A 54797-nucleotide genomic window follows, 5' to 3' on the forward strand; every position below is an offset into this window, starting at 1 on the left:
GTGCATGCATCCCGCAGGCCGATCTACGAACCCGTGCGCGCGAAACTGTCGATCATGCCGTCGATGCGTTCCAGCATGAAGGGGAAGAACGGGTTGGAAGTGACGCGCAGCAGCGAGCCTGGCGGCACGACCAGTACGTTTTCCTCGCCGTGCCAGGCCAGCCGGCCGAGATGGATGCCGAAATTCTCGTCCGGGTTGGGATTCTCGCCATAGAGCGAATCCTTGACGGGGAAGGGCAGTGACAGGTGCGACATCGAGTAGGTGTTCTCGGGATAATAGAGCCTGAGCGCCCGCGAATGCTCGGCGACCGTGCCCGCTTCGGTCACGTTTTCCGCAACCTCGGCGGTCAACGGCCCGACATTGGAGATGATGGTCGAGCGGTAGCGCCGCTCGGCGGGTGGCATCATCTGGCGCATCAGCCCTTCCGCGCCCTTGTTCAGCAGCGGCCCGAACTCGGCCGCCCGGTTGATGTCGAACAGCACCAGTTCGCTGCCGTTGGCCGGCAGCTGGGCGTAGAGCACGTTGATCAGCGCGCCGACATTGACCGTCGCGTCGACGATCGACTGGAAGGTCAGGATCTGCGGCAGGTCCGCGATCTTGCCGCTGCGCGCCACATTGCCGATCTGCCGCTGCAGCGCCATCGTCAGCTGGTATGACTGGCGCGCACCGTTGACCGGGAAGGAGTTGTACTTGAACGGATTGTACTCCGGCAGCACCGACAGCCAGGACGCCTTGACGAAAGCCGGGAAGACCGCCGGCAGCCCAGCCAGCCCGGCGAACCGGGCATAGGCGCTGACGCCGATCATCGGCGACACCAGCACGAGGCGGTCGGGCTTGGGCAGGCGCTGGTCCTCCGGGCTGTCCAGCGTGTCGAGCGTATACTTCAGTGCCAGCGCGCCGCCATTCGAATAGCCGACGATATGCAGCGGCACGAAGGGCCCGGCCTTGTGGATCGCCTCGCGCACGGCCATCCGCGTCGTCGCCATCCAATCTTCCCATTCCACTTCGGTCAGGCCGCCCGGAACCGTTCCGTGGCCCGGCATGCGCGGCACCACCGCCAGGAAACCCATGTCGCGATAGTGCTCGGCGAAATGGCGCATGCTGTAGGGACTGTCGGTCAGCCCGTGCAGCAGCACCGCGGCGCCGGTCGGCACGCCTTCGGGCGCCAGCTCGTAGGAGCGGTTCCAGTTGGTCGCGAACTTGCCGGGATAGAGCGCGCTACCCTCGAAGTACCGGTTTTCCGGTACCTGGTCCTCGACCGGCAACTGATCGGTCACCTCGGCCTTCATCGACTGGAAGATCGTCTCTTCGGCGCCGAGATAGCCCTGCCAGTCCGTGGCGTCGATCTCGGCGACGGACAGTTCTTCCGGCACGAAGGTGTGCCAGGGCTCGAGCGGCGGACCGGTAAGCGAATCATAGACGCGGACGCCGAGCACCGTTGCGATGCACAGCAGCACCGGCAGCGCGGCCAAGGCTGCGATGCGCACAGCCCGCCTGTTCGCCAGTTCCCTCAGCACCGAGCGCATGGAAGCCATTCAGCCGCGTCCTCCGCCGCCAAGAACACACGAATGGCGCCGGCAAGACAAGGGCCGGCTGCTGCCGGTCCCCAGATGGGCTCTGCCGGATTCCGCTTGATCCGCCGGGCCGAAACCGGCATGGCTCCGCGCAGCGGCCGGTCGGTCGCCGCACCAGCCGCAAGCGAGTTTCCGCATGAGCCGCCTCGACAGTTTCATCCGTCGCCTCGTCGCCCAGCGCGAGATTCTGGACATGATCTGCCGCGACATGCCCTTGCCCGACGGCGTCGTCATCGAGCTCGGCCTCGGCAACGGTCGTACCTACGACCATCTGCGCGAGCGTCTCCCGGGCCGGCGCATTGTCGCCTTCGACCGTGCGCTCGGCGCCCACAAGGCTTCGACGCCGGAGCCGGAAAACCTCGTCATCGGCGAGATCGACGCGACGGCGAAGGCGTTCTTCGGCATCGGCGCGGCGCTGGTCCATGCCGACATCGGCAGCGGCTATGACGATCTCGACCTGGTCAACCTCGCCTGGCTGCCTGAAGTCACCGTGGAACTGCTGGGTCCTGGGGGCATTGCGGCGAGCGGCGTGAGGCTGAAGCATCCGTCGCTCGAGCCGCTGCCGCTGCCGGCGGGCATCGCCGAAGATCGCTACTTCATCTATCGCAAGCGGCAATAGCAGGGCTGCCCGACCAGGGTTTCCTGCTCCGGCTCAGGCTCAGGCGAGGGCAGGGCGGTACCTTGCGCCAATCCTGTTCGGCCGGCTCAGACAGCGTTCGGCAACCAAAGCCTACGCGTAGCGTCTCAGCTCATCCACTGGCCGCCATCGACATTGTAGGTCTGCGACACGATGTAGTCGGCCTCGGACGAGGCGAGGAAAACCGCCATGCCGGTGAGGTCGTCGGGCGTCGCGAAACGGCCGGCCGGCACGCCCGCGGCCACTTCCGCCTTCTTCTGCCCCGGCTTCTTGCCTTCCAGCTTGGCAAACATCGAATCGACATGCTCCCAGTGCTCGCCGTCGACGACGCCGGGCGCGATGGCGTTCACGTTGATGCCGTGCCTGATCAGGTTCAGCCCGGCCGACTGCGTCATCGAGATCACCGCCGCCTTGGTCGAACAGTAGACCAGGACCAGGCTTTCGCCGCGCCGTCCGGCCTGCGAGGCCATGTTGATGATCTTGCCGCCATGGCCCTGGGCGATCATCTGCCTGGCGGCGGCCTGCATGGTGAAGAGCGTGCCGGCCACGTTGACGGCATAGAGCTTTTCGTAGCTCGCACGGGTGATGTCGACTGTCTCGGCGGCGTCGAAGAGCGCGGCATTGTTGATCAGGATGTCCAGCTTGCCAGCCCGTGCGACCACGGCCGCGACGGCCGCGTCGATGCTGTCCTGCCGCGTCACGTCGAGCTCTACCGCATAGGCGGCGTCCCCGATGGCGGCCGCGGCGGCCTGCGCGGCCTCGAGATTGATGTCGCCGATGGCAACGGTCGCGCCCTCGCGCGCATAGGCCTCGGCGAAGCCGCGACCGATGCCGCGCGCTGCGCCCGTGATGAGGGCAGACTTTCCTTGCAGGCGGGTCATGAGCTTCCAAACCTTATGTAGCGCAAGAAAAATTCAATGCCGATCAGCGATCGTCTGCAGGCTGATGGGGCAACAGGTTCCGCTGTACGATTTGCAGACCCAGTCGCGGGCTATACTTCGGCTAGGTCGCCCAGCGACTTGATCAGCGGCTGGATCTTGTTCTCGTATTTTTTCCAGCGCTTGACCGACGATGCGTAGATCGGCTGCCTGACCTGCCAGCGGCTCGGTGTGATGACCGAACGCTCGTTCTCGTAATAGCGCAGGCAGGCATCGTCCCAGGGCAGGCCGAGGAAGTCGATCAGCCGCCGTGTCTCGGCCTCCTGGTCGGCCACCATTGTTTCGTAGCTGCACCGGTATATCCGGTCGCCCAGCAGTTCGTGCCAGTGGCGCATCAGCCGCTCGTATTCGCGGTAGTAGAGGCCGAGCGTCTCGAGGTCGGAATTGTAGCCGTGCTTTTCGTTGAAGGTGTTGAAAAAGCACGAGATACAGTTGTCGATCGGATCGCGCGTGCAATGGATGATCTTCGCATTCGGATAGACCAGCGCGATCATGCCAACATGCTGGAAGTTGTGCGGCATCTTGTCGATGATGCGAGCCGCCGACGGAGCAAGGCCTCGAAGATAGCCCAGATATTCCCGCGCTGCTGACTGCGATTCGGCCATCGTGAGCGCCTGCGGATGCTTCTGGATCGCGCCGTTTGGGCTTCTGCCATAGCCGATACGCTGCAGCGCAAAGCTCAGCTTCGTCAGTTCACCTGCACCATGGACGGCGGGGTGGCTGGCGCAGATCTGCTCGGTCAGCGTGGTTCCCGAGCGCGGCATGCCGACGATGAAGACGGGCACCTCGGAGGGATCGCCGAAACCTTCCTTCGACTTCAACAAGGCCGGCGTGAAGGCGGCGATCAACGTGTCGACCCGGCGGCGATAAGCCTCGACATCGAAGGCGTGGCCGCTCGCAAGCTTGCTGGCCTGGAATTCGTCTATCGCCTCGTCGCTGCGGCCGAGATCGTTGAGGATCTTGCCTGCGGCATGGTGCAACAGAACGATCTCCTTGGTCTCGAGGTCCGGCTTCTCGAGTTCCTTCAGGATTGAACCCAGCTCCGCAGGTTCGGTCGAGAACTTCTTCGTGTCCGCAAGGGACCTCAGCGAGGCCGCAACGCTGAAACCCTTGGAAATGCTCTCGCGCAGCAGCTCCGCCGCCTCCTCCATCCTGCCGAGGCTGATCAGCGCAGTGGCATGGTCGAAGCGTACGGTCGGGTGGTCGGGCAGCAGCTTCCGCGCCTTCTCGAATACCGGCAACGCAAGCTCGGCATTGCCCGATCTGGTGTAGCACCGCCCAAGCGAGCAATAGGCCCCACTAAGTCCTGGTTTCAGCGCCAAGGCCCGCTGGAAGTGCTTTATCGCGTCATCGAACTCGCGGGCGTCCTCGCAGGTTCCCGCCAGCACCATGTGGGCTTCGGCGGCATTCGGCTTCACCTCGACGGCCTTCTTGAAGAAGGTAATGGCCAATGGGAGGTCGCCGACTGCACCGGCCAGAGAGCCCGACAGCAGAAGCGCCTGGGCATTGCGGGGCTCGCGCTGAAGGACCGCCACGCACAGCTTTTCGGCCTGCCTGAATTCTCCGCGGTCGTGATGCGCCTTGGCCATCTGCAATGCCTGGTCGATGCCGTTTCTCGACGGAGCCTGACGCTGCACGGGACGGCTGGCCTGCTTGAGATGCTTCGCGAAGGAGGGGGGTAATCTGCTCATGGGGTCTGCCTACCAACAAGGGGGTGCCGAATCCAGTGCCATAGGAAGGCAAGGTCGCCAGCGCGAGTTTCGAACGAATCTCCGGGGAATGCAAAGAGCAACCCGGGCTGGCGGAGAGGAAGGGATTCGAACCCTCGAGAAGCTTTTGACCTCTACTCCCTTAGCAGGGGAGCGCCTTCGACCACTCGGCCACCTCTCCGTTGCCGCGGTGGATAAAGAAAACGCCGCGCACAATCAATAAGCCGGGAGCCAGAAAGCCGATAATTCGGCGAATCGGACGCATTACCCTGCATTTGCAGGCCCTGCCGGTGGAATCATCGCCTGCCGGTTCGCTGCCCGTAGTGATGGAATGGCCCCCGATGCCCGTTTGGGACGCCTGATAGTTAACCGAACCTTTCCGCCCCCCGGCAAATCGTGTCATTTGTGCAACATCGCTTCGGGATAGCGGCGCAGGGAGGGCAAACCGGGCCAGATGGTGATTGAACCGCGGCGCTCCATGAGTAATGTCGGGTTCGAAGGAGCCGCGCGGTGTGCGTCTTTTTCAGTAATTGGGGATGGGGCAGGGAACGCTGTCCTTCAGCAAAAAAATACCCAGACCCGCTTTTTAACTTTTGACTGGAGGTCAGAAAATGAACATCAAGAGCCTGCTTCTCGGCTCCGCTGCGGCTTTCGTCGCAGTATCCGGCGCACGCGCCGCCGATGCGGTCGTGATCGCTGAGCCCGAGCCGATGGAATACGTTCGCATCTGCGACACCTACGGCGTCGGCTTCTACTACATCCCGGGCACCGAGACCTGCTTGAAGGTTTCCGGCTACCTGCGTTACGACATCGGCGTCGGCTACCTCGGCAACGAGGACGTTGTTGACAAGGGTTGGTGGTTCGAAGGGGATGGGGGTCCGGACTGGAACGACACCTACGATAAGCGCGCCCGTTTCGCGCTGCGTGCAGACGCCCGTTCGGAAACCGAACTCGGCACCCTGCGCATCTATGCCCAGGTCAACTTCAACTGGGACGTCCAGGTCACCGACGACGGTCCGTACACTCCTGACTGGTTCACGAACACTGCCAACACTTGGGCTCTGAACCACGCCTATATCGAGCTCGGCGGCTTCCGCGTCGGCAAGACCGACTCGCTGTTCTCGACCTTCACCGGCTACTCGTCGGGCGTCTCGAACGACGGTCTCGTTCCTTACGGTCCGTTCGACACCCACCAGATCGCCTATAGCTGGAACGGCGGCAACGGCTTCAACGCCGCGGTTGCTCTCGAAGAAGCCAACGGCGTCACCTACACGCTGGACAGCTATGTGCCTAACGTGGTTGGCGGCATCGGCTACACCGGTGGCTGGGGTGGCGTTTCGTTCGTCGCCGCTTACGACTCGGTCTACGAAGAAGGCGCCTTCAAGGGTCGCGTTGACTTCAATGCCAACGACATGATCTCGCTCTTCGTTATGGCCGGCTACGATACGGCTGATGCCGACTTCAACGACCCGAACTTCTACGCTCCCTGGGGCGGTTCGTGGGCTGTCTGGGTCGGCGGCGCTTGGAAGTTCAACGAGAAGGCTACGATGAACTTCGAAGTCGGCTACGACGACTACGAGAACTTCTCGGTCGCAGCCAACGTCGATTACGAGCTGGTGCACAACTTCCACATCATCCCGGAAGTCGTCTATGTCGACAATTTCGATCAGGACAATGCTGATCATTGGGGTGGTTTCCTCCGCCTCCAGGCCAACTTCGGCGGTTGATCCGTCTAGGCTGACAGTCTGAAGTGATTGGGCCCGCGCTCTTCGAGCGCGGGCCCTTTCCTTTTGTGCCGCACCACGCACTGGACCTTGACGACCGACGCAGTTGAACCTGGCCGGCCAATCGAGTTGACCAGCTCCCGCCCGGGCCTGGATGCTCTGGTCTGCTGCTAGTGCTTTGTCTCGGCCCGCGCCAGGAATGCCGCGATTGTATCGGGCAGGGTGCCGGTCTCGAGCAACGGCGGATGGCCCTGGCCTTCCACGATCACCGTCTCGCAGTCCGGATGCCGCTTCGCCATCGCCTCGAGCGTTGTCTTCGACAGCAGCTTCGAATTCTCGCCCCTGATCGCCAGCATTGGCACGCCACACAGGCCTTCGAACTGCTGCCACATGTCCGGCAGCGGCCGGTTCAGGTTGAGCCCCTTGATGGTCTTCAAGAGCGCTGGATCAAAATCGCGTTGCGGCTTGCCGCTCTGCTCGCGGTAGATCGCAGCGGTGAAGCGCACCCAGTCGTCGTCGCTGAGGGCAGAAAAGGCTGCGCCGTGCGCCGCGCGCTGCACGGCGATTGCGTCGGCCATGGTGGCCGCGCGCGGCGCCCGCGTCAGGTAGGACCTGATATGGGCGAGGCCTTCGCCTTCCAGAACCGGCCCGACATCGTTGAGCACGATCGAGGCGAACAGGGTCGGACGCATGCCGCCGAGCATGTGGATGATCAGGCCGCCGCGCGATGTGCCGATGAAATGGCCGCGCTCGATGCCCGTCGCCGTCAGTCCAGCCACGATGTCGCCGGCCTCGACCACGATATTGTAGTTCTGCCAGTTGCGATCGAAGGCCGAGCGCCCGCGTCCGCGGTAGTCGAAGGCCACCACCTTGCGCGGCGTCTCCGCGTGGCGCGACAGGTAGAGAGCCAGTTCGTGGAAATCGCGCGCATTGCGCGTCAGTCCCGGCAGGCAGATGACCGGTTCGGCCGTGTTGTTCCCCTCGCCATAGAGGCGCAGGTGAAGCTGCAGCCCGTCGCTGGACGTATAGAATCTATCGGAAAAGCCAGGTTCGGACGTCATGGTGCCTCTGGTCTGATTGCGGAAGGCCATAGCGTGGACAGTCTGACCACGCAGGTTCGGAATCTTTATCTGCTCCTCGGCGGCAGAGGAAACGATTTCAAGGCGTTAGCCCGATCCAACTGAAGGGCGATGCTTCAGGGAATCGAATATGCGGCGATATTACAAGCACTTTATCCACGCCCTTCCAAGCGCGCGCATATTACTCGTATCTCCTGCACGGGAACGCGGGGTCGCGAACCGGGCGAGCGTGGCAGGGGACGGCGCCGGGTGGCTGCGCGAAACGGTGGCGCGGTTGGACATTGTCATCCACACACCCGGGCCCTGGCCGAGGCATGTGCGTGAAACTCGTTGCTCCCTCGGGCAAGGCAAGAACGTCGGCGGGGCGCAGAAGCTGCGCCACGTAGTAATATCTGAGAGGCTCGGCCCTGCGCCCCGCTTCCCGACCTTCGCCCGACCTCATCCCGAGTGCGAGCGAAGGGAGCATTCGAAGGATCAATGGCCAGACCGGAAACGGGGTGTGGCAACGGGCAGGTGTGCGTGCCGACCGATGCCTGGAGCGAATCTTGTCGAAGCTTGCCGGATCTTCAGCTTGCTTCTGCCTCGTAGCAGACGTTACTCACCGCCCGTTGATCAGGTCTCCCTCGATGTCGAAGGTGCCCGACAGGCGCATCTTGTAAACCTGGTAGTTCTCCATCACGCGCTGCACGTAGCTGCGCGTTTCGGTGAAGGGAATCTTCTCGATCCAGTCGACAACCGTCTCGATGTCCTTTCCGCGTGGATCGCCATAGCGCTTGATCCAGTCGCGGGCGCGGCGCGGCCCCGCATTGTAGCCGACGAATGTCAGCACGTATGACCCGTCGAACCGGCCGAGTTGCTCGCCGAGGAATGCCGCGCCGAGCGTCGCATTATACGCCGCGTCGGTGGTCAATCGGCTCTTCGAGTAGCTGAGGCCCGCCTTCTTCGCGACCTCCTTGGCGGTGCCGGGCAGCAGTTGCAGCAGGCCGCGTGCGCCGGCGCCCGAGACCGCGCCGATGTTGAACTCGCTTTCCTGCCTCGCGATTGCATAGGCCAGCGCCTTGCCGGCCCCTGAAATGTTCGCCGAGGCGGGAATGACGCCGATCGGGTGCGCCAGCGCGCCGATGTCGATGCCGCGCGCCGCCGCGATCTTGCCGATCTTCAGCGCCAGGAAATGGTTGCCGCGCCGTTCCGCCATCACGGCCAGCAGCGCGAGTTCGCCGGGGCTCGTCAGCTCGCCGGCAAGCTCACGGTAGAGCCTGTCTGCGAGCGACGGGTAGTCGATGCGTTCGAGCCGGCGGATTGCCTGCACCGCCTCTCGCTCCGAAAAGGCCTTGCGGTCGGCTGCCGTCGGGTCGGGATACTCGGCATTGAGCGTCTTCTCGCCGATCCGTTCCGCTGCGAGCTGGCCGTAGAACGTGGCCCCGAAGGCGGCGGCCTTGCGGAAATAGGTCTTGGCGTCGCCCGGGCCGCCGGCTTCCGCCGCGCGGCCGAGCCAGTAATAGGCGCGCGACAGCGAGATCGGCCCCTGTGCCACCTCGGCGATGCGGGCGAAGTGCTTAGCGCCGGCCTTGGCGTCCTTGAGGCCACGCAGCGCATACCAGCCGGCATGGAACTCGGCGTCAGCCGCCTCGACCGGGCTCTCGGCCGAATGCGCTGCGGCAATCTTGTAGGCGGTCTTCATGTCGCCATGGTCGACCAGCTCGCGCGACAGCACCCGGCGTTCTTGCCACCAGGCGTCCGGGTCGATGATGGCGGCCCGGTCGGTCGGTGCCTCGAGCATCACCTCGGCGGCTTCGGAAAACTTGTTATGGCGGCGCAAGTACCTGGCCTTGGCAAATGCATAGCCGGCCGAACGCTGGCCGGCCGGTACCGCGGCGAGCAATTTCGCAGCCTTCTTCTCGTTGCGCGTCGCTGCCGCCCAGGCTTCCGCCAGTTCCTTCGCGCCCGCCAGTTCCGCCACCCGGCCGGCGGAATTGATGCGGTCGGCGTATAGCATCCGTTCCATGCGGGCGCGGTGGTCGGCAGCCGTCAGGATGGCGCCGAACTCCTTGATGATGCGCAACTCGTCGCCCGAATCGAGTGTTTCGCGCCGCCAGAACGGCGCCAGCACGGCATGCGCGGCCTTCATCTCGCCGACCGCTGCGTGCGCGCGGGTCAGCAGGACGATCCCCTGAACCGTCTGCGGCGTCGTGCCACCAAACGCAGCGATCACGGTTGCGGGCTCCGGCCTCTCGCGGAAGAGTGCACGCTCGCTGTTGCGGCGCAGCGTGTCCATGCCGGGCCAGCCCGGAAGCGACAGCGCGGCACTGGCAATCTCGCTGCTCGGCACGGCGGGCCCGCCGTGCATGGCGATCGCCCAGGTCAGCACCTGCCTGTCCAGGCTGCCTTCCGGCAGGCCGTCACGCAACCGGCGTGCCTCGGCGACGGAATCCGCCGACAATGCGTCGAGGCCGGTCTTCAGGAGATCGGTCTTGCGCGCCGGCATCATGAAGTCGGGCGGCCTGGCACTGGCCGTGGCCAGCAGAGCGTCGATACCGGTCGCCAGTCCCGCAGCAGGCAGGAGAGCGACCAGCAGCGCCTGCAGCGTCAGTGGTCGGGAGCGCTTTCGGCGCTTTGACTTGCTCATCATGTCACCGACAGGATATCAAGCGCGGCCGCATCGCGAAACCCTGCCTTCGCTGCCCCTGTCGCAACACTTGGACAGGCCTATGGTGCGGCGCGCCCGTTTCGGCTAAAAGCCGCCTGTACCGACCAAAAGACTTGGAAATACCGGGAGTTCAACGATCATGCTGAGAGGCTCGCTCACCGCCCTCGTGACGCCGTTTTCATCGGGTGGCGCGTTCGACGAAAAAGCCTTTCGCGCTTTCGTCGAGTGGCAGATCGTCGAGGGAACCAAGGGATTGGTGCCCGTCGGCACGACCGGCGAATCGCCGACGCTCTCGCATGACGAGCACCGCCAGGTGGTGAAGGCCTGCGTCGAGGTCGCCGGTGGTCGCGTGCCGGTGGTTGCCGGAGCGGGCTCCAACAACACGGCGGAGGCCGTTGGCCTGGTCAAATTCGCCGAAGAGGTGGGCGCCGACGCCGTCCTCGTCGTCACGCCCTATTACAACAAGCCCACTCAGCGTGGCCTCTATGCGCATTTCGCCGCCGTCGCCCAGGCGACCAGCCTGCCTGTCATCATCTATAACATCCCGCCGCGTTCGGTCATCGACATGACGCCGGAGACCATGGGACGACTGGCGCGTGATTTCGCCAACATCGTCGGCGTCAAGGATGCTACCGGCAAGGTCGAGCGCGCCTCCGAGCAGCGCATCACCTGCGGCAAGGACTTCATCCAGCTTTCCGGCGAGGACGCCTCGGCGCTCGGCTTCAACGCGCATGGCGGCGTCGGCGCCATCTCGGTCACCTCCAACGTGGCGCCGCGGCTTTGCGCGGAATTCCAGGAGGCGACGCTCGCCGGCGACGGCAGGAAGGCGCTCGAACTGCAGGACCGGCTGATGCCGCTTCACAAGGCGCTGTTCATCGAACCCGGCGTCTCGGGTTCGAAATACGCACTGTCGAAGCTCGGCAAGATCGAGAACATCCTGCGTTCGCCGCTGATGACGGTTGAGCCGGAAACGGCGAAGCAGATCGACGCGGCAATGCAGCACGCGGGCTTGATTAACTAGCCGGTCCGCGCCACTTCAGTGCCATGAATCAGGTCAGAAAAGCCGATCCCAACAACAAGGTCGTCGCGGAGAATCGCAAGGCGCGGTATTCCTATGAGGTGCTCGATACGGTCGAGGCCGGGCTTGTGCTGACCGGAACCGAGGTCAAGTCGCTGCGCGAGGGCCACGCCAACATCCAGGAATCATACGCCTCGATGGAAGGCGGGGAAGTCTGGCTGATCAATTCCTATCTGCCCGAATACCTGCAGGCCAACCGCTTCAATCACGAGCCGCGCCGCCGCCGCAAGCTGCTGCTGAACAAGCGTGAAATGGCAAAGCTCGGCCAGAGCGTCGACCGCGAGGGCATGACCATGGTCCCGTTGAAGATCTACTTCAACGACCGCGGCCGGGCCAAGCTGCTGCTCGCCATCGCCAAGGGCAAGAAGCTGCACGACAAGCGTGAGACCGAGAAGAATCGCGACTGGGCCCGCGAGAAGAGCCGGCTCCTGAAGGAGCGCGGCTAGCCCGCGCCGGGCGCTGTCGGTCGCGCCCTTTTCCACGGCTGCAAGATCCGCTTCAGCATTGCACGTTCGCGCCAGCGCCGACGTCCCCTGTGCACTTCGTAGGGTAGCCGGTAGAGGCCGCAGGCGTCGCAGCCCTGAGCCTTGCCACAGATGGGTTTCCAGCACCGGACATCTTCGAGAAAGGATATGGCGATGCGCTCCAGATGCAGGTTGCCCGACCCCTTGAGGAGGATCAGTTCGCCGGGAATGGCCGTAGCCTTCAGGTGTTGCGCAACGGCCAGAGGCGTCTCGAGCGCCAGGAACCGGCCCGCCTGGATTTCCTCCTTGCCGGCTTCGGAATGGCTCGCGTGGTCGCCGACGAAGACGACCTGCTCGGCGATCTCCCGGCCGATGCGGAACGCGTCGCGGTACTTTCGGTTCGATCCGGCAAAGTCTGACAGGTATCCGAGCACGATCCGACGTCTCGGCGCGTGAGCCGCAGCAACGATGTCCAGGGCGAGGCGCAGCGAATAGAGGGGTGCCTTCACCGTATCGACGACGAAGTGCGGCCCGCCAGGCACGTCGATCGTTCCGCAGCGGTGTCTTATCGGCACGAAGCTCGCCATCCGTTCGGCGATTGTCTCCGGCGGTACGCCAAGTTCGATCGCCGCTGCCGTGGCTGCCGTCACGGAGACCCAGAAGTGCTCGGCCACGAACTGCGTGCGCAGCGCCAGACTGCCACCGGGCCAGGTCACGGTCAGGCCCAAGCGCTCCGGGAAGCCCACGCTGATGTTAGCGGCACGGAAGTCCGCCCCTTCGTTTCTCCCGAAGGTCACGATGCGCTCGGCCGTGCGCGCGGCCATGCCCATCACAAGCGGGTCGTCGGCGTTGAGGATCGCGACGCCGCCCGGCCTGACGCATTCCACCAGTCCGCCCTTCTCCAGCGCAACGGTCTCGACATTCCTGAATTTCGCCCGATGCTCCAGCCCGACCAGCGTCACGATGGCGATGTCCGGGCGAAGCGTGTCGGCCATCGGCGCCATGTTTCCCACCGCCCCGACGCCGACCTCGGCGAGCAGGAAATCCCTGTCGCCTGCATGCTCGTTCACCAGCTTGGTCAGGCCCCGGATACCGTTGAAGTCCATATGGGTGGCGACCTGGCCGTGGCCTTCCAGGATATGCGACAGCAGCGCCGTCGTCGTCGTCTTGGCCGAGCTCCCGGTTACGCCGATGAACTTTGCCTTGCTGGCCATCCGCCGGCTCCGCGCCTGCCGGCTGCGAAGCCTGAACGTCATGTCGCGTGCCGTCCTGGCTCTCTCCCGCAGCCAGTCGGCAACCGAGGTCTCGTCCGACAGCATGAGTTTCGACAGGATCGACAAACAGGCACCTTCGCTCGATGGATCGTCGGCCGTTGGTAGCGGGCCAGGCGGGCCTTCCGCAACCCGCCGGATCCAGAAAACGCCGGGTAAGCCGGCCCGACACTGCCGGGCAATCGGCTTTTCTTGGCCCGTTATTCCTGCAGGAATGCCGCTATGTCGGCGAACACGTCGACGAACATCTGTTCGGTCAGCCGCCCCGTGTTGGTGTTGTAGCGCGAGCAGTGATAGCTCGAAAACAGCGTGATGCCGCCAGCCGCATGCCTGCCGCCATGGCTGAACGGCAGTGCAGCGACGCGCTCGCCGAGCGCCCTTACAGTCGACTGGTGCGAGATCACGCCGAGCGACAGGATGGCGCGCAGGTTCGGGAAGTCCGAGATGGTCGAGGAAAGGAACCGGCGACAGGTGGCGATCTCGCTGCCGACCGGCTTGTTCTCCGGCGGCACGCAGCGCACTGCGTTGCTGATTGCCGCACCGACGAGTTCCAGGCTGTCGTCGGGCCGCGCCTCGAAGTTCCCGCGCGCCAGGCCGAAGCGCTTCATCGTCGCGTAGAGCAGGTCGCCGGCATAGTCGCCGGTAAATGGCCGCCCGGTCCGGTTGGCGCCACGCAGGCCAGGCGCCAGCCCGACGATCAGCAGCCTGACCGAGTCTGGTCCTTCTGGCGGCAGGAACGTCGGCACCGGCCCGTTGAACCAGTCCGGTTCGCGCTCGCGCCAGGCCGCAATGAAACCGTGAAGCCGCGGGCAAAGCGGACAGTCATGCGGCGGCTCTGACGATGCCGCGGGGAGGGTGGGGGTCAAATGTCGTCGTCTTCGTCATCGTCCGACGGGTCGGCCCGCCGTACCGGCCGCTCGCTCGGGTCGCGTCCGATGTCGCCCTTCAGCGTCATCAGGTCGATGAAGTGATCTGCCTGGCGGCGCAGGTCATCGGAAATCATCGGCGGCTGCGAGGCCATGGTTGAGACCACGCTCACCTTGCGGCCGCGCCGCTGCAGCGCCTCCACCAGCGTGCGGAAGTCGCCATCGCCGGAAAAGATCACGTAGTGGTCGACATGCTCGGTGAGTTCGAGTGCATCGACCGTCAGTTCTATATCCATGTTGCCCTTGATCTTGCGGCGGCCGGACGCGTCGGTGAACTCCTTGGCCGGCTTGGTCACAACCTTGTAGCCATTGTAGTCGAGCCAGTCGATCAGCGGCCTGATGGACGAGTATTCCTGATCCTCGATCAGCGCGGTGTAGTAGTACGCACGGATCAGGTAGCCGCGCTTCTGGAAGCTCGACAGCAGCTTTCGATAGTCGATATCGAAGCCCAGTGCCCTTGAGGTTGCGTAGAGGTTGGCGCCGTCAATGAATAGGGCGATCTTTTCGCGCGGATCGAACATCTCAAAAATCCCTGTCTTAAATAGGTCTTCGAGCAAATACGCGCCAAGCGGCGCCGAGTTTCCAAAAAAAGATGGCCTGAAACTCTGCGAGGCAGAATATCCAGACAACAAGGCCATTCCAAGAGTTCGCCGGCTTTACAAGAAAATGTGATTTCCGGCCTGCACCTTCCGCTGCGGCGCTTGCCCGGGGCCCTGCCATGGCGCTTGTAATTGCCGCTCTTTCGGGTTATGGACCGCGCCTGTTTTCCAATACATCCAGGCAATGAAAGGGGCACTCGAATGGCCCGCGTTACCGTTGAAGACTGCATCGACAAGGTCGACAACCGCTTTGAGCTGGTCCTTTTGGCCGGCCACCGTGCCCGCCAGATCAGCCAGGGCGCGCAGATCACCATCCCGCGCGACAACGACAAGAACCCCGTCGTGGCGCTGCGCGAAATCGCCGACGAGACGCTGTCGCCCGGCGACCTCAAGGAAGATCTGATCCACTCGCTGCAGAAGCATGTCGAGGTGGACGAGCCCGAAGCCGACGGTCAGGAACTCACCGACCAGACCACGGCCGCGGCAACCACTGTCGATGCCGACGAGCCGGAAGAAGCGATCGTCTTCGACCGCATGTCGGAAGAAGAGCTCCTGGCCGGCATCGAGGGGCTTGTCGCGCCGGAAAAGAGCGACGACTATTGATCTGACGGGAGCCGCGCGCTCTTCCGCGCCGGCTGTTTCGTAGCTATCTATGATATGCGCCGTAAATCGTTGCGGCGCATATTCTATTTCTGGCCGGGACCTCGCCCATGATGCGTCAATATGAGCTTGTCGAGCGCGTTCAGCGCTACAAGCCCGACGTCAACGAGGCGCTGCTCAACCGGGCCTACGTCTATGCCATGCAGAAGCATGGCCATCAGAAACGTGCTTCCGGCGATCCCTATTTCTCCCATCCGCTCGAAGTCGCGGCCATCCTCACCGACATGCACATGGACGAGTCGACCATCGCGGTCGCGCTCCTGCATGACACGATCGAGGACACCACGGCCACGCGGGCCGAGATCGACGAGCTGTTCGGTCCCGACATGGGCAAGCTCGTCGAGGGCCTGACCAAGCTGAAGAAGCTCGACCTGGTCTCCAAGAAGGCCGAGCAGGCGGAGAATCTGAGAAAGCTGCTGCTTGCCATCTCGGAAGACGTCCGGGTCCTTCTGGTCAAGCTCGCCGACCGGCTGCACAACATGCGCACCCTGGACCACGTGCCGGAGGCGAAGCGCTTGCGAATCGCCGAGGAGACGATGGAGATTTACGCGCCGCTCGCCGGGCGCATGGGCATGCAGGGCATGCGCGAGGAACTGGAGGAACTGGCCTTCCGCCAGATCAATCCGGAAGCCTACCGTACTGTGACGGAGCGGCTGGCGGGCATCTTCGAGAAGAATCGCGGCGTCGTCGTCGAGATCGAGACCTCGCTGTCGGCCCTGTTCGACAAGTACGGCATCGTGGCCGAGGTCAAGAGCCGCCAGAAGAAGCCGTGGTCGGTGTTCCGCAAGATGGAGGCCAAGGCGCTGTCCTTCGAGCAGCTGTCCGACATCTTCGGCTTTCGCGCCGTCGTCGACACGGTCGAGGACTGCTACCGCGCGCTCGGCGCCATTCACACCACATGGTCGATGGTGCCCGGCCGCTTCAAGGACTACATCTCGACGCCCAAGCAGAACGACTACCGCTCGATCCACACCACCATCGTGGGTCCGTCGCGCCAGCGCATCGAGCTGCAGATCCGCACGCGCGACATGAACAACGTCGCCGAATACGGCGTCGCCGTGCACGCACTTTACAAGGACACAGGCGGCAAGGTGAACGGCTCGACGCCTGCAATCTCCAAGGAAACCAACGCCTACGCCTGGCTGCGTCGCACCATCGAGCAGCTTGCCGAGGGCGACAATCCGGAAGATTTCCTCGAGAACACTCGCCTCGAGCTGTTCCAGGACCAGGTCTTCTGTTTCACGCCGAAGGGCATGCTGATCGCCCTGCCGCGCGGCGCCATCCCCATCGACTTCGCCTATGCCGTGCACACCGACGTCGGCGACACCTGCGTCGGCGCCAAGGTCAACGGGCGCATCATGCCGCTCATGACCGAGCTGAAGAATGGCGACGAGGTCGAGATCATCCGCTCCAAGGCACAGGTGCCGCCCGCCGCCTGGGAATCGATGGTCGTCACAGGCAAGGCGCGCGCCGCCATCCGCCGCGCCACCAAGAACGCCATCCGCAAGCAGTTTTCGGGCCTCGGCCTGCGCATCCTCGAACGCGCCTTCGAACGCGCCGGCAAGAGCTTCAGCAAGGAAGCGCTGAAACCCGTTCTGCACAGGCTGGCCCGCAAGGACATCGAGGACGTTCTCTCCTCGGTCGGGCGAGGCGAGCTTGCCTCCGCCGACGTGTTGACGGCCGCGTTCCCCGACTACAAGGACGAGCGCGTCACCCAGCCGGCGCCCAAGCAGCGCGAGGAGGGCTGGTTCAACCTGCGTAACGCCGCCGGCATGCTGTTCCAGCTGCCTGGCCGCGCCGCCCGCAAGGGCAAGGCCGAACCGGGCCTGCGTGAGGGTGCGGTGCCGATCCGCGGCGTGCGCGGCGACCTTCCGGTGCGCTTTGCCGAGGAGGGCGCCGTCCCCGGCGACCGCATCGTCGGCATCGTCCAGCCGGGCTCGGGCATCACCATCTATCCGATCCAGTCGCCATCGCTGCAGGCATTCGACGACCAGCCCGAGCGCTGGATCGACGTGCGCTGGGATATCGACGAGCACAACAAGGAGCGGTTTCCGGCCCGCATTTCGGTTACCGCCATCAATGCGCCCGGTTCGCTTGCCGAAATCACGCAGGTCATCGCAGTCAACGATGCCAATATCCATATGCTGTCGATGATCCGCACAGCGCCGGACTTTACCGAGATGCTGATCGATCTCGAAGTATGGGACCTGAAGCATCTGAGCAGGCTGTTGACGCAGCTGAAGGAAAATTCGAGCGTCAGCGATGCGCGGCGCGTCAACGGCTGAACTGGGAAGACAATGGAAACAGGCGACGTAATCGACATCTTCCGCGACGCAGGCGCGGTGCTTGAGGGACACTTCATCCTGACATCGGGGCTGCGCAGCCCGGTCTTCCTGCAGAAGGCCCGCGTCTTCATGCATGCCGACAAGACCGAGAAGCTTTGCCGCGCGCTGGCCGACAAGATCCGCGCCGAAGTGCCGGGCAGGATAGACTATGTCGTCGGGCCGGCCATCGGCGGCCTGATCCCCGCCTACGAGACCTCGCGCCATCTCGGCGTGCCTGCTGTCTGGGTCGAGCGCGAGAACGGAAAATTCCGGCTGCGCCGTTTCGAGATCGAGAAGGGCGCCCGCGTCGTCATCGTCGAGGACATCGTGACGACGGGCCTGTCGATCCGCGAGACCATCGACTGCCTGCGCGAGCTGGGTGCCGAGGTCGTGGCAGCCGCCTGCATCATCGACCGATCCGCCGGAAAGTCCGATGTCGGGGTGCCGCTGGTGGCTCTTGCTGAATATGAAGTGCCGGCGTATGCCGCCGATCAATTGCCGCCGGAGCTCGCGCGCTTACCGGCGGTTAAGCCCGGCAGCCGCAATATCTGATCGTATACTGTCGTCAATGATCCAGGACCGCTAAGACCACGCCATGCTCTTTCAACGCCGAAACCCGATGCGACTTCGGGAACGCTTCAGAATCTGGTTTTGGCCGCGTCGCTCTTTCTGGCGCTCGGCTCAATACTTCTCGAAACGCGTCCTGCGTCTGCGCGCAACGCCGCACGCAATCGCTTTGGGCGTGTCGGCCGGCGTCTTCATTTCCTTCCTGCCCATCCCCGGCTTCCATTTCCTGCTCGCCGCCCTCGTCGCTTGGTGCCTGGCGGGCAACGTCGTCGCCTCTGCGCTGGGCACCGCCTTCGGCAACCCGCTGACCTTTCCCGTCATCTGGGGCTCGACCTACGAAATCGGCCACCTGATCCTGAATGGCGGCTCGGCCGGTCCTGTTCCGCCGCCGCATCTCGGCTCGCTCCTTCGCCACCTCGATTTCTCGCAGCTCTGGGGACCGTTGCTGAAGCCGATGACCGTTGGCGCCCTGCCGCTCGGTGCCGGATTTGGGCTCGTCGCCTATATTGCGACACGCTGGATGGTGACGGCCTTCCACGCGCGCCGTCAGGCCAAGCTGGCCGAAAGGTCGGCCCGGGCCGCCATCGTGCGCTCGGGCGTCGCCGCGGCGCCATGATTCTCGGCATCGGCAGCGACCTGATCGACATTCGTCGTATCGAGAAATCGCTGGAGCGTTACGGCGAGCGCTTCGTCCAGCGCATCTTCACCGAGGTCGAGCAGGCGAAGTCGGAGCGCCGCAAGCAGCGCGCGGCCTCCTACGCCAAGCGCTTCGCCGCCAAGGAGGCCTGTTCCAAGGCCCTCGGCTGCGGCATCGCGGACGGTGTCTTCTGGCGCGACATGGGCGTCGTCAACCTGCCAGGCGGCAAGCCGACCATGCATCTGACCGGCGGAGCGGCCAAGCGACTGGAGAAATTGCTCCCGCCAGGTCACCATCCGGTCATTCACCTGACCATCACCGACGATTTCCCGCTGGCGCAGGCCTTCGTCGTCATCGAGGCGGTGCCTTTCGACTAGGGGCGCCGATAAGGCAGTGAGTGCCGGCATTGCGATTGCCCCGCACGGCCTCACCCCTTATATGCAACGACCATAAAAGAGGACGACATGAGCGTGGCTGACAGATCCCAGAAGAAATCCGGCGGCCTTGGCGAGACCGTGAGCGTCATCGTCCAGGCGCTCCTCCTGGCCCTGGTCATACGCACGCTGCTGTTCCAGCCCTTCTCCATCCCGTCCGGCTCGATGCGCCCGACACTGCTCGAGGGTGACTATCTCTTCGTCACCAAGTGGGCCTACGGCTATTCGCGCTATTCGCTGCCGCTGTCGCCCGACCTGTTTTCCGGCCGCATCTGGGGCTCCGATCCCGAGCGCGGCGACGTCGTCGTGTTCAAGTTTCCGCCCAATCCCTCGCTTGACTACATCAAGCGGGTGATCGGCCTGCCGGGCGACCGCGTCCAGGTCAAGGACGGCGTCCTTTACATCAACGACGAGGCGGTGCAGCGCGAGAAGATCGGCGAGATCACCAATCCCGACATCACCGAGACCGACCGCCCGGTCGACGTCTACCGCGAGACGCTGCCCAACGGCGTCTCCTATGACACGCTCGACCTGACGCCCAATTCGGCCGGCGACAACACGCGCGAATTCGTGGTGCCGGAAGGCCATTACTTCATGATGGGCGACAACCGCGATAATTCTGCCGACAGCCGCTTCACCGTCGGTTTCGTACCGGAGGACCACCTGGTCGGCCGCGCCAACATCATCTTCTTCTCGATTGCCGGGGGCGCCAGCCCGCTGGAAATCTGGAAATGGCCGAGCGAGATGCGTCCGTCGCGACTCTTCAACTTCGTCAAGTAGCATGAGCGGTTTCCGCCCATGGCTTTGAAACGGCCGACCGGCGAGGCGCTGGCGGCGGCGCTTGCCACCGCCACCGGCCACATCTTCCACGACTTCACGCTGATGCAGCGCGCGCTGACCCATTCGAGTGCGCGCGGCAAGACCTACGACAACGAGCGCCTCGAATTCCTCGGCGACCGTGTCCTCGGCCTGGTGGTGACCGAGATGCTGTTCACGGCCTATCCGGACGCCACCCAGGGCGAACTCGCCGTACGGCTGAGCGCGCTGGTCTCCGGCGCGACCTGCGCCGAGATCGCCGAGCAGATCGGTCTGGTGCCGCTGATCCATGCCGATTCCGGTGTCCGACAGGCCAAGGCCAAGGCCCGCAACGTGCGCGCCGATGCCATCGAGGCGCTGATCGCCGCCATCTATCTCGACGCCGGCCTGGAGGCCGCGCGCAGCTTCATCCTGCGCTACTGGGAACCGCTCGCCCAGGCCGTGGTCAAGGTGCCGCGCGATCCCAAGACCGAGCTGCAGGAATGGGCGCACCAGGCCGCACAGGCCGCGCCCGCCTACCAGATCGAAGGTCGGGATGGTCCCGACCACGATCCGCTGTTTACGGTCAGCGTCGCGGTGTCGGGTTTTGAGCCCGCAATCGGGCGCGGCCGATCGAAACGCGAGGCCGAGCAGTCCGCGGCGGCTGTCATGCTTCGGCGCGAAGGCGTCTGGGAAGACGAAGGGAACGAGACGTGACCGAAGAACAGGAAGAACAGCAGGAACGGCCGACCCATTCGGGCTTCGTCGCCCTGATCGGCGCGCCCAATGCCGGCAAGTCGACGCTGGTCAACCAGCTGGTCGGAGCCAAGGTCTCGATCGTCACCCACAAGGTGCAGACGACGCGCGCCATCGTGCGGGGCATCGCCACCCACAACAACGCGCAGATCGTCTTCGTCGACACGCCGGGCATCTTCAAGCCGAAGCGCCGGCTCGACACCGCGATGGTCACCACCGCTTGGGGAGGCGCCAAGGATGCCGACATCATCCTCGTGCTGATCGATGCCGAGCGCGGCATCAAGGGGGATGCCGACGCTATGCTCGACCGCGTCGCCACGGCAGGCCAGCCGAAAATCCTGATCCTCAACAAGCTCGACCGCGTGAAGCCCGAATCCCTGCTGGCGCTGTCGGAAGCGGCCAACGCCCGCGTCGAATTCAAGCGCACTTTCATGCTCTCGGCCCTCAACGGCTCCGGCTGCAAGGATCTGCTCGACTACCTGGCCGAAGCGCTCCCCGAGGGTCCCTGGTACTATCCCGAGGACCAGATCTCCGACCTGCCCATGCGCCAGCTCGCCGCCGAGATCACGCGCGAAAAGCTCTATCTCAGGCTGCACCAGGAACTGCCCTATTCCTCGCATGTCGAGACCGAGAAGTGGGAGGAGAAGAAGGACGGTTCGGTGCGTATCGAGCAGGTCATCTATGTCGAGCGCGACAGTCAGAAGAAGATCGTGCTCGGCCACAAGGGCGAGACGATCCGCTCCATCGGTCAGGCCGCGCGCAAGGACATCGGCGAGATCCTGGAGCAGAAGGTGCACCTCTTCCTGTTCGTCAAGGTCCGCGAGAACTGGGGCAACGACCCCGAGCGCTACCGCGAGATGGGTCTCGATTTCCCGCACTAGGGCCGGCTCGTTCGGAAAGCGGGCAAACGCGTTCGTCTTGATTTCGGCGCACAAGCCGTGAAATGCTTTTTCGATGGAATGGCGCGACGAGGCAATCATTCTCGGAACCCGCAAGCATGGCGAGACCAGCGCCATCCTTGAGGTGATGACGCGCGCGCATGGCCGCCATCTTGGCCTGGTGCGTGGCGGCCGCTCGCGCAAGCAGCAGCCGGTGCTTCAGGCCGGCAACCGCGTCGACCTGATCTGGCGCGCCCGGCTGGACGAGCATCTCGGCACCTTCCAGGCCGAGGCGCTGGAGCTCAACGCCGCGCGGCTCTTCGAAAGCGCCACTGCCATCTACGGGCTGCAGACGCTTGCCGCCCATCTTCGCCTGCTGCCCGAGCGCGACCCGCACGAGCGCCTGTTCGAGACGCTCGGCCTCGTCATCGACCATCTCGACGATCCGCAGGGCGCCGGCGAACTCGTCGTGCGCTTCGAACTGATGCTGCTCGACGAACTCGGTTTCGGTCTCGACCTCACCCAATGTGCCGCCACCGGCCTGCGCGAGGACCTTGTCTATGTCTCGCCGAAGTCGGGCAGGGCGGTGTCGCGCGGCGCGGGCGAACCGTGGCGCGACCAGATGCTGGCGCTGCCCCCCTTCCTCTTGCGCGGCTCCGGCCTGCGCGCCGACAGCGCTGCCATCGAGCAGGCCTTCCGGCTCACGGGCTACTTCTTCTCGCGCCATGTCTACGAGCCGCGCGGCTTCGGAGAGCCGGAAGCGCGCTCGGCCTTCCTCGGCGCGCTGCGCCGAAACCATGCCCGCCTGCTCGCCGGCAATGGCGAGGACGCCGCCTGAGCAACACGCTGCCGCTGTGGGATAGCGCAAACTGTTAGTCACTGTGCGCTAGTCTGCTGCCCGCCGCAGCAGGTTTGAGGGGCAAGATGGTCGGGGGTCTTATCGGTTTCGTCGTCACACTGGCGATGATCGTCGCCATCGTAAGCCTTTACCGGCGCACCGGCAGGCTCGAGGCTGAAATCGCGGCCCTGCGGGCTGCCTTCGCGCCTGAAAAGCCCGCGACGGCCGACGCCAAATCTGCAGATGTCGGTTCAGGCGAGGCGCCGCCGGAAAAGCCGAACGCCGAAGCCCCGTCAACGCCCGCTCCCGAACCTGAAACGTTGGCCGAACAGCCCGCCGACGCGCCGAAGCCGGAAACAGCCGGGCCGTGGGGCGTCGCGGCCCCCACTGCCGCGGCCAAGACGGACACTGTCGCCGAGCGCCCTGCAACGCCGAAAGGCGAGGGCATCGAGACCGCACTAGGCACGCGCTGGGCTGTCTGGGTCGGCGGCATCGCGCTCGCCCTGGGCGGCCTCTTCCTCATCCGCTATTCGATCGAGGCCGGCATATTCGGTCCCGGCGTGCGCCTCACCATGGCGGCGCTGCTGGGCCTTGTCCTCGTCGGTGCCGGCGAGTTTGTCCGTCGTACCGGCCTTCGCGGGCCGATCGAAGGCAAGGGCGGCGCCTATGGTCCGGGCGTGCTGACCGCGGCTGGCGCCTTCACCCTGTTCGGCACTGTCTATGCCGCGCACGCCATCTACGGCTTCATCGGCCCGCTGCCCGCATTCGTCCTGATGGGACTGGTCGGCGTCGTGACGATCGCCGCCGCGCTGGCTCATGGCCAGGCGCTGGCCGGCCTCGGCCTCGTCGGTTCCATGCTCACGCCGCTGCTGGTGTCGTCGCAATCGCCCAGCGCCTGGGCGCTGTTTGGCTATCTGGCCATCGTGCTTGCCGCCAGCACGTTTATTGCCCGCCTGCGAAACTGGACCGCCACCGCATCGGCGGGCTTCGCCGGCGCAGGCACATGGTGCCTGCTCTACATGCAGGATTCCTACGAGATCAGCCTTGCCGTCATCGTCTTCATCAATGTCGTCATCCTCGGCTGCTGTGCGCTTGTCTGGCTCGCCCGCCGTCCGGCCGACGACGCATCCGGCATCGACCGCGCCACCGTCTCGGCCGCCTTCTTTGTCGCGCTGGCTTCTGCGCAACTGCTCGTCGACCCCGACCTGCAGCTTGCCGGGGGCACGCTCAGTGCCGGTCTGCTGCTCGCGGCGATGGTTCTGATTGCCGCCTTCAGCGCGCCCGCTCTGCCGATGCTCTACGCCGCCGGCGTGGCGGCGATACTGGTGTCGCTGCGCGCTGCGCTTGTCGGCACCTTCACCCTCTGGGTTGCCGGCGAACGCGTCGTCCTCGAAGGACTGCCGGCACTGCCCTCCGCCGCGAACCTGCTGAGCATCGAGACGGGCCTTGCGCTGATCTTCCTGGCGGTCGGCGTCTGGCAGGCGCTGCGCATCATCGCCGTCTCGCCTGGCCGCGCCGCGTCCTGGTCTGGTTGGGCCGCCGCCGTCCCGCTGGTCACCCTGGCATCCCACTGGCTGGCCTTCGGCAATCCCGAGCGCGACCTCTTGCATGCCTTCGTCGCGCTGGCGCTGACGATTGGGCTCGTCGGTGCCGGCGAGATAATCGCCCGCCGCGAGCTTCCGCCCCTGGCGGGCGGTCGCGCCGTCTCGCTGGCGCTTGCGGGCGCTGCGGCTTCGGTCGCCCTGATGCTGCATATGGGCTTTGGCCCGCTCTGGACGACGATGCTGGCGGGCGCCGCCGCCGCGCTGGCAGCCCTGGCGACGCGCTGGCGCAGCTACCCTATCCTGGGCTGGATCGCGGGCGGCTTCGCCATCGTGGTGCTCTTCCGTGTTGCCGTCGATCTCACTATTGTCGGCCCCGCCATGCTCGGCAAGACGCCGGTCTTCAATGCGCTGCTTCCGGGCTATGGCATCCCGGCTCTCGCCTTTGCCTTCGCCGCCTGGCAGCTCGCCCGCACGACGGCGGGCCGGCCTCGCGAGATCATGGAGGTCGCCGCAACGCTCTTCGCGCTGCTGACGGTCGCCATGCTGGTACGCCACGCGATGAACGGCGGCGTCATCGACAGTTCCACGCCGACGCTCGCGGAGCTGTCCCTCTACACGCTGATTGCGCTCGGCGCCGGTGCCATCCTCGTCGCGCTCGACACGCGGTCGCCGAGTTCGGTCCTGCGCGTCGGCTCGGTGCTGGCCGGCGTCGCTTCGGCCGCCCTGATCGTGGCGCAGCACTTCGTCTTCCTGAACCCGCTGCTTACCAATGAATCGACGGGCGGCATACCGGTCTTCAACCTGCTGTTCCTCGCCTACCTGCTGCCTTCCGTTGCTGCCGGCGGGCTTGCCGTCTACGCCCGGAACAAGCGTCCGCAATGGTATTCGGGGATGCTCGGTCTGCTCGCCGCCGCACTCCTCTTCGCCTACGCGACATTGTCGGTCAGGCGGCTCTTCCAGGGCGAACACATCGGCTACTGGGCCGGCATGAGCCAGTTGGAGACCTACTCCTATTCGGCACTGTGGCTGGCCATGGGCGTCGCGCTGCTGGTCGCGGGCGTCTGGTCGAAGTCGCAGGTCGTGCGCGTCGCCTCGGCGGTGCTGATCGCAGTCGCGGTCGCCAAGGTCTTCATCTTCGACATGTCGGAACTGGAAGGCGTCCTGCGCGCGCTGTCCTTCATCGGGCTCGGCGTCGTGCTGATCGGTATCGGGCTGTTCTACCAGAAACTGCTTTCGCGGGCGGCCCGCGCTGCCTGACGCCTGCGCCCTCTATTCGGCCGCGGCAAGCTGCATGCGTTCCACCGGCTGTTCCTTGATCGGCCAGTGGACGACGGCGGCGAAGATCCCGAGCGCCACGCCGAGCCACCAGACCGGGTCGTAGGAGCCGAACCGGTCGTAGAGATAGCCGCCGAGCCAGACGCCGAGGAACGAGCCGATCTGGTGCGACAGGAACACCATCCCGCCAAGCAGGCCGAGATGGCGGGTACCGAACATGATGGCCACCAGCGCGTTGGTCGGCGGCACCGTCGACAGCCACAGCAAACCCATCACGATGGCGAAAATAACGACGCTGGCCGGGGTCTGCGGTAGCAGCAGGAAGGCCGTCACCGCGACTGACCGGCCGATGTAGATCCACGCCAGGAAGTGCGGCTTTGAGTATTTCTGGCCGATGACCCCGGCGCCGAGCGAGCCGATGATGTTGAAGAAGCCGATCAGCGCCAGCGCGATCACCGCATAGCGCGCGTCGATGCCGAGGTCGCCGATATAGGCCGGGAAATGCGCGGTGATGAACGCCACCTGGAAGCCGCACACGAAGAAGCCGGCGACCAGCAGCGTGAAGCTGCCATGCGAGAAGGCTTCACGCAGGGCCTCCGTCACGGTCTGCTGGATTTGCGCACGCGCCGCGGCGTTGCCGCGTGAATTGCCGTAGAGCGGCATGGCCAGCACCGGTATCGCCAGCATCATCACCGCCATGATGACGAGGCTGTCCGACCAGCCGTAGCTGTCGATCAGTCCCTGGCTGATCGGCGCGAAAATGAACATGCCGGCCGAGCCGGCCGCCGTGCCGATGCCGAAGACGATGGATCGCTTTTCCGGCGGCGTGTGCCGCGCAAAGGCCGCAAGAACGATCGAGAATGAACCGGCGGCCACGCCGAGCCCGACGAGCACGCCGCCGCCCACATTGAGCATGGTGACGCTGCTGGCGGTTGCCATCAGCACGAGCCCGGCGGCATAGATCACGCCACCCATGGCCAGCACGCGCCAGGTCCCGAAGCGGTCCGCGATGGCGCCGAAGAAGGGCAGGCCTAGTCCCCAGAACAGGTTCTGGATCGCCATTGCGAGGCCGAATGTGGTGCGGTCCCAGCCTTTTTCCGCCAGCATCGGCAGCTGGAAGAAGCCCATCGCCGAACGCGGTCCGAAGGTGATTGCCGCGATCAGGCAGCCGCAGATGATGATGAGCCACGGCACGGACTTGCTCGCGGGAACGGACTGGGTCGACATCTTGGCTTCTCCGACTGACGTCTGTTCATAGCTGAACGGTCCTCTGCACGGAAATCAATTGCCTGCATGATCCATTCAATCTCCTTGATGCGTGGGCATGTGCCCGGGAAGAATCCGACGTCGGCAGGCGTTGTATGGGCAAAGGTCGGCGTCGGCAGGTCAGCGGCTTGTGCCGCCGCGGGAAGCGGAGTTCAATCGCGGGAGATTTTGCAGCGACCCGGGCAGGTGGCATGGAACAGCGGAAGGCAGCGATCTTGGCGGAATTGCCGCGCTTGCGGCGCTATTCCCGTGCGCTGTTGCGAGACCCCGACGCGGCCGACGATCTCGTCCAGGATTGCCTGGAGCGCGCGCTCCGGCGGCTCGACAACTGGCAGACGGATGAAAACCCGAGGCGGTGGCTATTCACCATCATGCACAATCTCTTCATCGACCAGACACGGCGCACAAGGCGGCGCGCGGAGGTGGTGACGCTGACGCTGGACGATTCCGAGGCCGTATCCGCGCCGGCCGAGCAACATGAGAGCATCGCGACGCGCGAGATAATGGACGCATTGCAGGAAATCCGGCCCGATCGCCGTGCAGCCATTCTTCTGGTCGGGCTCGAGGGCTTTTCCTATGCCGAGGCCGCGACCCTGCTCGGCGTCCCGGCCGGTACGCTTATGTCGAGAGTATCGCGTGGGCGCGAGGAGTTGCGCGGCCTGCTCGACGATTTCTCCCGCCGCCGCGTCGTCAAGGTGGTGGAACGATGAGCCGCCGCGTCTACACCGAACGGGACATCCACATGGCGCTCGACGGCGAGCTGCCGGCCGACGAGCTGCCCGGCTACGAGGCCTGGCTCGACGCCAATCCCGACATGAAGGCGCGCAGCGTGCGCTTCGAGGCCGACAGGGCCCGTCTGCGCCAGACCTTTGCGGATGCGCTGACCGAGCCCGTGCCCGAACGCCTGGAACGGCTGGTGTTCGGCGAACCGGTTGGCTCCTCGGCAGGCGGCGGAACCTGGCGCATGGCAGCCGCGGCTGTGCTGCTGCTTTCACTCGGCGTTAGCGCCGGCTATCTCGCCGGTATCGCGGGCCGTCATGTCGAACCGGCCGAGGAAGTGCTCGCCGGGGAGGCGATTGCCGCCCACACCATCTTTGCCGCCGAGAAGCGCCATGCGGTCGAGGTCGGCGGCGACGACCGCGAACACCTGCTCGGCTGGCTCTCAAACCGCATCGGCCTGACGCTTGTCGCGCCCGACCTCGCAGATGACGGCTTCGAGCTGGTCGGCGGCCGGCTGCTGCCGGCGGGCATCAACCGCGCCGCCCTGCTGCTCTACGAAGACGCAGAAGGAAACCGCATCTCGGTCTTCGTCATGGCCGAGAAGGCGGGCACCGCCAAGGGCACCTACAAGCTGGCGAGTGACGGCCCGAGCGCCATCTACTGGCTGGACGAGGGCTACGCTTGCGCCATCGTCGGCACCCTGCCGCAGGAGCGGCTTTCCAAGGTCGCCGGCAGCGCTTACCGCCAGCTTCTTGCAGGCGCCGGCAAGGTCTGATGCAGGCGGCGGGGGACGGCCGGGAATTGCGTCACAATTCGGCCTAAATCGAGGAGCGATAGCGCAAAAGCTGTCATGGTGTGACTGGCCCGAGCGGAAGCCCTGCCAGGTTGAGTGTTTCTCTCCTCTTCTCAAGCTTTCCGGTTTGCATGTCCGCCGAAATCCGCACGGCCCGCGCCTCCGACATCGACGCCCTGGTGGCGCTCGAGAACGCCGTCTTCGACAGCGATCGCATTTCTCGCCGTTCGTTTCGCCAGCTCATCGAGCGCGAGACCGCCGAGACGCTCGTCGCCGAGAAGGACGGCTGCCTCGCCGGCTATGCGATGGTCCTGTTTCGCAAGGGCATCGGCGTGGCGCGGCTCTATTCCTTCGCCATCGGCCCCGGCTTCGCAGGCATGGGGCTTGGCCGCCTGCTGCTCGAAAGGGTCGAGCGCGTCTCCTACGACCACGGCCGCATGATGCTGCGTCTCGAGGTCCGCGAGGACAATGCGCGCGCCATCAGCCTCTACGAGCAGAACGGTTACCGCAGGATCGGCCGCGAGGCCGATTACTACGAGGACGGCATGGCGGCGCTGCGCTTCGAGAAAACGCTGCGCGGCGACGTCCCGGTGGGCACCAGGGTACCCTTCTACGAGCAGACCTGCGACTTCACCTGCGGGCCCTGCTGCCTGATGATGGCGATGGCCAATTTCGACCGCTCCTTCGTGCCCGACCCGATCCGCGAGATCCGCCTCTGGCGCGAGGCCACCACCGTCTTCATGATGTCGGGCACCGGCGGCTGTGAGCCCTTCGGGCTCGGCGTCGCCGCATATGAGAACGGCCTTTCGGCCGAACTCTTCGTCTCCTTCTATGGCGCGCTCTTCCTGCAGTCGGTGCGCAGCGAGGAGAAGCGCCGCGTCATGGAACTCGCCCAGGTCGATTTCAGGACCCGCGCGGAACAATACGGCATTCCCGTCCATTACCGGTCGTTCTCGATCGATGACGTCCGCGCGGCCCTTGCCGCCGGCAAGTTGGTCGTCGTTCTCATCAGCGGGTATCTGATGTTCGGCAAGAAGGTTCCTCACTGGGTGCTCGCCATCGGCGACGACGGCACCCACATCCTCATGCACGACCCCTGGATCGAGGACGAGCGGCGCGAGACCATGTCGGACGCCGCCAACGTTCCCGTCCCCTACGACATCTTCATCCAGATGGCGCAGTTCGGCCGCGATGGCCTGCGCGCGGCCATCATCCTCGGAAAGCCCGACGCACCATGAGCTGGGTCATCCTCACCGGCAGGCAGAGCGACCTCGACCAGGTGGCGACGCCGCACAAGATCATCACCAATCGTGACTATCTTGCCCACCCCGCGCTGTTCCGCGGCCAGCGTCCGAAGGTCATCAACCTCTCCAGCAGCTACGGTTACCAGAGCCGCGGTTACTACGCCTCGCTGCTGGCCAGCTCGCGCGGCCACAAGGTCATCCCGAGCGTCGAGACCATCATCGACCTGTCGGAGCGCAAGCTCTACGAGCACGCGCTCCCTGAGCTGGAGCTGGCGCTCAACAAGTGCCGCAAGGAGCTCGGCGGCGAGTTTCCCGCCAAGGCGTCATTCTTCTTCGGCATCGGCCCGGCCAAGGCTTGGGACCGATTCGCCAAGCTCCTGTTCGACTGGTTTCGCGCACCCTCGCTCGAAGTCTCGATCCGCGGCGACGCGCAATGGGCCTCGATCCGCAAGATCGGCTTCCTGCCGGTCAACCGGCTTGAGGGCGAGGAGGAGGCCCGCTTCCTGGCCTCCATGGAGACCTACACCGGCCGCGAATGGCGCGACACCAAGACCCGCACGCCGGCCCGCTATACCTTCGCAACGCTGGTCGACCCCCAGGAAGAACTGCCGCCCTCGGCCATCTCGTCGCTGCGCCACTGGGCCCGCATTGCCGAGAAGATGGGTGTCGAGGTCGAGCCGATCACCAAGAAGGACTTGGCAAAGCTCGCCAACTACGACGCGCTGTTCATTCGCGAGACAACGTCGATCTCAAACCACACCTACCGCTTCGCGCGCCGTGCCCAGCAGGAAGGCATGCCCGTCATCGACGACCCGCTGTCGATGATCCGCTGCACCAACAAGGTCTATCTCAACGAGTTGATGGCCTACAACAAGGTACCGGTGCCGCCGACCGTGATGATCGCAAGCCCGGCCGACTTCGAGATCGCTGCCCAGACGCTGGGCTTCCCGCTCGTTCTTAAAATTCCCGACAGCGCATTTTCGCGGGGCGTCAAGAAAGCCTCGAGCTTCGAGGAGTTGCGCTCGCTCGCCACGCAGTGGCTGGAGGATTCCGACCTCCTGATTGCGCAGAAATTCATGCCGACCGAGTTCGACTGGCGCGTTGGCGTCCTCGGCGGCCAGCCGCTCTTTGCCGTCCATTATCTGATGGCCAAGCAGCACTGGCAGATCGTCAACCACCGGCCGGGCGGCAAGCCCGTGCAGGGCGGATTCAAGTCCTTCACTTTGAAGGAGGCGCCACCGCTCGTCGTGGAGACCGCGGTGCGTGCCGCGCGCTGCATCGGTGACGGCCTCTACGGCGTCGACCTCAAGGAGACCCCCGAGGGCGTCTTCGTCATCGAGGTCAATGACAATCCCAACCTCGATCACGGCTGCGAGGATTCAGGCGAGAAGGACGAGGTCTGGATCCGCCTGACACAGTGGTTCCTCGACCGGCTCGACCGCCCCGGCCGCTAGGGCGGCCTTCCGGAAGTCATTGCTTCCCTTGCGGAAAGTGCAGATCGGCCACAGCTCCGGGTCAATCGCCGCAAGCTCGCACTTGGTCGGTTAGAACGCGCTCGAATCATGCTACTTTGTGGCTGAAAAGAGGCGCTTGGGTGGACAAATTGTGACCTGGACCCGTGTCGCAGGACCCTTGCGGGGTCTCCTCGACACATTGCGCGGCGGCAGCCGTGCGCCGCAGCTCACCGCTGTGTCCTCGATGCGCGGTTTCTGGGGTCTGATGCGGGCCTACTGGCTGTCGGAGCGCTGGAAGGAAGCCTGGACGCTCACTGCCATCATCGCGCTCTTCACCGCCGCCTCCAGCAAGACCAGCGTTTGGCTTGCCGAGGCGTCGGGCGAACTGGTCAACTCGATCGCCTATTTCCACGATCCGGGCAATGCCGATCCACTCTCCGCCGTGCTTACCGCCGCCGGCACGCTGGTCCTTCTCGTCATCTTCAAGGATGCCGGCATCACCGGGGTACGGCATCTTTTCTCGACCACGCTACACCGCAAATGGCGGCGCTGGCTGAACGGCAGGTTCAACGAGGCCCTGCTCGACGGCAACCACACCCACTACCACGTCCAGCACGCCAGCCGCAGCGAGGACGGTTCGCCGCTCGCGCCGCCCGACAATGTCGATCAGCGCATCCAGGAATCGATCAAGGGCATGACCGGCGGTGCCATCGGGCTCGCCATGGGCGTCATGGGTGTCGTCACCTCGCTCTATTTCGTCGGCCGCAAGCTCATCGAGACGTCGACCACCGTCGAGGGCCTGGAGTTCCTCGGCATCTATGGCGGCGCCGTCCTCGCTTTCGCTGCCGTCGCGCTCTACGTTCCGCTCAACACCTTCGTCGCCATGAAGCTCGGTGGCATACTCGAGCGCCTCACCATCGCCATGCAGCGCGCCGAAGGCAGCTACCGCGCCGAGCTGACGACCCTCCTGCGGCGCAGCTTCCACGTTGCCGCCGCGCACGGCGAGGCGGTCCAGCAGAACATTCACCAGCGCCTCTACCGCAACATCGACGGCATCTGGTCGAAGCTAAACTGGTTCCACTCCGGCTACATGTCGTTCGAGCTGATCTACAATTTCCTCGCTGCCCGCATCGTCGCCTACGGCCCCGGGCTGCTGCCCTATGTCAACGAGAAGATCAACCTCAAGGGCTATGTCACCGGGGCCGAGCTGGTCAATTCGCTGATCAGCCAGTGCTCCTGGTTCATCCACGTCATGCCGGCCATTGCCACGCTGCGCGCCAATGCCCGTCGCGTGACCGATCTTGCCGTCGCCATCGAAGAGGTGCAGCAGCCTGCCGCCTTCTACCGCCGCACGGGTCGATCCGATTTCCACTACGGCCTGCAAAACGCGATCTTCGGCCTGACGGTGCGCAACCTCGAGCTGCTGCACCAGGGCGAGGGCGACACGCCCTTCCTCAGCGTCCCGCATCTCCACTTCCGGCGCGGAGAGTGGACCTTTGTCAAGGGCGAGTCCGGCTGCGGCAAGACCTCGTTTATCAAGGCGATCAACGGCTTGTGGCCGCATGGCGGCGGCCACGTCGTGTTCCCGGAGGGGGTAAAATATCTCTACGCGGCCCAGGAGGTGAAGTTGCCGCAGGTGTCGCTGAAGCAGCTCGTCTGCCTTCCCGACGCACCAGCCGACCACAGTGACACCGGCGTCGCGGCGGCCCTGCACAAGGCCGGGCTCGGCGAGTTCATCGAGCACCTCGCCGAGGCCGAGCGCGAGGGCAAGACCTGGGACCAGATCCTGTCTGGCGGCCAGAAGCAGAAGCTCGTCGTCGCCCGCATCCTGCTGCACCGGCCGGGTCTCTTGTTTCTCGACGAGGCCACCGGGGCGCTCGACCCCGAGGCCAAGGTCGCCTTCCACCAGGCGATTCGTGACAATTGCCCCGACGCCACCGTCATCAGCGTCATGCACGAGGCGACGCCGCCGAAGACCGAGACGGGCGGCCATTTCTATCACAGCGTGCTGCAGTTCGCCGATGGCGTGGCCACCAAGAAGGCCTACGAAGGGGGCTTGCCGCGCCAGATTTCCAGGATGCTCGTCGCTGCCGGCCCGGCTGTCCCGGCGCCCTCCGTTCCGCCTGTCCGACTTAAGCGGAAGTAGCGCGCGGCATGGCTGTCATTGGAACCGTGCCCTCGGCCCGCCTCAGCTTCTCGATCGCTGCAAAGCGGGAGAGAAAATCCTTCTGCGCGGCCTTTGCCGGCTTGCAGGACAAGTCGAACCCGTCGGCCGAGATGTTGCGCGGTCGCCCGAAAAACTTCGTTGCCTCCGCAACCGAAAAGCCTGCCAGTTCCGTTGCCTCGAAATAGGCCGAGATCTGGTCGGCCCGCTTGACCAGCTTGCGCAGTCCCTCGCGGGCGTCGGCGGGAAGCGAGAAGCGAAGGTGGATGACGTGCTGCAGCCGGTTCTCGACGGACTTGTAGCCGCCGCCGACCGCCGACTTGAAGGGCGAGATCATGTCGCCGATGACATATTCCGGCGCATCGTGCAGCAGCGCCATCAGCCTGTCGTCGGGTGTGGCGTTGGGCGAAAGCGTGCAGAAGATGTCTTCGACCAGCAGGCTGTGCTGCGCCACCGAGAAGGCATGGTCGCCGCCGGTCTGGCCGTTCCAGCGCGCCACGCGCGCAAGGCCGTGCGCTATGTCGGAAATCTCGACGTCGAGCGGCGAGGGGTCGAGCAGGTCGAGACGCCGGCCCGACAGCATGCGCTGCCAGGCGCGGGGAGGGGCACCAGCCTTGTCCGCCATCAGGCTTCGTCCCCGGCCGGCTGCGGATAGGTGAACTTGGCGAAGGTGGGGATACGTAGCGACACCGCCACGTCGCCGGCGAGGATCGGCGTGCCGGCGTCCATCGCTTCCTTGGCGCGGTCGATGCGCACGATGGCAAGGCCGCTCCGTCCCGCTGTCGAGCCGAGCCTCCCGATGCTGCGTCCGTCGGCCGAGACCTCGGTGCCGGTCGCCGGCAGATTGCTCTCGGCCTCGACGATCAGCACGCGTCGCCGCGCCGTGCCGCGGTGCTGCATGCGTGAAACCACTTCCTGCCCGACATAGCAGCCCTTGCGAAAGCCGACGCCGCCGAGCTCGTCGAGCAGCACGTCATGCGGAAAGGCGTCACCGAGCGTGTAGTCGCTGCCGCTTTCTGCCACGCCGTTGCGGATGCGGAACGCGGTCCACTCCTCGACGCCCGCATCGGCCTCGACCGGTTCGTAGATACGCCTGACCTCGACCGGTGCGGCAAAGCGCATGTCGCGGATGCCGCTTGAATCACTTTGCGAAGGGACTGAATCACTCTGCCACGAAACAGCGACAGACGGTTGATCCTGCTTGGCAATTTCGGCCTTGGCCCGCAGCTTGTAGAGCATGAGCCGCCGCACAAGGTCGTCCGCGGCGCCGGCCGGGCAGTCCAGTCGCAAGCCTTGCTCGTCCTGCCGCGAGATCAGGAAATCGAACAGGATCTTGCCCTGCGGTGTCAGCAGCGCGGAAGGCTGCGCCTGCCCGGCAGCGAGCGCGTCGAGATCTGAGGTGACGATGTTCTGCAGCAGCGGCTCGGCATCCACGCCTGACACGGTGATGATCGCGCGGTCGTCTAGTCGGGCAATGGGCATGGCTGGGGGCGGCCTGATCTTGCAATATGGTCGGGCTTTACGTAAGCCGCACGCACTCTCCACACAAGGGCGGCAGGGCAGCATGGCGGCGACCTACGATCTCATCCTGACAGGCGGCACGGTCGTCAACCACGACGGTCAGGGCCTGCGCGATGTCGGCGTGAAGGACGGGCGCATCGCCGCCATCGGCGACCTGTCGCGCGCCTCGGCCGGCGAGACGATCGACTGCCGCGGGCTGCACGTCTTGCCTGGCGTCATCGACAGCCAGGTGCATTTCCGCGAGCCGGGTCTGGAGCACAAGGAGGATCTGGAGACCGGGTCGCGTGCCGCCGTGCTCGGCGGTGTCACCGCCGTCTTCGAGATGCCAAACACCAATCCGCTGACAACCAGCGAAGCGGCGCTCGCCGACAAGGTTTCCCGGGCCACCGGGCGCATGCATTGCGACTTTGCCTTCTGGGTCGGCGGCACGCGCGAGAATGCCGGCGATGTCGGCGAACTGGAGCGCCTGCCGGGCGCCGCCGGCATCAAGGTCTTCATGGGCTCGTCCACCGGCGACCTGCTGGTCGAGGACGACGAGGGCGTCGCTTCGATCCTGAGAAATGTCCGCCGCCGCGCCGCCTTCCACTCGGAAGACGAGTTCCGCCTGCGCGAACGGCTGGGCGAACGCGTTTCGGGCGACCCGGCCTCGCATCCGGTATGGCGCGACGAGATCGCCGCACTGCGCTGCACGGAACGTCTCGTGCGCATCGCAAGGCAGACCCGCGCCCGCATCCATGTCCTGCACATCTCGACAGCCGAGGAGATCCCTTTCCTCGAAAAGCACAAGGATCTCGTCACCTGCGAGGCGACGCCACACCATCTGACGCTGTCGGCCGACGATTACGCCCGCCTCGGCACGCTGATCCAGATGAACCCGCCGGTTCGCGCCGGCCGTCACCGCGACGGCGTCTGGCAGGGCATCTCGCAGGGCGTCGTCGATGTGCTCGGCTCGGACCATGCCCCGCACACGCTGGAAGAAAAGCGCAAGGAATATCCTGCTTCGCCCTCGGGCATGACGGGCGTGCAGACGCTGGTGCCGATCATGCTTGACCATGTGAATGCCGGTCGCCTGACGCTGGAGCGCTTCGTCGACCTGTCGAGCCATGGTCCCAACCGCATCTTCGGCATCGCCCGCAAGGGCCGCATCGCGGCCGGCTACGACGCCGATTTCACCATCGTCGACATGAAGCGCAGCGAGACCATCACCAACGCGCAGGCCGGCTCGAAGGCCGGCTGGACTCCCTATGACGGTAAGCGCGTCACCGGCTGGCCGGTCGGCACCGTGGTGCGCGGCCAAAAGGTCATGTGGGAAGGCGAGATCGTCGGCCCCGGCAAGGGCAGGGCAGTCGAGTTCAGCGAAGCGCCGCGTTCGCTCTAGGCACTCAGTCGCCCGCGACGAAAAACGCCCAGCTGCCTTCCGGCGTAATGCCGACGCGGTAGAAGATGTAGGTCCCGAAGGCCTTCATGTCCTCGTAGTCGCCGGCCGTGACGATCTTGAACAGTTCGACCCGCTGGCGGGGATCGAGCCGGTCGAGCGGAATGCCGAAGAAATAGGGCCATACATAGAGTTCGTTCGGCGTGCCGGGGTCGAGCTTGACGAAGCCCGCATCCAGCACCTCTTCCATGATCGCCAGGATCTCCTGGCCTTCCGCATCGCCCGAAAGGGTCTTCAGGAATTCGATGGGGTCGCCCTCGACGCCGCCGAAGGAAAGCTGAGTCGCGCTGTCGCCCATGCCGATCAGCGGTCGCAACCGCTCGATCTCGCCGCTGCGCGCCGCTTCGACGATCAGGTCGTGCATGCGCCGCACCGGTTCTGGCAGGCGGTCGAGGTTGTAGATTATTTCCGGCAGCGGGCTGTCTTCGTCGATCGACGGCCGCGCAATTTCCGCCGGCATTGTGCCAGGAGAGTTCGGTTCGCCGGTTGACGATGTTCCGGGGACGATCGGTTCAGGCGTCGGGATCCCGCTGCCCGGTAGCGTATCGGGGGATTGTTGTGCCGGCTGCTCCTCCTGGCCGATTTCGCTCAGCGCAAGAGCTGGCACGCTCAGTGTCAGCGAGGCTGCCGGCAGGATGGCGCCGAGCGCGACGATCCAGGCCATGGGCAGGGCGCGCCACTGTTGCGTGCTGAAATTTCCGACCACTGTCTTGTCTCCGGCGGTGTTGATTCTTTGTTGGTTTTCGCACCGCGCGATGAACAATCGGTTCTCCGCCGGACTAGTGCCTGGACTGATCCGGCGCGAACTCTCCGGCGATCACTCTGTCGCGCGTTCGTTCGATGAGCGCCAGCGCCGCATCCTCGCCGCTGCTACGCAGGAATTCGCAGAGCGCGATCGTCAACGCGGCTTCGGCGATGATCTCGGGTTCGATGCCGGCAGACAGGCCCTCGGCCCAGGCTTCGTTGTGATTTTCGACGGCGGTCAGGCGCTTTTCTTCCCTGACCAGTGCGTCGAGATCGGTAACGCTGTGTTCCATACTCGAAATCCACCCCTTCAAGCCGGGACCGATGACGTCGGACCAACTTGATCAATCCCTTTAATGTCCCATTAAGATTCCTACCACACCTGATCGGCGATGTACGCTGGCTTTGCGGAAAAAGTTAACCCCGGCTTAATTTCCGTAGCGGGCTGCGAGTTCGCGCGCCAGCGTTTCGCCCTCGACGGTATACCGGCCGATCGCCTCGGTCGCCGAGGCGGTGCAACTCGTATAGGTGCCCTCGAAGGAGCGGTAGCCGCGGTTGAAATTGGCGACGAATCGCGCGCGCCTTTCCTCGTCGGGATTCTCGGCCGCCAGCAGCCGTTCCATCAGCCCGCGCCACTGGTCGCCCTTCTCGCCACACAGGTTGCGCAGGAAGTGCAGCGACCCCAGCACCTCGGCAAGCCGCATCAGCCCGGCATCGAACGGCTGGTCGACGGCTTGCGCCGGCCGCGCCATCATCAGGGGCGCAACCAGAAGGATCGCCAATATCGTCGATCTGCCCCGCCGCATGACGCCTTGTGACGAAACATTTTGGCGGCTGCAAGGCGATTCTCCGCACCCACCTGCCTGCCGGCCTCCTTCAGCCCGGGTCATTGGAACCGCCGAGCAGCGTGCGCCCGACCGCCAGCACCGATTCGAGCACCGGCATCCGCTCCATCTCTTCCAGCGTGTAGAAGGCGGCCGTCTCGGCATCGTCGGCAGCCACGGCCTCGCCGCCGGCATGAAGACCTGAGAACACCTGCAGGTCGTAGTCGACCGCGTCGCCGTCGACGCGCAGCATGACCAGTGGCGCCAGCGCCAGCGCCTCGAGGCCGGTTTCCTCCGCCAGTTCGCGCCGTGCCGCGGCCTCGAGCGTCTCGCCGTCCTCTACATGCCCGCCGGGAAACGCGTAGTAGCCGCGCGATGGCGGCCTGGCGCGCAGCACCAGCAGCAGCCTGCCGCCGCGCCTGAGCGCGACCGAGACGGCGGGCCTGACCGGTCTTGCGTGCATTCAGTGTCGCCTTGTGCTGTGGCCGCGGCTGGCGCGGCTTGCAGTCGGCCGTCCTTATCGCCAGTTTGCGGGGCACGGATCAAGCAGGAACTCGCCGCAGGACAGGAACGGGCAATGTGCGGACGCTTTGCCATCAACGCCACGCCCGACGAGGTCGCCGCGCATTTCGCGCTGGCCGATGTCGAGGCCTTTCCGCCGCGCTACAACATCGCGCCGGGCCAGCCGATTCTCGTCGTCCTGCCGGCGCCGCCGCGCGAGCCCGGCTCCAACCGCCCGGCGCACCAGTCGATGCTCGTCCATTGGGGCCTCATCCCCGCCTGGTCGAAGGATCCGGCCAACCTGCCGATGCTCTTCAATGCCCGCTCGGAAACGGCGGCCGAGAAGGCATCCTTCAAGGCCGCCATGCGCCACCGCCGCGCGCTTGTCCCCGCCTCGGGCTTCTACGAATGGCGCCGCGTTGGCAGGAACAAGGCACAACCCTACTGGGTCAGGCCGAAGGATGGCGGCCTCGTCGCCTTCGGTGCGCTGGTCGAGACCTATGCCGAGCCCGGCGGCTCGGAGATCGATACCGCCGCCATCCTCACGACGGCCGCCCGCGGCGACCTTGCCGCCATCCACGACCGCATGCCCGTGGTCATCCGGCCGGCCGACTTCGAGCGCTGGCTCGATTGCCGCACCCAGGAACCGCGCGACGTCGCGGACCTCATGCGGCCGCCCGAACAGGGTGTGTTCGAGGCGATACCGGTGTCGGACAGGGTCAACAGGGTGGAGAATACGGGCCCGGAATTGCAGCACCGGGCCGAAGTGCCGGCCGCGCGCGATGCCGCGGATCCGGCCAGGCCAGTCGAGGATCGGCAGCTGAAGCTGTTCTAGCTCCGGCTTGCCGCGCCGGGGCTCAGGAGCGCTTCGGCGCCTTTGCCTTCTTCTTGCTGCAGAGCAGTGCAGCGACGATGGCAGCGTTGCCGATCGGGCGATAGAGCAGGGCGAGCGGCGCGGCCGGTACGGCGATGCGGGCAGCTGCGCTGGCGGTAGAGGGCATTGGTTTCTTCCTTTTGATCATCGGATCAATGTCGTTGCGGGGACGCTGCATTTGATGGTCGATTGGGTCGAAAGCGTGGCCGCCCGCACAAGGCCAACTCCTGCCCCCATTTGATGTTCCGACATGTTTAATAAAGTCTTTCGTATCCCTTTGCCGGCGGCGTTTCCGACCTGCTGCGGCGTTGCTGCAACAGTCACGCTAGGCGGCCAATGTATCCGCTGCTTGCCTCCTCGATTCTGTTTCCCGTTACACGCCATGCGCGTGGCACTTGACGGAACGGGCAGGGCGGCGCGATAAAGCGGCCATGAAAACGTCTTTCGCCATTTGTGGCATTTGCATTATTGGCTAGCGCCGAGCGCTGGACCGGACGTTTTCGCCTTTTCTCTCGACAGGACAAACGCCCAGGCCAGCAGGCCCGGCGCGGTCATGAAAAGTTTCACGCTTTTCGGCTATGGCCGTGACGGCGAAGAGGGAAGTTCATGTCGGATATAGACCAAGGTCTCAGGCTCTACAACACGCTGACGCGGACGAAGGAGGCGTTTGCCCCGATCGATCCGGCCAATGTGCGCATGTATGTCTGCGGCCCGACCGTCTATGACTACGCCCATATCGGCAACGCGCGCCCGGCCATCGTCTTCGACGTGCTGTTCCGGCTGCTGCGCCATCTCTACGGCGCAGACCACGTCACCTATGTGCGCAACATCACCGACGTCGACGACAAGATCAACGCCCGGGCGCTGCGCGACTATGGCGACCGGATCGCCTCGGGAAAGCTGTCGCTCAACGAGGCGATCCGCAAGGTCACCGAGCCGACCTACGAGCAGTACCAGAAGGACGTGACCGCGCTCGGCTGCCTGCAGCCGACCTTCCAGCCGCGCGCCACCGAGTTCGTCCTGCCCCGCGCCGACGGCAAGGACGACATGGTCAGCCTGATTCAGTCTCTCATCGACCGAGGCCATGCCTATGAGGCAAAAGGCGAAATCCTCTTCGACACCACCTCGATGGCCGACTACGGCCAGCTGTCGAAGCGCAATCTCGACGAGCAGCAGGCCGGCGCCCGAATCGCCGTCGACGCGCACAAGAAGAACCCGCAGGATTTCGTCCTTTGGAAGGAATCGTCGGCCGAGGAACCCGGCTGGGACGCCAGCTTCCGCTTTGCCGACGGTACGTCGAAAGCCATCCGCGGCCGCCCCGGCTGGCACATCGAGTGCTCCGCCATGTCCGCCGCCTATCTCGGCGACGTCTTCGACATCCATGGCGGCGGCCTAGACTTGATCTTCCCCCACCACGAGAACGAGATCGCCCAGTCGCGCTGCGCCCACGGCACCGACGTGATGGCCAACTACTGGATGCACAACGGCTTCCTGCAGGTCGAAGGCAAGAAGATGTCGAAGTCGGACGGCAACTTCGTCACGATCAACGAACTCCTGGAGACGGAGAAATTCGGCGGCCGGAAATGGCCGGGCGAAGTGCTGCGACTGGCCATGCTGATGACGCATTACAGGGAGCCGATCGATTTCAGCGTTGATCGTCTGCGATCCGTGAGCAAGCGGCTCGACGAGCTGGCAAAAGCAATTGAAGGCATGAGTAAGTACGAAAGGCCACTTGATCAGTTCCCCGATCGCGGGCCGTCCGACGATCTTATCTTGTCACTCAGCGATGATCTGCGGACCGATCCACTTGAGGGGCATTTTGAGAGATTGCTCCAGCAATTGCGGGGCCGCTTCGGAGGATTTTGGGCGTCTCGGGCAGTCGTGCAGCTAGCCGATGATCTCGACTTTATTGGAATTGACCTTCGGGGATGGTCGTCAAAACAAGCGTCCAGCCTTGGGATTAAGTTCCATCAATTGGACATCAAACAGGAAGTATCCCGCCGCCTCGCCTTCATCGCCGACAAAAACTGGGCCGAGGCTGACCGCATCCGCGACGAGCTTCTTGCCGAGGGCATCCAGCTCAAGGACGGCAAGGACCCGGAGACCGGCGAGCGCGTGACGACATGGGAGGTCAAGCGGTGAGGGCGGCTGTGGATACTGACGTCGGCGCCTACCTGTCGCCGACCCCCCTCTGGCCTACCGGCCATCTCCCCCTCAAGGGGGGAGATTATCTAGCGGCGCGGCTTTCGCAAATCTTCCGCGCTTCCGACTGCTCTGTCCTTGGAGAGGCAGGCGAGACGCCTACACAGCCAATCTCCCCCCTTGAGGGGGAGATGTCCGGCAGGACAGAGGGGGGTCGGTGCAGATGACCCGCCACCCGGTGCCGCTCGCAAACCGACGCAATGCGCGAACGATGCGCAAGGCGCTCACCGATGCCGAGCTGAAGCTCTGGAACGAGCTGCGCGCCCACCGCCTGATGGGTCTCGCCTTCCGGCGCCAGATGCCGATCGCCGGCTATATCGTCGATTTCGCCTGCCCGCACCATAGGCTGATCGTCGAGGTCGACGGGTCGCAGCATGCCGACGACGCCGCGACCGACGCCGACCGCGTCAGAACGGCGAGGCTGGAGGCGCTGGGCTGGACCGTCCTCCGCTTCTGGAACGACGACGTCCTCAGAGACATCGACAATGTCTGCCAGCACATCGTCATTTCCGCCGGCCTCGCCGGCGCGGGCGATGCCGCAACGCCGGCGCGGTCTGCCATGCGCCCGAATAGGAGCTCCCCGGCATGAGCCTCGACAACAGGCCGGTCTATTCCGGCGGCTGCCAGTGCGGCGCCGTGCGCTTCCGCGTCGAAGGCGCGCTCGGCGACGCCTCGATCTGCCATTGCCGCATGTGCCAGAAGGCTAGCGGAAATTTCTATCTGCCGCTGGTCTCCGTGCGCGACGCGAAACTCGCCTGGACGCGCGGCGAGCCGGGCGGCTTCCGCTCGTCCAGTGCCGCGACGCGCGGCTTCTGCCGCGATTGCGGCACGCCGCTCTATTACGACGCGCCCGACGGCATGGCGCTGGCGATAGCCGCCTTCGACGATCCCTCCGGCATAGCGCCGACGATCCAGTGGGGCATCGAGGCAAAGCTGCCCTATGTCGACCAGGTTCCCGCTCTTCCCGGCGAGGACACGATGGGCGACATCGCATCCGCGCCATACCTTGCCGACCTCGTTTCCTACCAGCATCCCGACCACGACACCGACCAGTGGCCGCCAGCCGAGAGCACATCATGAGCGAACTGCGCACCTTCTATCCCGAAATCGAACCGTTCGAGACGGGCATGCTCGATGTCGGCGACGGCCACACCATCTACTGGGAGCGGGCGGGCACGAAAGGCGCCAAGCCCGCCGTCTTCTTGCACGGCGGCCCCGGCGGCGGTTCCTCGCCCAAGCAGCGGCGCGTCTTCGACCCGAAGCTCTACGACGTCATCCTGTTCGACCAGCGCGGCTGCGGGAAGTCGACGCCGCATGCCTCGCTCGAGGCCAACACCACCTGGCACCTCGTTGCCGACATAGAGAAGCTGCGCGAAATGGCCGGCTTCAACAAATGGCTGGTCTTTGGCGGCTCCTGGGGTTCGACGCTGGCGCTCGCCTATAGCGAGACGCATCCCGACCGGGTCAGCGAGCTCGTCGTGCGCGGCATCTACACGCTGACCCCCGGCGAACTCGACTGGTACTATCAGTTCGGCGTCTCGGAGATGTTCCCCGACAAGTGGGAGCGCTTCCAGGCGCCCATCCCCGAGGCCGAGCGCGGCAACATGATGGCCGCCTACCGCAAGCGCTTGGTCGGCGACGACCGCAAGGCGCAGATCGAGGCGGCGCGCGCCTGGAGCCTGTGGGAAGGCGAGACCATCACGCTGCTGCCGGAGCCCGAGACCAGTGGAAAATTCGGCGAGGACGATTTCGCCATCGCCTTTGCCCGCATCGAGAACCACTATTTCGTCCATTCCGGCTGGCTGGAGGAAAACCAGCTGGTGCGCGACGCACACAAGCTGCACGGCATCCCGGGCGTGATCGTGCATGGTCGCTACGACATGCCCTGTCCGGCGCGTTACGCCTGGGCGCTGCACAAGGCTTGGCCGCAGGCCGATTTCCACCTCATCGAAGGCGCCGGCCACGCCTTTTCCGAACCCGGCATCCTCGACCAGCTCATCCGGGCGACCGACCGGTTCGCGGGGAAGGCATGACCCGCGAACGCCTCTACCTCTTCGACACCACATTGCGCGACGGTGCGCAGACGCCGGGCGTCGACTTTTCCGTCGAGGACAAGATCGCCATCGCCAACATGCTCGACGATTTCGGTCTCGACTATGTCGAGGGGGGCTATCCGGGCGCCAACCCGACTGACACGGCGTTCTTCGAGCAGAAGCGCACGGCAAACGCGAAGTTCGTCGCCTTCGGCATGACCAAGCGCGCCGGCGTCTCGGCATCCAACGATCCGGGCCTGGCGCTTCTCGTCCGGTCGAAATCCGACGCCATCTGCTACGTGGCGAAGTCGTGGGACTACCACGTGCGCGTCGCGCTCGGCTGCACCAACGAGGAGAACCTCGAATCCATCCGCGCTTCCGTGGAGGCGGCCGTCGCCGCCGGCAAGGAGGCGATGGTCGACTGCGAGCACTTCTTCGACGGCTACAAGGCCAATCCGGAATATGCGCTGGCCTGCGCCCGCACCGCCTTCGAGGCCGGGGCGCGCTGGATCGTGCTCTGCGACACCAATGGCGGCTCGCAGCCATCGGAAGTCAGGAAAATCGTCGAGGCGGTTATAGCCGCGGGCATCCCGGGCAAGAACCTCGGCATCCATGCGCATGACGATACCGGCCAGGCGGTGGCCAATTCGCTTGCCGCCGTCGAGGCCGGTGTGCGCCAGATACAGGGCACGCTGAACGGCATCGGCGAGCGCTGCGGCAACGCCAATCTCGTCTCGATCATCCCGACGCTGGTGCTGAAGCCCGGCTTCGCCGAAAAATTCGAGACCGGCATCACGCCAGAGAAGCTTGCCGGCATCTCGCGCCTGTCGCGCGGCTTCGACGAGTTGCTCAACCGCGCGCCCGAGCCGCAGGCGCCCTATGTCGGGCAGTCGGCCTTCAGCACCAAGGCCGGCATCCATGCCTCGGCGATCGCCAAGGAGCCGGAAACCTATGAGCACGTGCCGCCGGAATCGGTCGGCAACCGGCGCAAGGTCATGGTTTCGGACCAGGGCGGGCGGGCAAATTTCATTGCCGAGCTGAGGCGCCGCGGCATCGACGTCGAGGCGAGGGACGACCGGCTGGACACGCTGATCTCGATCGTCAAGGAGCGCGAGGCGCAGGGCTATTCCTACGAGGGTGCCGAGGCGAGCTTCGAGTTGCTGGCGCGCAGCATCCTGCACACTGTCCCGGAATTCTTCAGGGCGACCAGCTTCCGCTGCATGGTCGAGCGTCGCTTCGACGCCATCGGCAACCTCAAGACGGTGTCTGAGGCGGTCGTCAGGATCGAGGTGGACGGCGAGGAGAAGATGTCGGTCGCCGAAGGCAACGGCCCGGTCAATGCGCTCGACCTCGCGCTGCGCAAGGATCTCGGAAAATTCCAGGACGAGATCGCCGACCTCGAACTGGTCGACTACAAGGTGCGTATCCTCAATGGCGGCACCGAGGCGATCACCCGCGTGCTCATCGAGTCGCGCGACAGCGGCGGCGGCCGCTGGTGGACGGTCGGCGTCTCGGAAAACATCATCGACGCCTCCTTCCAGGCGCTGATGGATTCGGTCGTCTACAAGCTGATGAAGAACCGCGACATGGCCGGCCGCGTCGCCGCCGAATAGCGGCGCGGCCAGCGCGGTTCTTGTTCCATCAACCGGAACCGCATGGACCATCAATGATTTTGCATGGTCCTTTCGCCGCCAGCGGCCCATATGGGGCCCCATGGCAACCGAATCCGCACAGCCGACCGACAATTCCGCCACGCGTGGCTTTCTTTTCGCGCTGTCGGCCTATCTGCTCTGGGGCTTCCTGCCCTTCTACATGAAGGCCGTGGCGCATATTCCCGCCCCGGAAGTCGTCGCCCACCGCATCGTCTGGTCGGTGCCGATTGCCGGCGCCGTGCTGCTGCTGCTCGGTCGCACCGCCGACGTCAAGGCGGCGTTCGGGCAGCCGCGCACGTTGCTGATGGCGGCGCTCACAGCCTGTCTCATCACCGTCAACTGGGGCATCTATGTCTGGGCGATCGCCGCCGACAGGGCCGTTGAGACCGCGCTCGGCTATTACATCAACCCGCTGGTCATCGTCGCCATGGGCGCCGTCCTTCTCGGTGAGAAGCTGAGCCGTCTGCAGGTCGCCGCAGTGGGGCTGGCGACGCTCGCCGTGCTGGTGCTCACCTTCGATGGCGGCGGCATGCCCTGGGTGTCGCTTGCGCTCGCCATTTCATTTGCCATCTATGCCTTCCTGCGCAAGACACTGCCGGTCGGCCCGAGCCAGGGCTTTTTCCTCGAGGTGCTGATCCTCAGCGTTCCCTCGCTGGCATACATATTCTGGCTGCAGGCGAGGGGCGAGGGGCATTTCCTGCCTTCCGAGCCGGCCGACATCGCGCTGCTGCTGGGCTGCGGTCCGGTCACCGCCGCGCCGCTCATGCTCTATGCATTCGGCGCCAAGCTGCTTCGCTTTTCGACCATAGGCATCATGCAATACATTGCACCGACGATGATTTTCGTCATTGCCATCTTCTTTTTCCATGAGCCCTTCAGCACGGTCCGCGCCATAGCCTTCGGGCTGATCTGGACGGCGCTGGCGCTTTACTCCTGGTCGATGTTCTCGAATCGCACGTCTGCATCACGAAGCTGAGATCGTCGCGCGCTACGGATGGAAATGCTTCCGAGATACGTTAGTGTTGTCGTAAGCCCACCCAGGAGAAGCCATATGAAGCGTACTTTCCCGAAATTCCTGGCTGTCGCCTTTCTGGCGGCGCCGCTGCTGGCGACACCCGTTCATGCCGCTGGCGATGGCAGCAGTTCCGATACGCCGAAATGTTCCGGCGGCAAGGTCTGGGACAAGGCGAAGAAGAAGTGCGTCGACCCGCAGCGCGGCATGATCGACGACGACAGCATCTACGAGACCGGTCGCGACCTGGCCATGGCTGGCCGTTATGGCGAGGCGATCACCGTCCTCAGCCTGGCGGCCGACAAGTCGGACCCGCGCATCCTGAACTATCTCGGCTACTCGCACCGCAAGGCGGGCCGCGTGCTGGTCGGCCTCGGCTATTATCGCGAGGCACTGATCCAGGATCCCGACTACACGCTGGTGCGCGAATACATGGGCGAGGCCTATCTGCAGAACGGCGACGTCCAGGCGGCCGTCGAGCAGCTCGGCGAGATCGAGAGGCGTTGCGGCAAGGGTTGCCGCGAATACACGCTGCTCGCCGAACAGATCGACGCCTACCGCAAGAGCTGACCGTTACGGATCGAAATGCGCGGCCGGGCCCTTGGGTCCGGCCGTCTTGCGTCCGGGGGCTGCCTAGTTGGCGCGGCTCAGCCTGACGATGTGGCCGTCGCCCTCATCGGTCAGCAGCCAGATCGAACCGTCGGGCGCGACATTGATGTCGCGGATACGCCCGAACTCCCCCTCAAAATAGCGGGTTTCTCCGGAAATCTGGCCTGCTTCCGAGCGATCCAGCCTGGAGACCAGCTGAAACTTCAGGGAACCGATCAGGAGATCGTCCTTCCATTCGGAAAACATCTCCCCGTCATAGACCGCCATCCCCGAGGGTGCGATCGACGGGTCCCAGTAGAAGAGCGGCTGCTCGTATCCCGGCGCCTCGGTGCCGACGCCGATCATGCTGCCGGAATAGTTGACGCCATAGCTGATCACCGGCCAGCCGTAGTTCTTGCCGGCTTCCGGCCGGTTGACCTCGTCGCCGCCCTTGGCGCCGTGCTCGACCGTCAGCACCGAATTCGTCACGGGGTCGAAAGTCGCGCCTTGCAGGTTGCGGTGGCCCTTCGACCAGATTTCCGGCTTGCCGCCGGCGCCGTCGGCATACGGATTGTCGTCCGGTATCGTGCCGTCCGGATTGATGCGCAGGACCGCCCCTGCATGGTCCTGGAAATCCTGCGCGCGGCTGCCGTCGCCGCGGTCGCCGGTGGTCACGAACAGCGTGCCGTCCGGATGAAACACAAGCCGCGAACCGAAATGATGGCTGGTTCCCGTCTTCCGCTCCATGGAGAAGATGACCTCGAGCCCCTCGAGGCGGGGTGCATCTCCGTCGCGGACGAGCCGCGCGCGGGCGACCGCCGTGCCGGCGCCGCCATCGCCCGGCTCTGAAAAGCTGAAATAGATCAGCCCGCTGGACGCAAAGTCGGGAGAAGCGGCGATGTCGAGCAGCCCGCCCTGGCCGGCGGCGGCAACCTGCGGCACGCCCGACACGGGCGCCGACAACTCGCCGCCTGACAGAATCCGCAGCCGCCCCGGCCGTTCGGTGACGATGGCGTCGCCATCGGGCAGGAAATCGAGGCCCCAGGGGTGTTCGAGCTCGCCGCCAAGTGTCTCGGCCTGCACCGCGATTCCGCCGGCGTCCAGCGTTGCGGGTGCGGCGAACGAGAGCGTTGTAGCGCCCGCAAGGGCAAGGCCGGCGAGCACGGTTTCCGACAATTTCCGTGTGATGTTCATCATGGCCACGTAGGTCCCTTAATGATCAATGCAATGGTCTGGTAGGGAATCGGCAATATGCCGCCCTTCGCTGGCGCGTGTCTGATCCCCTCGGTGCGACCCGGGATGAGGGGGCGGCCCGTTCCAAAGCCCTTCAAATCATGGGAATGAGAATTTTGCCGCCTCGATTTTTTGACGTGAAAATCGCTACAGGATTGCTATAGTGGCAGAAATTGAGGTGAAACGGTTCCGTTAGCCGACGCTGCCGGGCCGTTTTTATTTTTGCCCCGTTCGCCCGAGACCGAAGTCCGCAGAAGGCGAGCGGCAGGAAGGATTGATGGAAATGAACAAGGTTCCGATGACCGCGGGAGGCTTCGAATCGCTGAAGGAAGAGCTGCGGTGGCGCCAGCAGGTCGAGCGCCCGCGGATCATCGAGGCCATTTCTGAAGCCCGTTCGCATGGCGACCTTTCGGAGAACGCCGAATATCACGCCGCCAAGGAGGCCCAGAGCCTGAATGAGGGCCGGGTCAACGAACTCGAGGATTTCGTAGCGCGCGCCGAGGTGATCGACGTATCGAAGCTTTCCGGCGACAAGGTGAAGTTCGGCGCCACGGTCGTCCTTGTCGACGAGGACACCGAGGAAAAGAAGACCTACCAGATCGTCGGTGACCAGGAAGCCGATGTGAAGTCGGGCCGCATTTCCATCTCTTCGCCAATCGCGCGCGCGCTGATCGGCAAGGCAGTGGGCGACGCCATAGAGGTCAATGCACCGGGCGGCGCTCGAGGCTATGAAGTGGTAGAGGTCCAGTACATCTAGCTCCAGCATCCTTTGGGGAGGCGATTTATTGGCTTCGTTGTCGGACCGGGTCGACCGGACACCCACGAACGCCGATGTTCTCGACATGTCGCGCGTCGAGGTTGTCGCGCCCAATCTGAAGTCGCGCCTCTCCGGCGTGACCAGCACGATCGTCCAGCTCGTCCCGATCCAGCAACGATCGATCGGCATCGCGACGATCGGGCCGGGCCTGCCGGAGTCGCTGCCGAAGATGCGCTGGTGGCAACTGCCCGCCCTGCTGGTGCGCCCCGCCTCCGGGCGCTGGCGCATCTGGCATGCCAGGCGCAACGTCGAAATGGTCGCCGGCCTGCTGTTGCGGTGGGTTCTCCGCGCGCCCGTGCGACTGCTTTTCACCTCTGCCGCCCAGCGTGAGCACCAGGGTTTCACCAAATGGCTGATCCGCAACATGGACGCCGTCATCGCCACGAGCGCGCGGTCCGGTGCGTTTCTTGAGGTGCCGCACACCGTCGTGACGCATGGTGTCGATCTTGATCGCTTCCACCCCCCGGCAACTGCGACGGACCGCTTTGCCGATTCCGGCCTGCCCGGGCGATACGCAATCGGCTGTTTCGGCAGGGTCCGCCACCAGAAGGGCACGGACCTTTTCGTCGATGCGATGATCGCGCTGCTGCCGGAGTTTCCGGACTGGACGGCCATCGTCACCGGCCGCGTAACCGCCGACAACCGCGATTTTGCCAATGATCTGGAACGCAGGGTGCATGACGCGGGGCTGTCCGAACGCATCCGCTTTCTTGGCGAGGTGCCCGATATCAGGCCCTGGTACCGCCGGCTGTCGCTCTATGTCGCGCCGTCGCGGAACGAGGGTTTCGGCCTGACCCCGCTCGAGGCAATGGCATCCGGCTCGGCAGTTGTCGCCAGTGACGCCGGCGCCTTTGCCGAGATGGTCTTGCCCGGAGAAACGGGAGATGTGGTCGCAGCCGACGACGGTCAGGCGCTGACGGCCGCGATCCGTCCCTATCTTGCCGACCCGTCGCTCGCCCAGGCGCATGGTCGCAACGCGCTTGCGCATGTCAGGCAGCACTTTCCCTTGGTGCGTGAGGCCGATGGCGTGGCTGCCGTCTACAATCGGCTGTGGGCGATGCGATGATCGACACGCTGATCGTCGTCAAGAACAACCATTACGGCCTGACGAGAGACGCGGAACTGCTGGCGGATGCCATCAGGGAATTCGGAGTGTCGGTTGAGGTCGTGGGCATTTCCGAGCGCAAGCTGGTCGATCGGCTGGTTGGTCGAAAGCTGGCCCGCCGGGCGGTACATATCGAACGCGTGTTCCCGCAATGGCTCTCTGCGGCGCAGGAGAATTTCCTGATCCCCAACCAGGAGCGTTTCCCGCGCCGTCACTTGCGCCGGCTGCGCCGTTGCGACCTTATCCTCACCAAGACGATGGAAGCCTGCGGCGCTTTCGCCGGACAGGGAGTGCCGATCGAGCACCTGGGTTTCACTTCCGAAGACCGTTTCGATCCTGCAGTCGTGCGAAACTGGAGCAGGGTTCTCCATCTTGCGGGCGGAAGCACCCTCAAGGGCACGGAGGACGTGATCAGTCTTTGGGACCGTCATCCCGAGTGGCCCGAACTCGTGCTTGTCCAGAAGCGCCAGAACGCGCCGGCCCGCGTTGCCGACAACGTCAAGCTGATCACCGGCTATATCGACGACGCCGACCTGCGCAGGTTGCAGAACGAGTGCGGAATCCACTTGTGCCCGTCGCGATCCGAGGGATGGGGGCACAATATTGTCGAGGGCCTGTCGTGCGGTGCACTGGTCATCACCACGGATGGCGCCCCGATGAACGAGCACATTCGACCGGAGTTCGGGCTGCTCGTCGCCGCCGAGAGATCAGAGGCCAGGCATCTGGGGACGAACTACTTTGTCGGGTTGCCGGCACTGGAACAGGCGATCGGCGTCGCCATCGGAATGTCCTGGTCGGCCAAGCAACGGATGGGCGAACTGGCGCGCCAGCGTTTCGTCGAGATCGACGGCGGCTTTCACGCCAGGGCGAAACAGCTGCTCGGCAGCTCAAGCCTTCCCGTCGAGCGATGAGCCGTACAGTTTCGCCTCGGTGAGAAACGAATAGATCATCATCGTCATGGCGTAGATGAAACCGGGTATCCCGCAAAGGAAGTAGCGCTTCAGGACATAGAACTTGAAGAAGGTATAGGGCGGCGTCAGCGTGATCCGGATGATCGAGGGCCCTGCACCCTGGCCCAGCCGGACCTTGGCCTTCTGTGTCGAATAGGCGTTAGCCCTGACGATGTCGTCGGTGAGCGAAAGCGCGCGCCTGTGCAGCAGCAATCCGCTCTTGATCAGCCCCAATGAACCCTCGACGAGGAAGGTCTCGTGGATGGTGCTGTCCGGGTCGACACTCACCTTGCCGTTTCGGAACAGCCGCAGAATGCGGTTGTGCAGCACTCGCCGATGGGCGTAGCCGTAGCCGGCGAGCCAGTCGCGACGGCGGATCTGCCAGCCATTGATGGCCGGCGTCGGGTCGGTTGAGATGGCGACTATCGATTCCCTGAGCTCGCGGTCGACCCGCTCGTCTGCGTCAATCACCAGACACCAGCTCGCAGTAGCCCGTTGGAGAGCGAATTCCTTCTGCAGCCCATACCCCTGCCACGCATGATGCAGAAGACGGATCGGATAGCCGTCGGCGCGGTATTTCTCGATGATCTCCAGCGTGCCGTCGGTCGACCCGGAGTCGACGATCACGATCTCGGCACAGAATTCGAGGCTGTCTAGACACTCGCCGATCAAATCCTGCTCGTTCTGGCAGACGATGACAGCCGAGACCGGGGCTTTCGTACCAGGCATTTGCCCTGCAACTGGTGGAGACAAGCCTATCTGCTTTCTTGATCGGATATCGGGAACGCGACGATCCCCTCGTCCTTCACCTGGCGGATGGTCAGCGCGGTGCGAACCGTGTCGACGTTGGGCGAGGAGGTCAACTCCTCGATGACGAATGTCTGGAATGTGGTCAGGTCGCTGGCAACGCAATGCAGCAGGAAGTCCGATTCCCCCGAGACCATCCAGGCCGACCGAACGATCGGCCAGGTCCGCGTCAGTTCGGCAAAGACGCGCAGTTCGGCTTCCGACTGGTGGTGCAGGCCGATGAGGCAGAAGGCGACGACGTCGAGGCCGAGCATCGGTGCGTTGATCATGGCGCGGTAGCCGCGGATGATGCCGGCCTCCTCGAGCCGTTTTACCCGCCTGAGGCAAGGAGGTGCAGATATGCCGACACGGCTCGAAAGCTCGACATTGGTAATGCGGCCTTGCTGCTGCAGCTCGCGTAGGATCTTCCAGTCGATGGAATCGAGATCAGCCTTGATCGGCATGGCGATGTTCGGGGCCCCTGCACGAGAATCTTTGGATGGGTGTAATTATCCTACTTTGGCCGGACCGCCAGCGATTGTTTTGGCGGCATTGCCATCGAAAGCTTTCCGGGGAGACTGGCAGCCGGTGCTTGCTGACCCGGCAAGCAACACCTAAATTGGAGGCGAATTCGAATTTCTGCGCGAGCGTGCCGGTCACGCATCGCCAGCTTGAGGCGTTTGCACATGACCGAGAAACACGCACCTGTCCTGATCGTCGGCTCCGGCCCGGCGGGCTACACGGCCGCAGTCTATGCCGCGCGCGCCATGCTGAAGCCCGTGCTGGTGGCTGGGATGCAGCAGGGCGGCCAGTTGATGATCACCACCGAGGTCGAGAACTACCCCGGCTTTGCCGACCCGATCCAGGGCCCCTGGCTCATGGAGCAGATGCTCAAGCAGGCCGAGCATGTCGGGACGGAAATCATCAATGACCTGATCACCGAGGTCGATCTCGACGTGCGGCCGTTCCGGCTGAAGAGCGATTCGGGCACGGAATACACCTGCGATGCGTTGATCATCGCCACCGGCGCCCAGGCCAAGTGGCTCGGCATTCCGAGCGAGCAGGTCTACCAGGGGTTCGGCGTTTCGGCCTGCGCGACATGCGATGGCTTCTTCTACCGCAACAAGGACGTGGCGGTCATCGGCGGCGGCAATTCGGCCGTCGAGGAGGCGCTTTACCTCTCCAACATTGCGAAGAGTGTCACCGTCATCCACCGTCGCGACGAGTTCCGCGCCGAACGCATCCTGCAGGAGCGCCTGTTCCAGAAGGAAAACATTTCGGTCATCTGGGACACGGCAGTCGACGAGATCACCGGCACGCCCGGCAAGCCGCCGATGCCGCCTTCCGCCAGCGGCCTTGTTTTGCGCAACACGCGTACCGGCACGGTGTCCAACCTGCCGATCGACGGGGTCTTCGTGGCGATCGGCCATGCGCCGGCGGTCGAGCTTTTCGTCGGCAAGCTGAAGCAGAAGCCCAATGGCTATCTCTGGACCGCACCCGACTCGACGGCCACCAACGTGCCCGGCGTGTTCGCGGCTGGCGACGTGACCGACGACATCTATCGACAGGCCGTTACGGCGGCCGGCCTCGGCTGCATGGCGGCACTGGAGGCGGAAAAGTACCTGGCCGGCATCGAAGCGCACCGCGAAGCCGCCGAATAGGCCGAAGACCGGCACTTAATGCCGGCTGACCGAGGGGAAGTAATGGGTCTGGACTGGGACAAGCTCCGCGTGTTTCACGCCGCGGCTGAGGCTGGGTCGTTTACCCATGCCGCAGAGACTCTGCGCCTGTCGCAATCGGCGATATCGCGCCAGGTGAGCGCCCTCGAACATGATGTCGGCGTCGCGCTGTTTCATCGCCATGCGCGCGGCCTTGTGCTGACCGAACAGGGCGAAATGCTGTTCCGCACCGCCCATGACGTGCTGATGCAGCTCGAGGCGATCAAGACGCGCCTGACGGAGGCGAAGGACAGGCCCTCCGGCATCCTTCGGGTGACCACGACCGTCGGTCTCGGAGCTGGCTGGCTGACCGAACGGGTCCCGGAATTCATCGAGCTCTATCCTGAGGTCAATCTGCAACTGATCCTCGCCAACGAGGAACTCGACCTGATGATGCGCCAGGCCGATTGCGCCATCAGGCTGCGCCAGCCGCAGCAACCGGACCTTATCCAGCGCCGGCTGTTCACCGTGCATTTCCACCTTTACGCCTCGCCTTCCTACGTCAACAAGCACGGCAAGCCGTCGTCGATCGCGGAACTGAAGGACCATCGGATCGTCACCTTCGGCGAGCCCGTGCCGGCGCATCTGAGTGAATTGAACTGGCTGGAGACGGTCGGCGACTTCGAGGGCGGCAAGCGCATCTCGACGCTTCAGATCAACGACATCCTGTCGATCAAGCGCGCCGTGCAGCGCGGCGCCGGCATCGCCATGCTGCCGGACTACATCATCGACAAGGACGCCGGCTTGGTGCAACTGCTGCCCGAGACCGAGGTGCCGTCATTCGACACCTATTTCGCCTATCCCGATGCCATGAAGAACCAGGCGAAACTGCACGCCTTCCGCGACTTCATCATCGCCAAGGCCCGCAGCTGGTCGTTCTGAGGAGAACCGCCGGCTTACTCGCAGGCTCGGCGGGACGTCGATCAGTCGCGCGTCACTGGTCCAATGTCTTTACCAGTTGTGCTGGACCACAGCCCGCAGGTTTCTGCATGGGAGCCCTGCAACAAAGCTGCTTGTTTGTTAGGCAAGGTTCGCTCATATATTGAACATCTCCTGAGCGCGTTCTCCTCCCATTAGCGCTCTTGAGTGTTCCCCTCTGGAGGTTTAGCCCTAACGGGCACTTCCAATCAAACTATAGCCGGATCCCATAGATCCGGCTTTTTTTGTTTTTGGGACATCTGGATGATCGTCCGTTCTCCTTGCCGCATCGCGCGATAAGCTTCGACCGGAACGTCGAGCCTGATATCGGTTCGTCCGTTCGGGTCTGCGCAATTTGTGGGCAGAAGCATGGAGTGCCTGCGAAGCGGGCAGCCGGGAAGCCGAATCCGTTTACATATAGAGCTTGGCCGCGTCCATGCCGGCGTAGAGGCCGGCGACCTCCTCGGCATAGCCGTTGAACAACAGGGTCGGCACGCGCTCGCCCGTATGCAGGACGCGCTCGCTCGCCTGACTCCAGCGCGGATGCGGAACCTCCGGGTTCACATTTGCCCAGAAGCCGTATTCGCTGGGCTGGATCGCCTCCCACAGTCCGACCGGCTGCTCCTCCACGAACGAGATCCGGCGGATCGACTTGATCGACTTGAAACCGTATTTCCATGGCAGGTGAAGCCTCAGAGGCGCGCCGTGCTGCTTGGCGATCGGCTTGTCGTAGGCACCGGTGGCGATGAAGGAGAGATCGTTTTCCGCTTCCGCCATCGTGACGCCCTCGACATAGGGCCACGGGTAGAGAAAGCTGTTCTGGCCGGGCGCCATCGCGGGATCGAGGAAGGTTTCGAAGCGGACGAACTTCGCCGAGCCGAGCGGCTTA

Annotated in this window: 53 protein-coding genes and 1 tRNA gene (1 of these 54 only partly in view); 33 read left to right on the forward strand and 21 right to left on the reverse strand. The window is 64.6% G+C overall.

Features of this window, described 5'->3' with window-relative positions; translation table 11 throughout:
- Positions 1-23: 23 nt before the first annotated feature.
- Positions 24-1535 (reverse strand): alpha/beta hydrolase, encoded by a 1512-nt coding sequence (locus tag ACT2BZ_RS14710; RefSeq protein ID WP_457935883.1) that lies wholly within the window; start codon positions 1533-1535, stop codon positions 24-26.
- A gap of 175 nt (positions 1536-1710) precedes the next feature.
- Here ACT2BZ_RS14710 and ACT2BZ_RS14715 point away from each other — a divergent pair, with 175 nt between their 5' ends.
- A complete protein-coding gene (locus tag ACT2BZ_RS14715; protein WP_457935884.1) occupies positions 1711-2193 on the forward strand; it encodes a class I SAM-dependent methyltransferase in 483 nt (160 codons plus the stop codon).
- Positions 2194-2318: 125 nt separating this feature from the next.
- Here the strand turns inward: ACT2BZ_RS14715 and ACT2BZ_RS14720 are convergent, their stop codons facing one another.
- From ACT2BZ_RS14720 to ACT2BZ_RS14730, 3 genes are all read right to left on the reverse strand, one after another.
- Positions 2319-3092 carry an L-iditol 2-dehydrogenase gene (locus tag ACT2BZ_RS14720; protein ID WP_457935885.1) on the reverse strand — a complete coding sequence of 258 codons (774 nt, stop codon included), beginning with the start codon at positions 3090-3092 and terminating at the stop codon, positions 2319-2321.
- Positions 3093-3202: 110 nt separating this feature from the next.
- The gene (locus ACT2BZ_RS14725) at positions 3203-4840 is read right to left on the reverse strand and encodes a tetratricopeptide repeat-containing sulfotransferase family protein (protein WP_457935886.1); all 1638 of its coding nucleotides are present in this window, start codon (positions 4838-4840) and stop codon (positions 3203-3205) included.
- 108 nt (positions 4841-4948) lie between these two features.
- A tRNA-Ser gene (locus ACT2BZ_RS14730) sits at positions 4949-5039 on the reverse strand.
- Between the two features lie 430 nt (positions 5040-5469).
- Between ACT2BZ_RS14730 and ACT2BZ_RS14735 the strand changes: the two genes are divergently transcribed.
- Positions 5470-6585 (forward strand): porin, encoded by a 1116-nt coding sequence (locus ACT2BZ_RS14735; RefSeq protein ID WP_457935887.1) that lies wholly within the window; start codon positions 5470-5472, stop codon positions 6583-6585.
- Positions 6586-6752: 167 nt separating this feature from the next.
- Here ACT2BZ_RS14735 and ACT2BZ_RS14740 read toward each other — a convergent pair whose 3' ends face one another.
- Both ACT2BZ_RS14740 and ACT2BZ_RS14745 read right to left on the reverse strand, forming a co-directional pair.
- Positions 6753-7643: an alpha/beta fold hydrolase gene (locus ACT2BZ_RS14740; protein ID WP_457935888.1), complete on the reverse strand. Its 891-nt coding sequence runs from the start codon at positions 7641-7643 to the stop codon at positions 6753-6755.
- A gap of 616 nt (positions 7644-8259) precedes the next feature.
- Positions 8260-10287 carry a transglycosylase SLT domain-containing protein gene (locus ACT2BZ_RS14745; RefSeq protein WP_457941328.1) on the reverse strand — a complete coding sequence of 676 codons (2028 nt, stop codon included), beginning with the start codon at positions 10285-10287 and terminating at the stop codon, positions 8260-8262.
- 160 nt (positions 10288-10447) lie between these two features.
- Between ACT2BZ_RS14745 and dapA the strand changes: the two genes are divergently transcribed.
- The gene (dapA, locus tag ACT2BZ_RS14750) at positions 10448-11329 is read left to right on the forward strand and encodes a 4-hydroxy-tetrahydrodipicolinate synthase (protein ID WP_457935889.1); all 882 of its coding nucleotides are present in this window, start codon (positions 10448-10450) and stop codon (positions 11327-11329) included.
- A gap of 23 nt (positions 11330-11352) precedes the next feature.
- Entirely contained in the window at positions 11353-11832 is a 480-nt protein-coding gene (gene smpB / locus ACT2BZ_RS14755) for an SsrA-binding protein SmpB (RefSeq protein WP_457935890.1), read from the forward strand.
- Here the strand turns inward: smpB and ACT2BZ_RS14760 are convergent.
- From ACT2BZ_RS14760 to ACT2BZ_RS14770, 3 genes are all read right to left on the reverse strand, one after another.
- Complete coding sequence (locus ACT2BZ_RS14760; protein ID WP_457935891.1) at positions 11829-13064, reverse strand: Mur ligase family protein; 1236 nt, start codon at positions 13062-13064, stop codon at positions 11829-11831. The two genes, smpB and ACT2BZ_RS14760, sit on opposite strands and share 4 nt — an antisense overlap.
- Positions 13065-13321: 257 nt before the next feature.
- A complete protein-coding gene (locus ACT2BZ_RS14765; protein WP_457935892.1) occupies positions 13322-13987 on the reverse strand; it encodes a uracil-DNA glycosylase in 666 nt (221 codons plus the stop codon).
- A complete protein-coding gene (locus tag ACT2BZ_RS14770; protein ID WP_457935893.1) occupies positions 13984-14568 on the reverse strand; it encodes a LabA-like NYN domain-containing protein in 585 nt (194 codons plus the stop codon). The genes ACT2BZ_RS14765 and ACT2BZ_RS14770 overlap by 4 nt, the downstream gene beginning before the upstream one ends.
- A gap of 279 nt (positions 14569-14847) precedes the next feature.
- Between ACT2BZ_RS14770 and rpoZ the strand changes: the two genes are divergently transcribed.
- The 10 genes from rpoZ (at position 14848) to ACT2BZ_RS14820 (ending at position 25336) form a co-directional block, all read left to right on the forward strand.
- The gene (gene rpoZ, locus ACT2BZ_RS14775; RefSeq protein ID WP_457935894.1) at positions 14848-15249 is read left to right on the forward strand and encodes a DNA-directed RNA polymerase subunit omega; all 402 of its coding nucleotides are present in this window, start codon (positions 14848-14850) and stop codon (positions 15247-15249) included.
- A gap of 107 nt (positions 15250-15356) precedes the next feature.
- Complete coding sequence (locus tag ACT2BZ_RS14780; RefSeq protein ID WP_457935895.1) at positions 15357-17591, forward strand: RelA/SpoT family protein; 2235 nt, start codon at positions 15357-15359, stop codon at positions 17589-17591.
- Between the two features lie 12 nt (positions 17592-17603).
- Entirely contained in the window at positions 17604-18182 is a 579-nt protein-coding gene (gene pyrE, locus ACT2BZ_RS14785) for an orotate phosphoribosyltransferase (RefSeq protein ID WP_457935896.1), read from the forward strand.
- A 67-nt stretch (positions 18183-18249) separates the two neighbouring features.
- A complete protein-coding gene (locus ACT2BZ_RS14790) occupies positions 18250-18813 on the forward strand; it encodes a DUF2062 domain-containing protein (protein WP_457935897.1) in 564 nt (187 codons plus the stop codon).
- A complete protein-coding gene (gene acpS, locus ACT2BZ_RS14795; RefSeq protein WP_457935898.1) occupies positions 18810-19211 on the forward strand; it encodes a holo-ACP synthase in 402 nt (133 codons plus the stop codon). The genes ACT2BZ_RS14790 and acpS overlap by 4 nt, the downstream gene beginning before the upstream one ends.
- An 87-nt stretch (positions 19212-19298) precedes the next feature.
- On the forward strand, positions 19299-20048 hold the full coding sequence (lepB, locus tag ACT2BZ_RS14800; RefSeq protein WP_457935899.1) for a signal peptidase I: 750 nt from the start codon (positions 19299-19301) through the stop codon (positions 20046-20048).
- A gap of 18 nt (positions 20049-20066) precedes the next feature.
- Complete coding sequence (gene rnc / locus ACT2BZ_RS14805; protein WP_457935900.1) at positions 20067-20780, forward strand: ribonuclease III; 714 nt, start codon at positions 20067-20069, stop codon at positions 20778-20780.
- Positions 20777-21700 carry a GTPase Era gene (gene era / locus ACT2BZ_RS14810; protein WP_457935901.1) on the forward strand — a complete coding sequence of 308 codons (924 nt, stop codon included), beginning with the start codon at positions 20777-20779 and terminating at the stop codon, positions 21698-21700. Before rnc ends, era begins: the two co-directional genes overlap by 4 nt.
- 73 nt (positions 21701-21773) lie before the next feature.
- Positions 21774-22535: a DNA repair protein RecO gene (gene recO, locus ACT2BZ_RS14815; protein WP_457935902.1), complete on the forward strand. Its 762-nt coding sequence runs from the start codon at positions 21774-21776 to the stop codon at positions 22533-22535.
- An 86-nt stretch (positions 22536-22621) separates the two neighbouring features.
- Positions 22622-25336, forward strand: coding sequence for a DUF2339 domain-containing protein (locus tag ACT2BZ_RS14820; protein WP_457935903.1), 2715 nt, complete (start codon positions 22622-22624; stop codon positions 25334-25336).
- 12 nt (positions 25337-25348) lie between these two features.
- Here ACT2BZ_RS14820 and ACT2BZ_RS14825 read toward each other — a convergent pair whose 3' ends face one another.
- Positions 25349-26581: an MFS transporter gene (locus tag ACT2BZ_RS14825; protein WP_457935904.1), complete on the reverse strand. Its 1233-nt coding sequence runs from the start codon at positions 26579-26581 to the stop codon at positions 25349-25351.
- A gap of 230 nt (positions 26582-26811) precedes the next feature.
- On the opposite strand from ACT2BZ_RS14825, the gene ACT2BZ_RS14830 reads away from it, so the two are divergent.
- The 5 genes from ACT2BZ_RS14830 (at position 26812) to ACT2BZ_RS14850 (ending at position 32977) form a co-directional block, all read left to right on the forward strand.
- A complete protein-coding gene (locus ACT2BZ_RS14830) occupies positions 26812-27330 on the forward strand; it encodes a sigma-70 family RNA polymerase sigma factor (protein WP_457935905.1) in 519 nt (172 codons plus the stop codon).
- Positions 27327-28115, forward strand: coding sequence for an anti-sigma factor family protein (locus ACT2BZ_RS14835; protein ID WP_457935906.1), 789 nt, complete (start codon positions 27327-27329; stop codon positions 28113-28115). The genes ACT2BZ_RS14830 and ACT2BZ_RS14835 overlap by 4 nt, the downstream gene beginning before the upstream one ends.
- Before the next feature lie 149 nt (positions 28116-28264).
- Positions 28265-29371: a peptidase C39 family protein gene (locus tag ACT2BZ_RS14840; protein WP_457935907.1), complete on the forward strand. Its 1107-nt coding sequence runs from the start codon at positions 28265-28267 to the stop codon at positions 29369-29371.
- A complete protein-coding gene (locus ACT2BZ_RS14845) occupies positions 29368-30831 on the forward strand; it encodes a RimK family protein (RefSeq protein ID WP_457935908.1) in 1464 nt (487 codons plus the stop codon). Before ACT2BZ_RS14840 ends, ACT2BZ_RS14845 begins: the two co-directional genes overlap by 4 nt.
- A 244-nt stretch (positions 30832-31075) precedes the next feature.
- Positions 31076-32977, forward strand: a complete 1902-nt coding sequence (locus tag ACT2BZ_RS14850) for an ABC transporter ATP-binding protein/permease (protein ID WP_457941330.1) — start codon at positions 31076-31078, stop codon at positions 32975-32977.
- Here ACT2BZ_RS14850 and ACT2BZ_RS14855 read toward each other — a convergent pair.
- Both ACT2BZ_RS14855 and ygfZ read right to left on the reverse strand, forming a co-directional pair.
- Positions 32964-33620, reverse strand: coding sequence for a YfbR-like 5'-deoxynucleotidase (locus ACT2BZ_RS14855; RefSeq protein WP_457935909.1), 657 nt, complete (start codon positions 33618-33620; stop codon positions 32964-32966). The genes ACT2BZ_RS14850 and ACT2BZ_RS14855 overlap by 14 nt on opposite strands.
- Positions 33620-34477, reverse strand: coding sequence for a CAF17-like 4Fe-4S cluster assembly/insertion protein YgfZ (gene ygfZ, locus ACT2BZ_RS14860; RefSeq protein ID WP_457935910.1), 858 nt, complete (start codon positions 34475-34477; stop codon positions 33620-33622). Before ygfZ ends, ACT2BZ_RS14855 begins: the two co-directional genes overlap by 1 nt.
- Positions 34478-34559: 82 nt before the next feature.
- Here ygfZ and ACT2BZ_RS14865 point away from each other — a divergent pair, with 82 nt between their 5' ends.
- Positions 34560-35894 carry a dihydroorotase gene (locus ACT2BZ_RS14865; RefSeq protein ID WP_457935911.1) on the forward strand — a complete coding sequence of 445 codons (1335 nt, stop codon included), beginning with the start codon at positions 34560-34562 and terminating at the stop codon, positions 35892-35894.
- Positions 35895-35898: 4 nt separating this feature from the next.
- Here ACT2BZ_RS14865 and ACT2BZ_RS14870 read toward each other — a convergent pair whose 3' ends face one another.
- The 4 genes from ACT2BZ_RS14870 to ACT2BZ_RS14885 all read right to left on the reverse strand — a co-directional run bounded on the left by ACT2BZ_RS14870 (position 35899) and on the right by ACT2BZ_RS14885 (position 37982).
- A complete protein-coding gene (locus tag ACT2BZ_RS14870; protein WP_457941331.1) occupies positions 35899-36615 on the reverse strand; it encodes a hypothetical protein in 717 nt (238 codons plus the stop codon).
- 115 nt (positions 36616-36730) lie between these two features.
- Complete coding sequence (locus ACT2BZ_RS14875; protein ID WP_457935912.1) at positions 36731-36988, reverse strand: hypothetical protein; 258 nt, start codon at positions 36986-36988, stop codon at positions 36731-36733.
- Positions 36989-37123: 135 nt separating this feature from the next.
- The gene (locus tag ACT2BZ_RS14880) at positions 37124-37501 is read right to left on the reverse strand and encodes a TIGR02301 family protein (RefSeq protein WP_457935913.1); all 378 of its coding nucleotides are present in this window, start codon (positions 37499-37501) and stop codon (positions 37124-37126) included.
- A 70-nt stretch (positions 37502-37571) separates the two neighbouring features.
- The gene (locus ACT2BZ_RS14885; RefSeq protein ID WP_457935914.1) at positions 37572-37982 is read right to left on the reverse strand and encodes an NUDIX hydrolase; all 411 of its coding nucleotides are present in this window, start codon (positions 37980-37982) and stop codon (positions 37572-37574) included.
- 114 nt (positions 37983-38096) lie between these two features.
- On the opposite strand from ACT2BZ_RS14885, the gene ACT2BZ_RS14890 reads away from it, so the two are divergent.
- The gene (locus tag ACT2BZ_RS14890; protein ID WP_457935915.1) at positions 38097-38855 is read left to right on the forward strand and encodes an SOS response-associated peptidase; all 759 of its coding nucleotides are present in this window, start codon (positions 38097-38099) and stop codon (positions 38853-38855) included.
- Between the two features lie 22 nt (positions 38856-38877).
- On the opposite strand, the gene ACT2BZ_RS14895 is transcribed toward ACT2BZ_RS14890, so the two are convergent.
- On the reverse strand, positions 38878-39021 hold the full coding sequence (locus tag ACT2BZ_RS14895; protein WP_457935916.1) for a hypothetical protein: 144 nt from the start codon (positions 39019-39021) through the stop codon (positions 38878-38880).
- Positions 39022-39500: 479 nt separating this feature from the next.
- Between ACT2BZ_RS14895 and cysS the strand changes: the two genes are divergently transcribed.
- The 7 genes from cysS to ACT2BZ_RS14930 all read left to right on the forward strand — a co-directional run bounded on the left by cysS (position 39501) and on the right by ACT2BZ_RS14930 (position 46363).
- A complete protein-coding gene (gene cysS / locus ACT2BZ_RS14900) occupies positions 39501-41036 on the forward strand; it encodes a cysteine--tRNA ligase (protein ID WP_457935917.1) in 1536 nt (511 codons plus the stop codon).
- Between the two features lie 223 nt (positions 41037-41259).
- Positions 41260-41685, forward strand: coding sequence for an endonuclease domain-containing protein (locus ACT2BZ_RS14905; protein ID WP_457935918.1), 426 nt, complete (start codon positions 41260-41262; stop codon positions 41683-41685).
- Positions 41682-42176 (forward strand): GFA family protein, encoded by a 495-nt coding sequence (locus ACT2BZ_RS14910; RefSeq protein ID WP_457935919.1) that lies wholly within the window; start codon positions 41682-41684, stop codon positions 42174-42176. The genes ACT2BZ_RS14905 and ACT2BZ_RS14910 overlap by 4 nt, the downstream gene beginning before the upstream one ends.
- Positions 42173-43129: a prolyl aminopeptidase gene (pip, locus tag ACT2BZ_RS14915; RefSeq protein WP_457935920.1), complete on the forward strand. Its 957-nt coding sequence runs from the start codon at positions 42173-42175 to the stop codon at positions 43127-43129. Before ACT2BZ_RS14910 ends, pip begins: the two co-directional genes overlap by 4 nt.
- The gene (gene cimA, locus ACT2BZ_RS14920) at positions 43126-44742 is read left to right on the forward strand and encodes a citramalate synthase (RefSeq protein WP_457935921.1); all 1617 of its coding nucleotides are present in this window, start codon (positions 43126-43128) and stop codon (positions 44740-44742) included. Before pip ends, cimA begins: the two co-directional genes overlap by 4 nt.
- 100 nt (positions 44743-44842) lie before the next feature.
- Positions 44843-45757, forward strand: a complete 915-nt coding sequence (gene rarD / locus ACT2BZ_RS14925) for an EamA family transporter RarD (RefSeq protein ID WP_457935922.1) — start codon at positions 44843-44845, stop codon at positions 45755-45757.
- Between the two features lie 75 nt (positions 45758-45832).
- Positions 45833-46363 carry a tetratricopeptide repeat protein gene (locus tag ACT2BZ_RS14930; RefSeq protein WP_457935923.1) on the forward strand — a complete coding sequence of 177 codons (531 nt, stop codon included), beginning with the start codon at positions 45833-45835 and terminating at the stop codon, positions 46361-46363.
- 63 nt (positions 46364-46426) lie between these two features.
- Here the strand turns inward: ACT2BZ_RS14930 and ACT2BZ_RS14935 are convergent, their stop codons facing one another.
- Positions 46427-47578, reverse strand: coding sequence for a PQQ-dependent sugar dehydrogenase (locus ACT2BZ_RS14935; RefSeq protein WP_457935924.1), 1152 nt, complete (start codon positions 47576-47578; stop codon positions 46427-46429).
- Positions 47579-47897: 319 nt separating this feature from the next.
- Here ACT2BZ_RS14935 and greA point away from each other — a divergent pair, with 319 nt between their 5' ends.
- The 3 genes from greA to ACT2BZ_RS14950 all read left to right on the forward strand — a co-directional run bounded on the left by greA (position 47898) and on the right by ACT2BZ_RS14950 (position 50447).
- Positions 47898-48371, forward strand: a complete 474-nt coding sequence (gene greA / locus ACT2BZ_RS14940) for a transcription elongation factor GreA (RefSeq protein ID WP_457935925.1) — start codon at positions 47898-47900, stop codon at positions 48369-48371.
- 85 nt (positions 48372-48456) lie between these two features.
- A complete protein-coding gene (locus tag ACT2BZ_RS14945; RefSeq protein ID WP_457941333.1) occupies positions 48457-49497 on the forward strand; it encodes a glycosyltransferase family 4 protein in 1041 nt (346 codons plus the stop codon).
- The gene (locus tag ACT2BZ_RS14950) at positions 49494-50447 is read left to right on the forward strand and encodes a glycosyltransferase (protein WP_457935926.1); all 954 of its coding nucleotides are present in this window, start codon (positions 49494-49496) and stop codon (positions 50445-50447) included. Before ACT2BZ_RS14945 ends, ACT2BZ_RS14950 begins: the two co-directional genes overlap by 4 nt.
- On the opposite strand, the gene ACT2BZ_RS14955 is transcribed toward ACT2BZ_RS14950, so the two are convergent.
- On the reverse strand, positions 50424-51215 hold the full coding sequence (locus ACT2BZ_RS14955) for a glycosyltransferase family 2 protein (protein ID WP_457935927.1): 792 nt from the start codon (positions 51213-51215) through the stop codon (positions 50424-50426). The genes ACT2BZ_RS14950 and ACT2BZ_RS14955 overlap by 24 nt on opposite strands.
- Positions 51216-51241: 26 nt before the next feature.
- Positions 51242-51736 carry an Lrp/AsnC family transcriptional regulator gene (locus tag ACT2BZ_RS14960; protein ID WP_457935928.1) on the reverse strand — a complete coding sequence of 165 codons (495 nt, stop codon included), beginning with the start codon at positions 51734-51736 and terminating at the stop codon, positions 51242-51244.
- Positions 51737-51958: 222 nt separating this feature from the next.
- On the opposite strand from ACT2BZ_RS14960, the gene trxB reads away from it, so the two are divergent.
- Together trxB and ACT2BZ_RS14970 are read left to right on the forward strand one after the other, a co-directional pair.
- Positions 51959-52933 carry a thioredoxin-disulfide reductase gene (trxB, locus tag ACT2BZ_RS14965; protein WP_457935929.1) on the forward strand — a complete coding sequence of 325 codons (975 nt, stop codon included), beginning with the start codon at positions 51959-51961 and terminating at the stop codon, positions 52931-52933.
- Positions 52934-52975: 42 nt separating this feature from the next.
- Positions 52976-53872, forward strand: a complete 897-nt coding sequence (locus ACT2BZ_RS14970; RefSeq protein WP_457935930.1) for a LysR family transcriptional regulator — start codon at positions 52976-52978, stop codon at positions 53870-53872.
- Between the two features lie 447 nt (positions 53873-54319).
- On the opposite strand, the gene msrP is transcribed toward ACT2BZ_RS14970, so the two are convergent.
- A protein-coding gene (msrP, locus tag ACT2BZ_RS14975; protein ID WP_457935931.1) for a protein-methionine-sulfoxide reductase catalytic subunit MsrP crosses the window boundary here: on the reverse strand, positions 54320-54797 show its end. Its footprint extends 494 nt past the window's final position; 478 of the gene's 972 nt are visible here — the last part of the coding sequence; the start codon falls outside the window, past its right edge; it ends in the stop codon at positions 54320-54322.

This window comes from Mesorhizobium sp. 10J20-29, from assembly GCF_054130485.1.

Excerpts from the sequence above, each read along its gene's own strand:
- pyrE (WP_457935896.1), top strand. The coding sequence starts at position 17,604 with ATGGAAACAGGCGACGTAATCGACATCTTCCGCGACGCAGGCGCGGTG.
- ACT2BZ_RS14905 (WP_457935918.1), top strand. The coding sequence starts at position 41,260 with ATGACCCGCCACCCGGTGCCGCTCGCAAACCGACGCAATGCGCGAACG.
- ACT2BZ_RS14850 (WP_457941330.1), top strand. The coding sequence starts at position 31,076 with ATGCGCGGTTTCTGGGGTCTGATGCGGGCCTACTGGCTGTCGGAGCGC.
- ACT2BZ_RS14930 (WP_457935923.1), top strand. The coding sequence starts at position 45,833 with ATGAAGCGTACTTTCCCGAAATTCCTGGCTGTCGCCTTTCTGGCGGCG.
- ACT2BZ_RS14895 (WP_457935916.1), bottom strand. The coding sequence starts at position 39,021 with ATGCCCTCTACCGCCAGCGCAGCTGCCCGCATCGCCGTACCGGCCGCG.
- ACT2BZ_RS14865 (WP_457935911.1), top strand. The coding sequence starts at position 34,560 with ATGGCGGCGACCTACGATCTCATCCTGACAGGCGGCACGGTCGTCAAC.
- ACT2BZ_RS14840 (WP_457935907.1), top strand. The coding sequence starts at position 28,265 with ATGTCCGCCGAAATCCGCACGGCCCGCGCCTCCGACATCGACGCCCTG.
- ACT2BZ_RS14970 (WP_457935930.1), top strand. The coding sequence starts at position 52,976 with ATGGGTCTGGACTGGGACAAGCTCCGCGTGTTTCACGCCGCGGCTGAG.
- ACT2BZ_RS14880 (WP_457935913.1), bottom strand. The coding sequence starts at position 37,501 with ATGCGGCGGGGCAGATCGACGATATTGGCGATCCTTCTGGTTGCGCCC.
- ACT2BZ_RS14935 (WP_457935924.1), bottom strand. The coding sequence starts at position 47,578 with ATGATGAACATCACACGGAAATTGTCGGAAACCGTGCTCGCCGGCCTT.
- ACT2BZ_RS14790 (WP_457935897.1), top strand. The coding sequence starts at position 18,250 with ATGCGACTTCGGGAACGCTTCAGAATCTGGTTTTGGCCGCGTCGCTCT.
- lepB (WP_457935899.1), top strand. The coding sequence starts at position 19,299 with ATGAGCGTGGCTGACAGATCCCAGAAGAAATCCGGCGGCCTTGGCGAG.
- recO (WP_457935902.1), top strand. The coding sequence starts at position 21,774 with ATGGAATGGCGCGACGAGGCAATCATTCTCGGAACCCGCAAGCATGGC.
- ACT2BZ_RS14835 (WP_457935906.1), top strand. The coding sequence starts at position 27,327 with ATGAGCCGCCGCGTCTACACCGAACGGGACATCCACATGGCGCTCGAC.
- ACT2BZ_RS14945 (WP_457941333.1), top strand. The coding sequence starts at position 48,457 with ATGTCGCGCGTCGAGGTTGTCGCGCCCAATCTGAAGTCGCGCCTCTCC.
- ACT2BZ_RS14875 (WP_457935912.1), bottom strand. The coding sequence starts at position 36,988 with ATGGAACACAGCGTTACCGATCTCGACGCACTGGTCAGGGAAGAAAAG.
- acpS (WP_457935898.1), top strand. The coding sequence starts at position 18,810 with ATGATTCTCGGCATCGGCAGCGACCTGATCGACATTCGTCGTATCGAG.
- cysS (WP_457935917.1), top strand. The coding sequence starts at position 39,501 with ATGTCGGATATAGACCAAGGTCTCAGGCTCTACAACACGCTGACGCGG.
- ACT2BZ_RS14960 (WP_457935928.1), bottom strand. The coding sequence starts at position 51,736 with ATGCCGATCAAGGCTGATCTCGATTCCATCGACTGGAAGATCCTACGC.
- ACT2BZ_RS14760 (WP_457935891.1), bottom strand. The coding sequence starts at position 13,064 with ATGGCCAGCAAGGCAAAGTTCATCGGCGTAACCGGGAGCTCGGCCAAG.
- ACT2BZ_RS14725 (WP_457935886.1), bottom strand. The coding sequence starts at position 4,840 with ATGAGCAGATTACCCCCCTCCTTCGCGAAGCATCTCAAGCAGGCCAGC.
- rnc (WP_457935900.1), top strand. The coding sequence starts at position 20,067 with ATGGCTTTGAAACGGCCGACCGGCGAGGCGCTGGCGGCGGCGCTTGCC.
- ACT2BZ_RS14870 (WP_457941331.1), bottom strand. The coding sequence starts at position 36,615 with ATGGCCTGGATCGTCGCGCTCGGCGCCATCCTGCCGGCAGCCTCGCTG.
- ygfZ (WP_457935910.1), bottom strand. The coding sequence starts at position 34,477 with ATGCCCATTGCCCGACTAGACGACCGCGCGATCATCACCGTGTCAGGC.
- ACT2BZ_RS14710 (WP_457935883.1), bottom strand. The coding sequence starts at position 1,535 with ATGGCTTCCATGCGCTCGGTGCTGAGGGAACTGGCGAACAGGCGGGCT.
- smpB (WP_457935890.1), top strand. The coding sequence starts at position 11,353 with ATGAATCAGGTCAGAAAAGCCGATCCCAACAACAAGGTCGTCGCGGAG.
- ACT2BZ_RS14955 (WP_457935927.1), bottom strand. The coding sequence starts at position 51,215 with ATGCCTGGTACGAAAGCCCCGGTCTCGGCTGTCATCGTCTGCCAGAAC.
- ACT2BZ_RS14910 (WP_457935919.1), top strand. The coding sequence starts at position 41,682 with ATGAGCCTCGACAACAGGCCGGTCTATTCCGGCGGCTGCCAGTGCGGC.
- greA (WP_457935925.1), top strand. The coding sequence starts at position 47,898 with ATGAACAAGGTTCCGATGACCGCGGGAGGCTTCGAATCGCTGAAGGAA.
- ACT2BZ_RS14720 (WP_457935885.1), bottom strand. The coding sequence starts at position 3,092 with ATGACCCGCCTGCAAGGAAAGTCTGCCCTCATCACGGGCGCAGCGCGC.
- trxB (WP_457935929.1), top strand. The coding sequence starts at position 51,959 with ATGACCGAGAAACACGCACCTGTCCTGATCGTCGGCTCCGGCCCGGCG.
- ACT2BZ_RS14715 (WP_457935884.1), top strand. The coding sequence starts at position 1,711 with ATGAGCCGCCTCGACAGTTTCATCCGTCGCCTCGTCGCCCAGCGCGAG.
- rarD (WP_457935922.1), top strand. The coding sequence starts at position 44,843 with ATGGCAACCGAATCCGCACAGCCGACCGACAATTCCGCCACGCGTGGC.
- ACT2BZ_RS14820 (WP_457935903.1), top strand. The coding sequence starts at position 22,622 with ATGGTCGGGGGTCTTATCGGTTTCGTCGTCACACTGGCGATGATCGTC.
- ACT2BZ_RS14885 (WP_457935914.1), bottom strand. The coding sequence starts at position 37,982 with ATGCACGCAAGACCGGTCAGGCCCGCCGTCTCGGTCGCGCTCAGGCGC.
- ACT2BZ_RS14780 (WP_457935895.1), top strand. The coding sequence starts at position 15,357 with ATGATGCGTCAATATGAGCTTGTCGAGCGCGTTCAGCGCTACAAGCCC.
- ACT2BZ_RS14890 (WP_457935915.1), top strand. The coding sequence starts at position 38,097 with ATGTGCGGACGCTTTGCCATCAACGCCACGCCCGACGAGGTCGCCGCG.
- ACT2BZ_RS14740 (WP_457935888.1), bottom strand. The coding sequence starts at position 7,643 with ATGACGTCCGAACCTGGCTTTTCCGATAGATTCTATACGTCCAGCGAC.
- ACT2BZ_RS14830 (WP_457935905.1), top strand. The coding sequence starts at position 26,812 with ATGGAACAGCGGAAGGCAGCGATCTTGGCGGAATTGCCGCGCTTGCGG.
- ACT2BZ_RS14855 (WP_457935909.1), bottom strand. The coding sequence starts at position 33,620 with ATGGCGGACAAGGCTGGTGCCCCTCCCCGCGCCTGGCAGCGCATGCTG.
- dapA (WP_457935889.1), top strand. The coding sequence starts at position 10,448 with ATGCTGAGAGGCTCGCTCACCGCCCTCGTGACGCCGTTTTCATCGGGT.
- rpoZ (WP_457935894.1), top strand. The coding sequence starts at position 14,848 with ATGGCCCGCGTTACCGTTGAAGACTGCATCGACAAGGTCGACAACCGC.
- cimA (WP_457935921.1), top strand. The coding sequence starts at position 43,126 with ATGACCCGCGAACGCCTCTACCTCTTCGACACCACATTGCGCGACGGT.
- ACT2BZ_RS14950 (WP_457935926.1), top strand. The coding sequence starts at position 49,494 with ATGATCGACACGCTGATCGTCGTCAAGAACAACCATTACGGCCTGACG.
- ACT2BZ_RS14770 (WP_457935893.1), bottom strand. The coding sequence starts at position 14,568 with ATGTTCGATCCGCGCGAAAAGATCGCCCTATTCATTGACGGCGCCAAC.
- ACT2BZ_RS14735 (WP_457935887.1), top strand. The coding sequence starts at position 5,470 with ATGAACATCAAGAGCCTGCTTCTCGGCTCCGCTGCGGCTTTCGTCGCA.
- pip (WP_457935920.1), top strand. The coding sequence starts at position 42,173 with ATGAGCGAACTGCGCACCTTCTATCCCGAAATCGAACCGTTCGAGACG.
- ACT2BZ_RS14845 (WP_457935908.1), top strand. The coding sequence starts at position 29,368 with ATGAGCTGGGTCATCCTCACCGGCAGGCAGAGCGACCTCGACCAGGTG.
- ACT2BZ_RS14825 (WP_457935904.1), bottom strand. The coding sequence starts at position 26,581 with ATGTCGACCCAGTCCGTTCCCGCGAGCAAGTCCGTGCCGTGGCTCATC.
- ACT2BZ_RS14745 (WP_457941328.1), bottom strand. The coding sequence starts at position 10,287 with ATGAGCAAGTCAAAGCGCCGAAAGCGCTCCCGACCACTGACGCTGCAG.